The sequence below is a fragment of the Bacteroides salyersiae genome (assembly GCF_031172035.1).
GTDB classification, from domain to species: domain Bacteria; phylum Bacteroidota; class Bacteroidia; order Bacteroidales; family Bacteroidaceae; genus Bacteroides; species Bacteroides salyersiae.
This window is the reverse complement of the sequence record NZ_CP133452.1, coordinates 4,210,014-4,267,684: the sequence shown is the minus strand read 5'-3', so window position 1 is coordinate 4,267,684 and position 57,671 is coordinate 4,210,014. Positions and strand designations below refer to the sequence as shown.

The window sequence follows — 57,671 nt, the reverse complement described above, 5'->3', positions numbered from 1 at the left end:
TCTCAGATAGCGTTCCAGTATTTCGTAATAACTATCTATCGGATCCGGTGAATTCTGTAGATTCAAATCGAATGTTGCCCGGTTGGATAAATGGTTACCTACTATCTGGTCAATGGATATGCCTAATTTATGAGAAATCAATGCTACTTCGTCAAAAGTGAAGGCGACTTCTCCGCGAAGCCTGCGATATACGGCTTCTTTTCCCATACATAGTGTGTTGGTCAAGAAATTGGCAAGTGTTTCTTTGGGAGCGATACGCTCTCTCATTTCATTGATGAGTTCCGTTACTATACTGTTCTTCATGTGTTCCTTTCTTATTCGTTATATTACGTTTGTAGTATAAAATATAGAGTGATCTATTATTTTATGCAAATATAAAGCTTCCTATCAAGAATTTAGTACGGTATGCAATGTAATGGAGTAGTGATTTATTTCTGATTCAGTGGTTTATGGAAATGTTATTTGTTGAAAATGAAATAAATCCGATAGGTATATTTGAAGTTTTCGTTTTCTGCAAATACACATACCGGACCTTTTAAAAATCATTGATTTACTGTATATTATAATGTGTCGATAATCTCTCTTTGTTCTTTGAAAAATTGTATGCGTTGCATTTCTCCACTTTCAGAAATCAGGGTAGAGAACTTTTTCAACGACTGAATCCATTCTTTCAGACTTTTGTGCATTTCCACATCCTGGGATGTGATGGAATTGATAGCATAAATTCTGATCATGCTCAATTGGAGATTACTGCTTTCAATATAGCTGTATGTTGTCTCAAAATTAATATTAGAGATGTATATATTGACTTTATTTCCACTATCGAATTTACCTTTTCTGGCCAATGATTCCAATTCGTTCAGTAGGAGTAGCAGATCTTCTTTGATTTTTTGTTTGTCTTCATCGGTTAAAAGATGGATACTTGAGAAATACTCCACATCGTTCACCATATGTGCAAAAATACGGTTATCCCATATATAGCTTGTGGTATGGATGTGCTCTGCGGCATTCACGAATTCTTTTTGAATATCTTGAAGTTTGGCAGGAATTTCCAGTTCATCAAAATGTTTGCATTTAATGTTCTCGTTCTGATACATCCATTTGAATAAACGGAATTTTGATAATATGTCATGTTTCAGATATAATGTTTGAGGAAGCATGTTAGAAGATGTAGCCAGTTCGGATGTCACGTCGTCTCCCATGTTTTTCAATAAACCGATGTATTTGTTGATAATCTCGTAATATGTTTCGAATGGATCGTCATGGTGTACTACATTCATGTCGAATACTGCATTGTCTTTGAAACTGATACCTACTATCTTATCGAGTGATACTCCCAATTTTCTGGAGATAATTGCGGCTTCTGTCAATGTGAATGGTACTTCTCCGCGCAATCGCCGGTATACTGCTTCTCTTCCGATGAACAAAATATCTATTAGCACGTTTGCTAAATTGCTGTTTGCCGGTATTTTCTCTTTAATGGCTTCTATGAGACCTGTATTTAATTCGTTTGTTATCATAATCATGTCCTTTTTCTTATATAAACAAATAAAAGAGGGGGATGTTTCTGAAATCGCAACTATTTTCATTTTCAAGATTGCTTAAAGGTGGATATTTACTTGTTTAGGGAGGTGATTTTCATTTAGTGTGCCAAGTGAAAGTAAGGAATAAATTTGGAGCCATAATCTTATCTGCAATAGTTTTGATTACGTGTGAAATGCTACCGGATTATTCATTAAAAATAATATGTATATATATTTGCATAATTTAGGTAAATCGCATACTTTTGTCAGAATATAAAGCGGAACTTAATAATATATGAAAAGAATATTGGTTAGTGGAGGTGCCGGGTTCATCGGATCACATCTTTGTACTCGGTTAATTAATGAAGGGCACGACGTTATTTGCCTGGACAATCTTTTTACCGGATCTAAGAATAATATCCTGCATCTGATGAATAATCATCATTTTGAATTTGTTCGTCACGACATAACCCTTCCTTATTATGCGGAGGTTGATGAGATTTATAATTTGGCTTGTCCTGCGTCTCCCATACACTATCAGCACGATGCCATTCAGACGATGAAAACATCTGTGATGGGGGCTATGAATATGCTGGGATTGGCAATGAGGGTGAATGCCAAGATTATGCAAGCCTCTACCAGTGAGGTGTACGGTGATCCGATAGTACATCCGCAGCCGGAAACTTATTGGGGAAATGTGAATCCTATCGGATTCCGTTCTTGCTATGATGAAGGAAAACGATGTGCAGAAACTCTCTTCATGGACTATCACCGCCAGAATAATGTTCGCATAAAGATCATCCGTATCTTCAATACATACGGGCCGCATATGCTTCCTAATGACGGACGTGTTGTTTCCAATTTCGTTGTGCAGGCTTTACAAAACAATGATCTTACTATTTATGGTTCGGGTGAACAGTCACGAAGTTTTCAATATGTAGACGATTTGATTGAAGGGATGATCCGGATGATGGATACGGATGATGACTTTACCGGACCGATAAATCTTGGAAACCCTAATGAATTTTCTATCCTTGAACTGGCGGAGAAGGTAATCGCAATGTCCGGTTCGAAATCTAAGATTGTATTTAAGCCTTTGCCGCACGATGATCCCAAACAACGTCAGCCGGATATAACTTTGGCTAAAGAGAAACTCGGTTGGGCTCCTACGATAGAACTTGATGAGGGGCTTAGGCATATGATCGAGTATTTTAAAGATTATAAAATATAAAACCAGATAAAGCATATAAAGATGAACATGGAAATAAACCCTTCAGAATATAAAATTCTCATTGTGGATGATGTAATGTCGAATGTATTGTTGCTGAAGGTGCTTCTTACCAATGAGAAGTTTCAGATTGCCACAGCCAGTAATGGCCGCCAGGCGATAGATCAGGTAGAAAAGGAAAAACCCGACCTTGTTTTATTGGATGTGATGATGCCTGATATGAGCGGGTTTGAGGTTTCTCAGCAACTGAAAGCCAATCCGGAAACTTCGGAGATTCCTATCATCTTTCTGACTGCCTTGAACAGTACAGCCGATATTGTGAAAGGCTTTCAAGTAGGAGGCAATGATTTTATCTCGAAGCCTTTTAACAAGGAAGAGCTTATCATTCGTGTTACTCACCAGATTTCGCTGATTGCTGCCAAACGAATCATTGTGGCACAAACCGAAGAGTTGCGGAAAACAATCACTGGGCGTGACAAGCTTTATTCGGTGATAGCTCATGATCTCCGCTCGCCGATGGGATCTATTAAGATGGTACTGAATATGCTTATACTCAATCTGCCGAGCGAAAGCATCGGAGAAGAGATGTATGAGTTGCTCACAATGGCCAATCAGACAACAGAAGATGTGTTTTCTTTGCTCGACAATTTGCTGAAATGGACTAAGAGTCAGATCGGTAAGTTGAAGGTGGTTTATCAGGATGTAGATATGGTGGAGGTTACGGAAGGGGTAATCGAAATTTTCTCTATGGTAGCAGGACTGAAGAAAATAGGAATTCGTCTGGAAGCTCCCGAACGTTTGGGAGTATATGCCGATATTGATATGATTAAAACCGTCATCCGTAATTTGATCAGTAATGCCATTAAGTTCAGTAACGAAGGGACGGAGATATTGGTGATTGTCCAGGAACAAGATGATATGGCTGTGGTTAGTGTGAAGGATAGCGGTTGTGGTATCGATGAAGAGAACCAGAAGAAACTATTGCATACAGATACTCATTTCAGTACATTCGGAACCAATAATGAAGAGGGGTCCGGACTGGGGTTGCTTCTTTGCCAGGATTTCGTGATAAAGAATGGAGGTAAGTTGTGGTTTACGTCTGTAAAAGGCGAGGGGTCTACATTCAGTTTTTCTATTCCGTTGAAGAAGTAATAAAAGGATTTACACCTTATTAATATATGGATAAATACCCCGAAGTGTGCATTAAGTGCGCTTCGGGATTATTTTTATATAATGCATTTGTATGAAACGCAGGCTTTGTTATCTGATATTGTGGATATTTATGGTGGCTTTGGGGTTGGGCTCACGTTCGTTTGGTAGCCATTTGCCCACTTTTGTGGCGGAGTATGCAGGAGATACCCTTTGGGCTGCGATGGTTTATTTTGGCATTGGCTTTCTGTTTCCTTCCGTCCGTTTATTACGGAAAGCATTGGCTGCTTTGCTGTTTTCTTATTGCATTGAGATAAGCCAGCTCTATCAGGCCGGTTGGATAAATGCCATCAGAGGGACTACTTTGGGAGCATTGGTTCTGGGGCATGGTTTCCTTTGGTCGGATATGGTCTGCTATACGGTGGGTGTCGGTTTGGCTGTGTTGATAGATTTTTATACTTTTGCGCCCGGTTTTAACGCACGGAGAAAATAAGAAATTATGGATATCTTTTGGAGTACGATTGCAGGGTATAATTCTTCTACCTGGTTCTTGCAGTTAATTATTGTCATTGCCGGTGTTTTCCTGACAGGATTACTGTTGAAGAAACCGACGCCCCGGGTGAAACTTGCAATGAAACTTTATCTTCTGTTTCTATATCTGTGGATTGCAGTAGTATATTATTATATTTATTGTGCAGAGCGTAGTTATAACGGTACAATGGCTCTTTTTTGGGGAACGATGGCTGTTATATGGATATGGGATACGGTAACAGGCTATACCACGCTGGAGCGTAGTCGGAAGTATGATGTTTTAGCTTATATCCTGTTGGCCATGCCTTTCGTTTATCCGTTGCTTTCGTTGGCGCGCGGACTGACTTTTCCGGGTATTACCTCTCCTGTGATGCCTTGTTCGGTGGTAGTATTTACTATCGGACTTCTGTTGCTGTTTGCCCGTAAAGTGAATATGTTTCTGGTGCTGTTTCTCTGTCATTGGTCACTTATCGGATTGTCTAAAACGTATTTTTTTCATATCCCGGAAGATTTTCTGTTGGCCAGCGCTTCCGCGCCTGCATTATATCTATTCTTCAAGGAATACTTTCTCAATAATCTGCACAAGGATACCGAACCTAAGGCAAAATTGATCAACCTGTTGCTTGTCTCTGTCTGCATTGCGCTGGGAGTGTTGTTGACTGTGACCATGTTTTTGGAACTGACTCCACTGGAGAAATAAACCTTTTTTTGTCAAGAGCAGATTTACGTATTCTTAACTGAAAAGGAAACTTTTCTTACTGAATGTTCTGTTACATCTCCACATGCCGGTATTTGCACTGCAACAAATAATGAAATGCATCGCAACATTACTTGGTATTCATCGTGACATGCCGTGTTGTTTTCCATAAGTACCGTTCTGAAGTGTCGTAAGCGTGCTGTTGAGAGACTTTATGAACCGGGAGAATATAAAAAAAGGAGAAAACTTCTGCTTTCTCCTACTTGTGTAGTTTAACTGAAACTACTTTATGATTACAGCTACAAATATAGCCTTTTCCCCGGTCGAAGCCAAGCAAAAGATCATTTCTTTTTGAAGAATCGTGTTGTTTCGGTGCAGTCTCTTTATTTTATCTCGTAAAAAGAGCGTAATGCATATCGAATGACTTTGCCCGGTATCCATCCTTTGAATCGTGCAAATGCTACTTGCGTCCACGGCCCGGTCAATGTACGAAAAGGCGGGTTCTTTTTTTCTATTAATTTGCAGATAGCTGCTGCCAGTTTCGATGGCGGACATCCGTTTGTTTCGGCTTCTTCTATGATTTTTAAAGTCCGCTTGAAGCGTTTTCCATAATCAGGGCATGCCAATGTAGCAGGAGAGATGTTCCGGCTGGCTGTAAATCCGGTATTGAAATCTCCGGGTTCCACTACGCATACTTTGATGCCGAATGGATATACCTCCATAGACAATGCTTCACTATATCCTTCTATGGCGAATTTTGATGCCGAATAGAAACCCTGATAGGGTACGGCTATCCTTCCGGCAATAGAACTGATATTGATAATTTTCCCCTGCCGTTGTTTTCGCATAATGGGTAGCACTGCTCTACACATGCGTACCATACCCATGAAGTTTGTATCCATCTGCGAAGAGATCTCTTCATCGGTAGCCATTTCCAGTGCACCGCCAATTCCCATACCGGCATTATTTATCAATACGTCGATATGTCCCTGTTCATCCATGATACGGTTCACTGCACTGCGAACAGAATTTTCATCGGTAACATCTGCTATAAGCATTCTTATCTGTCCGATATTTCCGTTGGCTATTCTTCGGCTTGTACCATAAACTACGTACCCTTTTCCGGCAAGTGTTTGTGCCGTTACCTTTCCGAAGCCCGAAGAAGCGCCGGTGATGAGTATTACTTGTGTTCTCTCCATGAATTAATCTGATTTTCCAGAGAGCAAAGATAAGGATATTCTACACAAGTGGGCGGATATATTTAAGCTTTTAGAGGGATACTTCGTAAGAGTTTCTTTCGGTATACCCATACTGCAAGTGCGAAGTAGACAGCTGTCTGTATCCATAATGTGATGTATTCCGGTCGGATATCCGCCATGTCGCCTCCCATTGAGTTCAGTTTCACAAAAGCGAGTGTGCCCGGAGCGGCCGGTAAGATGTAATGTGCTGCCCGCCAATACCAGGGCATCAGTTCCATCGGATAGGATACACCGGAGAGGAAAATTAAGCCTACCGAAAAGAAGGCGATCATTAACAAGGGAGCTTCCGAATCGGTGAAATACCATGAAGCGGCCAGCCCGAAAAAACTGGTTGCTAACAGATAGGGGATAAGCATGATAAGGATATCCCTGCCGCTGCCGATATTCGGGATGCTGAAAAAATGTGGTAACAAGCCTAATAGAAAAAAGGCAAAGACGGCATACAGGCTGCAATAAACAAACGTTTTTCCGGCAACGATGCGTGTTGCCGTTCCCCAACTGTGACCGAAAGGAAGATAGTCACGGACACCTTTGTTCTGGTATTCGTCTCCCGTCACCATGCCGATAACCATTAGCAGCGTTTGGAAGATGATGACCATCATTACTGCCGGAATAAGGTAAGAGCCATATCCTTCGGTGTAGTTGTATAGTGCCGTACCGGATACATTGACAGGCTTTGCCAGAGCTACCGCTATCAATCCTTGCGGAGGAAGGAATACGGTACCGTCCGGACGATAGGCATCGTTTATGGCAAGCATGACTCTTGATGACGCTTCCTGCAAAGCTTCGAAATAGAGAAAAGCGTCTGTTGTGGCGTATAAGGAGAATACGGCTTCCTCTCCTTGAAAAACGCGGTCTTCAAAGTTATGTGGGAGGTAGAGTATTCCTTGTACTTTTCCTTGTTTCATCCATTCTTGCGCTTCGTGATAATCCATGGCTTGGGCATAGATTTCTACTTGTGGAGTGGCACTCAGCCAACGGATATATTGCCGGCTGAGACTGCTGTGAGAGTTATCTACTACGGCGACAGGGGCTTTGGTTACGATGTTGGGCGCATACATATAGTTGTAAAGCAGTCCGTACACGAAAATACCCCCCATCAACACCAGCAACACGGCATAGCTGGTGCTGATAGCGCGGAATTCGCGTGTAATAATGAATGCTATTTGTGAGAGTTTATTGGATGTTTTCATATTTATGACTGATTATAGCTCGTTTCAAATGGGGAATCATTGCCAATGCCAACAGGGGGAAGACGCAGAGGATCACTGCCGAAGGCCATAGATAGACAAAATCGCCTCCGGAATAGAGCATGGTTTGTGTGATCTCTGTGAAGTGTCGTACCGGAAAGAGATATGACGCGTCGCGTACCAACGGATACATATTGGGCACAGGGAAAGTGACACCGGACAGGGTTGCCCCTAATGAACCTACCATAGACACAATGCTGATAATGAGTGCTACGGCCGGGAAAAGGGAAAAGATGAAAAGTGCCAATGCCTGTGTGGCGATGACAAAGAGGACGGTCATTGCATTCATCAACAGCCAACTGCCATGAAAAGGAATATGCAGCATGCCGAACATGACGTAATTGCCGAGCAGGGCAATAAGGCTGAAAATAACAGTATAAGGCAGGAGCTTGCCTGCTATGGCGGTAACCATATTCCCGCCGGCAGTTTCCAGCCAGTTGTCTCCTGTGCGGAATTTAATTTCGCTACCTACGGAATAGACTGTAACGAGTAGTATCAGTACCTGAAACAGCACAAAAAAGAAAGGCTGGCTCAGGTAAACCGAGTAGTCCAGCGAGGGATTGTAAATCGGATGATCACTGGCCTGTACAGGCAAAAGGAATGTCTCTATCTGCTGTTCGCTTACTCCTAATGCCACTGCCTGCATGGCTATGGGCGATAAAGCGACCGGTGCCAGTGAAGTTTCGAAAGCTGCCATCAGTTCGCCGCCTACCGAGAGTAGTGCATAGTGATAATAATAGGAGAGGGTGGCATCTTTACCTGTTATGGCATCCTGTTCAAAGCGGGGAGGGATGGAGAGGTATCCGTATATCTCTTTACGTTGTACAGCTTCCCGGGCGGCAGCTTCGTTGACAAAATGACGGGTTACTTTAAAAGTAGGAACAGCAGACAGATTTCTCACTATGGTTCGTGAAGTCGCCGTATTATCTTGGTCTACAATGCCGATGGGGATATTCTCCATTTGCCCGTTTCCGAAGATGGTGGCCATGAAGAAGAGGGTGAACAACGGAAGTACGATGCAAGTACCGAAGTAAAGGCGTCGTGAAGTCATCCGCGTCCACTCACGAAGCAGAACGGCAGTTAGCCGGGAGTGGGAAGCAGGAAGTCGGAAGTCGTTTGCCATACCGGTCCTCCTTATTCCAATGTTAATAATACCGACATTCCCGGGCGTAATCCGTCTATTGTCTGGGTAGGGCGCGCGTGTATTTCGAAAGTTTGCAGGTCATAGCTGCCTGTCTGCTTGGTCGATTTCCAGGTGGCGAAGCTGCCCAACGGGCTGATGTAATATACCTCAAACTCTACATTTTTCCGGGCGATTGCAGGAACATCGGCTACGAACTTTCCACCGATACGGAAGTTCGGCATCAAATCCTCGCGGACGTTCAATACGGCATGTACGTCGCTCATCACTACCAGATTCATGATCGGCGTTCCCGGAGCTACCAGTTCGCCACGTTTGGGAAAGATGGTAGCTATCTGCCCGTCTTCCGGTGCTGTGAGCCGTGCGTCCATTAATAGGGAGGTAACTTCGTCTACTGTGCTTCGTGCCGCATTTACCAAGCTTCGTGCCGATGCTTTATCTTCGCTCTGTGCACCATCTACGGCCATCTGATACTGTTCATAGGCAGCGCGCTCGGCGGCAACGGCGGCTTTGTACATTGCTTCTACTTCATCTTTTCGTTGTGAAGTAACCACACTGTCTTTATATAGGGTAAGTATCCGGTCGTAGGTCGTTTTGGCCAGCGTCAGGTCACTCTTTGTTTTATTCCAGAGTTGCTGTGCCGTGGCAATGATCTGTCGGCGGGTTCCTGCGTCTATCTTTTTGTTTTGTTGCACTGCTACCTGCTCCAAAGCGTCTACTTGGCGGTATTTGGCTTCTATCGTAGGGCTGTTTATTACCACAAGAGTATCGCCCTGTTTCACCCAGTCGCCTTCGCGCACCAGGAATGTGTCGATACGTCCCGGTAACTTTCCACTGATACGTATTTCTGTTGTTTCCACTTGACCTTGCAGTACAAGCGGTTGTTTACGCATCAGTATCATGCCAATGGCCGTGAACAGCAGGACAGCTACGAGAACAATAATAAAAGCGATGCTCAGGCTTTTTCTGTTTGAGTGTTCTCCGTTTTCTTTAGGGGGGAAAGCAGAAGGAATCATCTCCTTTTTAGTATCTTCTGTATTCATATTTTCAGGATGGGTTATATTGTTTTTATTCATATGGATTATTTTTATTTCATATCTTCCGGAAGCGGAAGGGAAGTTGGAACAGTAGAGGCATAGCGGCTGAATTGTTCCGGCGTTCCGCACAGCGCCAACAGGTTCATTAGTGCTACATCATATTCGTAATAGGCGGCAAGTCTTGCCACTTTCACTTTAGATAACATTGTTTCTGCATCGATCACTTCGGTAGAAGTAGCCATTCCTTCCGTAAATGCTTTTTTACGCATCCGTACCAGTTCCTCACTCAGTTCGATGGTAGTATTCAAGGCCCGTACATTATCTTGGGCCTGTTGCATCTGGCTGTATAGTTTGTCTACTCCTATGGCAAGGTCGTCTTTGGCCTTTGCCTGTCCCAATGCCAATGTCTGGCTTGTCAGTTTCGACTGCCGGATTCGTTTTTCACGTTCCAGTCCGTCGAAGAGATTCCATGTGAAACCGACTCCTACCATCGTACGGGGCAGGAGATTACTCTGAATCCCGTGCGAGTATAATGTCTGTTTGCCGAAAAGGGCGATATTGGGCATATATCCGCTTCGGTCGATCTTCACTTGTTGTTTCGCTATATGCTCCTGAAGATTTAGCTGGTTGACGAGATAGTTACTGGTGTTTACTGCAAGTATGAATTCCATTTTGGGTGGAAGTGAGTCGTTGATGAACAGGGGAGAAGAAGGTGCGATGTTACCGTTTTCTCCTTCCATGTTGAGCAGTGTTTTCAAAGTGTTCTGCACTACGGTTTCTTCTTTTCGTGCGGCTTCCAGTTCCCGCTTTGCTTCATCCATATTGACTTGTGCGAAGAGTCGTGCCGCCTTGTCGATCATTCCGGTGGCTTCTAATTTTAGGGCATTCTCATAATGTTTAGTTAACCCGTTGTACGTTTCTTCGCGTACGGCAACGACTTGTTGCGCCAATCTTAGTCCATAATAACTTTCGGCGAGCAGTGTACGTTGGGCGGCATCCACCTGTCCGCGAGTTTCGCGTGCCAGGTCTACCATTGTATTACCGATCTTGCTGGCATGAAACCGTTTTCCACCGGCAAAGAAAACCCATTCGGCAGTAACATCGACCGTTGTCAGGTTACGCGGAGCCAAAGGGAAGATTAGCGTATTGGCTCCTATCTGATCGAGAATGCCACTGATGATCTGATCATCAGGAATGATGCTGTGCACAAAATCTTTTGCCGGATCTGTAAATTGTGATAGCGGTTGTTTGACCTCTATCTTTTCCGACATATGTACAAATGCCCCGGTAGATTGTACGCTCGGATACCAAAAAGCATTCAGCTTTCCTTTCTCGCTTTTAGCTATTTCCACTCCTTTATCTGCAATCTTTAAGCTTTGATTGCCGGTATGCAACAACTCCAGTGCTTCTTCAAAACTAAGAGATTGCTTTCCATCCGGGACGGCCTTTGGGGTAGTGTTGTAAGCACCCTGCGCCATCATTACCGGCATAGACAAACTAACTGATAATAAAATAAAGAGGATTCGTTGGTTTAGGTTCATATCATTATTCGTTTATTCCATTTGATTATTTCGTGAAGATTCTAACAGATGAGGAAGAGGATTGTTCGCAAAAAAGAAGACTTCATCTATCGGTCTCATAGAAAGTAATTTAATCCACGGTCTTATATGTAGAGATTTATTTCCGACTTTTTTCTTTTATTTTTTTCCGTATATGTATTGCTTTTTACAAAACAATGTTTACCTTTGTCACCGTTTTAAGAATGATAATTAAAACATATTGCGGCAGTAGCTCAGTTGGTAGAGCATCAGCTTCCCAAGCTGAGGGTCACGAGTTCGAGTCTCGCTTGCCGCTCCAAAAAGCAATAAGCCATAGATCGTATCTGATTTATGGCTTTTATTATATCTACAACAATCATGAATACAGAGTTGAAAGAACGGCTTATGCTATTGGCGGAACGTTATGAAACGCCTGCTTTTATCGTAGAAGACCCTATCCGGATACCCCATCGTTATCACTCTCAGACAGACGTTGAGATTTCAGCGCTTGTCACCTCCTGGATAGCTACCGGAAACCGGAAAGCGATTATTAGAAGTGCCGACCGGATAGATTGTGCAATCTTCAAGAATGCTCCTTATCAATATATAATGAGTAAAGAATGGAGAATGTATGCCGGACAGAAAGGAAGTTTCTATCGTTACTATTCTTTCGATGACTTTTATCTGTTGTGCGATACACTGTATACTGTTTACTCACGAAAGCCGACATTGGAAGACTACCTTTATGAATCGTTTGAGACACTTTCTCCTTTACAAAGATTACAGTCTGTTTTCGGACATATCAATGGTATGCCCGAGATGTCCAGTACTTTCGAAGCTAAAAAGATGTGCATGTTCCTGCGGTGGATGATCCGTCGGGATTCTTGCGTCGACTTTGGTCTTTGGCAAAGGTTTCATCCTCGTGAACTGATTGTTCCGCTTGATACACATGTTCATCGTATAGCGATGGATTTAGGATTGACTCAGAAACGCAAATGTATCCGGACGGCTTGTGATATTACTGATATTTTGGCACAAATCTGGCCCGATGATCCCGTAAAAGGAGATTTTGCTTTGTTCGGTTTCGGGATAAACGAATCTGTAAAGTGATAGAAGTACGGTTATATAATAGTTTTTCACTGACAAAAATAATGCAGAACAATAGGTAGAGTTCTGTCTATTTCGTATTTTTGCACCCTGTTTTAACGAATCAAGAAAACTTTAAATAAAAATATAATGGCAAAAGAACTGAAAGACCTTACCAAACGCAGCGAGAATTATTCGCAGTGGTACAATGATTTGGTGGTAAAAGCGGATTTGGCAGAGCAGTCTGCTGTGCGCGGATGTATGGTGATTAAGCCTTACGGATACGCTATTTGGGAAAAAATGCAACGTCAGCTGGATGATATGTTTAAAGAGACCGGTCATGTGAATGCTTATTTCCCGTTGTTGATCCCGAAATCTTTCCTTAGCCGCGAAGCTGAACATGTGGAAGGCTTTGCCAAAGAGTGTGCGGTGGTTACTCACTATCGTCTGAAAAATGCGGAGGATGGATCGGGCGTTGTGGTTGATCCGGCTGCTAAGCTTGAAGAAGAGCTGATTATCCGTCCTACTTCGGAAACAATCATCTGGAATACTTATAAGAACTGGATACAGTCTTATCGCGACCTGCCTATCTTGTGCAACCAGTGGGCAAACGTATTCCGTTGGGAAATGCGTACGCGTCTTTTCCTTCGCACGGCTGAATTCTTATGGCAGGAGGGGCATACGGCACATGCCACTCGTGAAGAAGCCGAAGAGGAAGCAGTAAGAATGTTGAATGTATATGCCGACTTCGCCGAGAAGTACATGGCGGTTCCTGTTGTGAAAGGTGTGAAATCGGCTAACGAGCGTTTTGCCGGTGCACTCGATACATATACCATCGAAGCGATGATGCAGGATGGAAAAGCTTTGCAGAGCGGTACCTCTCACTTCTTGGGACAAAACTTTGCCAAAGCATTCGATGTTCAGTTTGTTAATAAAGAGAATAAATTGGAATATGTTTGGGCTACTTCATGGGGTGTTTCCACTCGATTGATGGGTGCGCTTATCATGACTCATTCTGACGACAACGGATTAGTGTTACCTCCACATTTGGCACCTATACAGGTAGTTATTGTTCCTATCTATAAGAATGAAGAACAACTGAAACAGATTGATGCTAAGGTGGCAGGTATTGTTGCTACATTGAAATCATTGGGTATTTCGGTGAAATATGACAATGCCGACAATAAGCGTCCGGGCTTCAAGTTTGCCGATTATGAACTGAAAGGTGTGCCGGTACGTCTTGTGATGGGTGGCCGTGACTTGGAAAACAACACGATGGAGGTAATGCGCCGCGATACTCTTGAGAAAGAAACCATCTCTTGTGAAGGTATCGAAACTTATGTAAAGAACCTTCTTGAAGAGATTCAGGCAAACGTTTATCAGAAAGCTTTAAAACATCGTGAGGCGATGACGAGAACTGTAGAGACTTATGATGAATTCAAGACCGAAATAGAAAAAGGCGGCTTTATCTTGGCTCATTGGGACGGTACTACTGAAACAGAAGAAAAGATCAAGGAAGATACGAAAGCAACTATCCGTTGTATTCCGTTTGACGGTGATAAGACTCCGGGTAAATGTATGGTTACCGGTAAGCCTTCGGCATGCCGCGTGATCTTTGCACGTTCTTATTAAAAGATATTTTATTTCAATTGAGTGCCGGTCGCAGACGAATGGATGCGACCGGCATTTTCTATTTGTATATGTTTTGATTTCGTTTTATGTTTTTGCTTGAAGCAATACTTGAACTTTAAGAATAAAAATTCTGTAATTTCAGCTTTATTTCAGAAACTTCCTTTTTCTTTGTACATAGATCTATAAATATGAAGTAGCCTTATGAAGATATTAATAGTTGAAGACGAGCCTGCATTGCGTGAACTCATTCAACGTTCGTTGGAGAAAGAGCGTTATGTGGTGGAAGTCGCTGCCGATTTTAATTCTGCTTTACGCAAGATAGAAGATTATGACTATGATTGTGTTTTACTCGACATTATGCTTCCGGATGGTAGCGGACTCGACCTGCTTGAAAAGCTGAAAGCTATGCATAAGCGCGAGAATGTGATCATCATCTCAGCGAAAGATTCTTTGGAAGATAAAGTGTTGGGACTGGAATTGGGGGCGGACGATTATCTGCCTAAACCTTTCCATCTGGCAGAATTGAATGCACGTATTAAAAGTGTTATCCGCCGCCAGCATCACGATGGAGAGATTGATATCTGTTTAGGAAATATCCGTATTCTTCCGGATAAGTATCAGGTACTTATCAATGACAGGGAGGTGGAACTGAATAGGAAAGAGTATGATATCCTGCTGTATTTTATCAATCGTCCCGGCAGATTGGTCAATAAGAATACGCTTGCCGAATCTGTTTGGGGAGATCATATCGATCAAGTGGACAATTTCGATTTTATCTATGCGCAAATAAAAAATCTTCGCAAGAAACTGAAAGACGCCGGGGCTACTGCCGAAATAAAAGCGGTTTACGGATTCGGCTATAAAATGATTGTAGAATAATTATGAAACTGATTTATCGCATCGTAATTCGTATCTCTTTGCTCCTGATACTTGTATTAGGTGTTTGGGCTGTGTTTTTTTATATGGCTATGATGGACGAGGTGAACGATGAAGTGGATGATTCGCTGGAAGATTATTCGGAAGTTATCATTATCCGTACGCTTGCCGGAGAGGAATTGCCTTCGCAAAATACCGGCTCGAATAACCAATATTACCTCAGAGAAGTTACTGAGGAATATGCAGATAGTCGTGAAGATATTACCTATAAGGATTCTATGGTTTATATTGTAGAAAAGGGTGAAACCGAACCGGCGCGTATTCTTACTACCATCTTTAAAGATGATGAAAACCGGTTTTATGAATTGACGGTATCTACTCCAAGCATTGAAAAAGAGGATTTGACTGCTGCGATACGTAATTGGATGATTTTTCTTTATGTAGCCTTGCTGCTTGTCATAATCGTAGTGAATGTCTGGGTGTTCCAGCAAAGTATGCGACCTTTATACGTCTTGTTGCATTGGCTGGACGGCTACCGGATAGGAAGTAAGAATAAACCTCTGGAGAATGACACACAAATCACTGAATTTCGTAAACTTAACGAAGCGGCTATCCGGAATGCAGAACGTAGCGAGCAGTTGTTCGAACAGCAGAAGCAATTCATAGGCAATGCTTCTCATGAGATACAGACTCCGCTTGCCATCTGCCGGAATCGTTTGGAGATGATGATGGAAGATGAATCGCTTTCCGAATCTCAGTTGGAGGAACTAATGAAGACTCACCAGACTTTGGAACATATCACAAAGTTGAACAAATCACTGTTATTGCTTTCGAAAATAGACAACGGACAGTTTACGGAAACCGTAGAACTGGAACTGAACGATCTTTTAAAGCAATATTTGGATGATTATAAAGAGGTATACGCCTATCGGGAGATTCAGACGGAGGTAGTGGAAAAGGGTGTTTTCCGTGTACAAATGAACGAATCCCTTGCTACTATTCTTATAACGAACCTTTTGAAGAATGCTTTTGTACACAATGTAGATGGCGGTCATATCCGGATAGAAATTACATCGCATCGTTTTACATTCTGCAATAGTGGGGTAGAGCATTCTTTGGATAGTACGCATATTTTTGAACGTTTTTATCAAGGTACCAAGAAAGAGGGTTCCACAGGGCTCGGGCTGGCTATCGTCGATTCTATTTGCCGACTGCAGAATATAGGATTGAAGTATTATTTTCAGAACGGTGAACACTGCTTTGAGATTTCGGAAGAACAGATTTAAATATATGAAGTAGATTATGATAATGTCGACAAGCTGGAATCCGTGGCATGGTTGCTTTCTGTTTTCACCAAACCGGTGCCAAGTTACTGAAAGATGGAAAACTATATCGTATAAAACGATACTATCAGATATCGCAGGCATGGAAAGCGGGCATAAACTACAGGATAGGAAGAGATGGTAAGCCGGAAGGGGGTATAAAATAAACTGATAGAAAATTCTAAGAAGAAAATTTTAAAAAAGCCCTTGGATTTCAAAATCTTTTCAGTTTCTCATCTCATCTTTGTATCATAATTAAATATTTAAAGAAAAACAATATTAAAAAAGACGATTATGAAAAAGTTACTTCTTTTATTAGTGTGCCTGTTCACCTTTCAGGCTGTTGTGAAGGCAAATGATGATAAACCGATTAAGGTAGCACAGTTGCCACAATCGGCTCAACAGTTTATTAAATCGCATTTTGGTAATAGTAAGGTTGCCATTGCTAAGATGGAAACGGATTGGCTTGACAAGAGTTATGATGTTATTTTTACGGATGGCAATAAGCTGGAGTTCGATAAACAGGGGAACTGGAAAGAGATTAACTGTAAATACAGTGCTGTCCCGGCAGGTGTAATTCCGGCTCAAATTCTTAAATATGTGTCTGAGAACTATCCGGATGCCAAAGTATTGAAGATAGAACGGGACAAAAAAGATTATGAGGTGAAACTGTCCAATAGATGGGAATTGAAATTTGACCTGCAATTTAACCTGATCGATATTGACGATTGAATTCCGGAAACGATGAAGATGAAAGTGATATTCGATTCGACAGGAAACATTGTTTGACCTCTGTAATTAAAGAATATAAAGAAAGGGGATGTGTCTATTGGGCATATCCCCTTTCTTGTAATAAAAACTGCGACAATAATCTGCTTTCATTAACAGAAAACAGGTAGTTATCAGATTTATTTTTTTACTTTTGTAGAAAACATTGTTCGTTGCATTTCCTGGAATTTCAAGAACAGGATTATGTTATTACGAACACAAAAAATAATTTTATGGAACAAAAAACAAACACTCTATCTGTGCCGTACAGCTATGCCCGTTGTTATAACGAGCAATGTCGGCAAGCCGAAAACTGCTTGCGGCGTATGGCAGCTTTGTATGATACGGCCGATTATCCGTTTATCACCATTCTCAATCCGGTTCGCTTTCCGAAAGCGGATGGGAATTGTTCTTATTTTCAAAAAGCGGAGAAGGTGCGTATGGCATGGGGAGTCAAAGGATTACTTGATAAGATCCCCTATGAAGATGCAGTCAGTATTAAACAACAATTGATCGGACATTTCGGCAAAACCAAATATTATCGTTTTTATCGGGAGGAACGGTATCTCACTCCTAAAGAACAGGCTTATATCCGGCAGGTGTTTTGTAATAAAGGGATTACCGAAGAACCGCCTTTTACCCGTTACACGGATGAATATATGTGGTAGATAATGCTCATGACATTCCGGATAAGTAAGAAAAAGTAGTAGATACGATCACTTGATTGGTTTCAACGTGTTGAAACCGTTCGTTCCATATGGATGAAACTAATTGTTCCATCTATATGGAACCAAGCGTTTCATTATTATGAAACAAGTCGTTTCAACGTATTGAAACCGACCTTTTCAGTAGACCGAAATGATCGTTGCTTTATTTGAAACGAAAACTCATGTGTATGCAGAAAGAAATGTACGTAGTACAAGTCCCGTGAGTATGGCAATTGTAAAACTGGCCAATGTTCCTATTAAAACATATTCTGTTGTTTTTATTTCCTGTCCTTTACTTAATTCCCCAAAACGGAAGATCGATTTTGCAGCCAATAGAAAACCGATCGCTTCGTTAAATCCTACTAAAATAAAGGTTAAGATAAGGCAGCGTTCCAGATATCCAATCCACTGTCCGGCATTCTGAAGACTGGTAGAGTTCATACCGAGTTCTCTCCATTGCCGGGTGAAAAGGGCCAATAACAAGGAAGTGGGTTTTAATATAAGGAGATAAACTGTCAGTATCGCCCACCATTTGGGAGAAGCGAATAGAATATCCGACACCTCTGCCATTTCGCTCCATATGCCATAAACACCCATCCACAAAATACAGATAACGAGCAGATGGAGTATTTGGTCGATAATAAATGCGTGAAGACGGTCATTGAAATAGCGGATTTTAATATAGTCTATGATGAGATGGGTGACAAAGATTACTAAAGGGATCATCCAGTTACTCCACATCCCTGCGAATAGATACGCCGTTATGGCTTGCACTAAGCTGTGAGAGAGATGATATGCCCACTTGTGAGCAGTACTAAGCTGTCTTTTCTTTTTCTTTATTATTTGGAAACCTCGTTTGCCATTTGCCATTCCTTTGCTTTGCAGTATAAAATCTGCTAAGAAATGTGCAAAAATCAGGCGAAACAAAAGACTGAAACTACTTAATTCCATCTGTTTGAATTTTGGCTGTTATTATTTGTTTGCACCTGTCCAGATAAGGCCTGATAAGATATTCTTTACCGGCAATGATACGTTTGCTGATATTTTGTGGAGAGGTATTCAGGTCGGCAGCTATCTCTTTTTGCGTTTTTGAATGAATTAACGAAGCATAGATTGCCTGTGCCTGTGCCACACTCCATTCAGAAACAATATCATCGGCAAATGCCGTACTTACTTTTAATTCGTCATTCATGTTTTGCCAAGGAGTACGTATGGCAAGTTTTCGTTTCCCTAATTCGTCAAATTCCCATCCCGAATTGCGGAAAGCTTCACCATCGGATTCGGTGACGCTCTCTTCTTGTGAGAAGTTCACACTTCCTAATCCTAAGGCCAGGCGTGCATCCCATTTTATTTCACTGCCTTCCGGAGTACTTTTTTGTAGTCCGGCGCGGATAAGTATAGCTATTCTTACTGCTTCATAGGGATTGTCAATAACAATCTGGAAACTGTCCCCACGGAAAATCTCCAGTTTCATTTTACTCCATTTCTCCATTTCGTATACTGTGTTACGAATGGTATCTAAAACCAGTTGTTTGTTTTCCGGCTTTATTCGGGTGGACTGGATAATGTCTCCGGTAATGACTCCTTTTATTTTCATAGGTTTATGATTTTATTCTTCCGAAGCAAAGATAAGACTATTTCTGAGAAAACAACCAAAAACGGTTGATTTTATAAAAACAACCCAAAACGGTTGATTCTTAAAAAACAACCGGAGATGATTGATTCTTTAGTGCATCTGTATGTGGGTAAAAACTTTTAAAAGGAAAATTTAAAGAGGCTCTTAATATTACTGCACTCAATTAGGAATTTTTGTTATCCATAAAATCAGCATGTTAAATATACCGGAATTCATTCATTATATTTTATCTTTGTGCCCTTAGAGAATTAAAATATTGAAAGTATGAATTTGTTTATGAATCTCTTGTGGCTCCTGCTTGGAGGCATATTTACGGCTGTTGAGTATTTGATATCCAGTCTTTTGATGATGATAACGATTATCGGTATCCCTTTTGGTCTGCAAACCCTCAAAATGTCTTTGCTGGCATTGTGTCCATTTGGAAAAGAGGTTAGGAGTTGTCCCGATTCGGGAGGTTGCCTTAGTATATTGATGAATATTCTTTGGATATTTTTGGGAGGTATATGGATAAGCCTTTCGCATCTTGCCTTTGGCATCTTGCTGAGTATTACGATTATAGGATTGCCTTTTGGCATACAGCATTTCAAACTGGCCGGATTGGCACTGACCCCATTTGGAAAAGAGATCGTGGATAAATATAAATAATCATGGATGAATGTGGCAGCTAATGGCACTTACATTCATCCATGATTTATTGAATAGACAGAATAACGTAACTTTTGATATTCTGCCATCATTTTGAACCAATATCCTTTTTCTTACTTAAGGGCTTCGATTACTTTAGGCATCATTGTCCAGATGGTGTTTTCATCTTGTGCCGTGAAGAAATTACCGTCAATTTCTGATTTCTCATCTGTTGCTTTACCGTTTTGGATGGCCGGCTTTGCCAGTGGGTGTACAGATAGTTTTTTACCATTGGTAATTCCTGTGAAATCAAACATCATTGCTGCCGCACAATGTCCTATCATTAGTTTTCCTTTATCTCCGAATGCTTTGATAACTTCCATCAGATCGATATTGTATGGTTTGTTTGCATTTTCCTGAAATATGGGAACAGCGTCACCACAAGAAAACACGAGTGCATCATATTCGTCTTCATGGCCTTTTAGATTGGCTATAACATCGTCTGCCCACAAACTGATACCGGAGTTACTCTTTATCTCTTTGGTTTCTGCTACTGCATACACTCTGTACGGAATTTCATTCTCAAAAAATGCTTCCAGATACTGAAACAAACCGAATCCGTTTACCGGATTTACTGCTAATACTGCAACTTTCTTTGCCATAACGTAAAATATTAAGTGAAACAATAGTTATTTTTAGTAAGTTTATTACTTTTGTGTTGCAAATATAGCTTTACTTGTTTATGTAAACAAGAACGTATCTCAGAATAAGGAACTTACATGGAAGTAACCATTGCTGAGCATCAGAAGAATAGAAAAGATTAAAAAAATGAAAAATTTTCATCCTACGGGAAATTGTCCGGTGCGTGACGTACTGAGCAGGCTGGGCGATAAATGGTCGATACTTGTTCTTGTTACTTTGAATGCAAATGGGACAATGCGGTTTAGTGATATTCATAAGACAATTGAAGACATTTCACAACGCATGCTTACCGTTACTCTCAGAACATTGGAAAGCGATGGACTGGTGGAAAGGAAGATTTATGCGGAAGTACCGCCACGTGTAGAATACAACCTTACGGATACCGGACGTAGCTTGATTCCACATGTAGAGGCTTTGGTGGACTGGGCATTGGAACATATGGCTGTTATATTACAAAATAGGGAGAGCAAAGAACCTTTTCGTGTTGTGGAACGATAATAGTCCAATCATCCGGCACAAATATATGGCTTATAAATGCACCGGATGCCGGGTTATTTACAATTACTCTATTGTTACGCGCTGAAACTGGTCTTCAATATAGATTGTAGCTTGGTTGCTTCGGAATTTTAACAGAATATATTCCGGATCTTTCACTCCTTGCGGGAAAAATTTGATAAACCAGTTTTGCCAGTACTTTTCTTTTGATTCCGCATCGTCAATGACTTCCACTTCTCCGGTCAGGACAACACTGTCACCGTCGGAATAATAACATAGTCCTGCTTTCGCGTTTGCACGGAATTCCGTTGTTTTCAGTGATGAAGCACCGGTAGACATCCAGATAGTGGATAATCCTTCTGATGCTATCCGAGCAATGGGGACAGGGCGTGGATAACCTTCTGCATTTATTGACGACAAAACTACAACCTCACACTTTTGCAATAAAGAAGCTGCTTTCTCTTTGATCTTTTCCATTTCTTTTAAGTATTTGTTGATTCGAATACCCAATAGGATTCTATATAAGGTCATAGGACAGTACTGGGAAGGTATTCTTTATACATGCATTTACATATTGGTTATTGTTCTTCGCGTAATCTCTTTATTTTGGATAGTGCATCGTTATCTGTGCCGATGGAATCGCTTTTTTGAACTTCTTCTTGTTTCCTTTCCATTCTTTTTTTCCGGTTACGGAGTTTCCATTTATTCCAGAAGAATAGCTCATTCCATTTATTGAAATCTTTCTTATACATTACTCCGACACCTTGTGTCGTCAAGTTTGTTTTGGTGTAGTAGTGGTCGTTGGTTTCATTGTATGCTTTCAGACGTACATCTCCCGAACGTGTCAACAACCATTCTGCTTCGAAGTCACCTACAAAGTTTGTATTTGCCATTGGGTTATCTCGATATCCAAAATTTCCATTGATAATCAATCGGTTGTTAAGCAACTGTCCGGAAAGAATTCCTTCCACCTCCATATCCGTCCAGCCTTTTTCTCCGGTACTGAGATTGGTTCCGATATTCCAGTTGTTATTATCGATAATTTGCGATAGCATATTGTTCAACTGTCCCGACAGGGTAGAGGACAGTACGGATGACATCATATCGGAACTTTGCCGTTCACCGGTATTGTTTTCCATATAGAATTTGCCAATACCCAATAGGTAAAGTATTTGCATGTTCATTTGCTCGTCTGTACTGAGGTAGTTACGCACCAATGCCTGTACTTCATCACGTTCGTTTGGTAACTCGATTCCTAATTTTATGGTAGGGCGTAGAAGAATGCCATTCAGATTCATCATGCAATTTACGCGGACATTGGGCTGTTGGATGATGGTAGAGGCATCCGGTATTAAGTCGTTCAGCGAAGCCGATGGCACAGTGTATGAAGCCTGTATATCTAATGTTGCATCGAGTGGGGGGCCATTGAAAGTGATTGTGCTTCCTTCTTTGATAATGAAGTCTTTGCGTATCACTTCTTGAAGACTGAACTTATAGATACCCTGTTGGATATGATAATTACCGAACATTTTCATGTCTCCTTTATTATAAAACTCCATACGGATGTTACCTGAGCCGCGCCCGCTGATATAATCTCCTGCTACAGGATCCATAATAATTTTCATAGTTGCGTCCGGAGTTGCGTCGACCAAAATGTTGAGACGTATATCGGTTTGCGACTCCTTTTTCTCTATTTTCTGTTGTACCTGCTCATAGAAAGAGACAAGCTGAACAGAATCTTGTATACTGCGTCGTGGTGTTTTATCTACAAATTTAATAAACTGGTTGTTTGTAGCCGAAGCAACGGTTCCTGTACTATATGTAAAGTTTGTATTCCGATTGGTAGTCATGGCTATATTGGCATCCAATCCGTCTTGTGCATTGCCTGTGAGAAGCGCGTTACCGGTTGCGTATACCGTTCCGTAAAAAGGAAAATCGGGTGACTCTTGCGTATTCATCACCAGCATGTTATTGACCTGGATATCGAATTGATATTTTATGTTTTTGAAATGTTCGTAATGAAGATATCCGTTTAATTTTCCCTGATGTCCTTCCATGTCGGCGATATGTATATTATCAAATGTAATGCCTTCCGGAGCCAAACGTATCGTGTCTTTAAGGGCAAATGACGTGTTGAGTATATCGAATTTCATAGAAGCGTCTGTCATCACTGCACCATCCAATGTTAAACCTTTGAATTTGCCATAAAAATGGACTTTACCGCTGGCACGTCCCCGGACATCTTGCGCTATTGATCGCATATAATGCTCCAGGAATTTGATATTCAGGTTGTTTGCGTCAATATTGAGATCCAGTCCGCTTGTCGGTTTGATGGGATAAATGAATCCGTTTACATGAGTCTTGGAAATATCTTTTTCTTGGATGTGTGCATCGAGATAAATACCTTTCTTCTCATTATCCCAGGCGCCATAGATATCCAGGTCACCCAATAATCCTCCGTTTAGGGTAAAGTTCATAATGGATAGACGTGTGTCGAGCACCGGTTTTTTCAATACGCCGCTGGCATAAGCCATACCTGTGGCATCTCCTTCGAAATTCACATCGTCCGAGATGCGTGCGATATCAAATACATAACCGATATTAATATCTTTCAAGTTTACTTTTACCGTGTCTTCCGGGTTGTCTGAGATGTGTCCGTCAACGCGTATATAACGGTCGGCATGGCTGAAGTAGAAGTCATTGATATCGATTTTACCCGAATCCACCACTACTTGTGAGGGGTGTACCTGCCAAATGGTATCATTTAAAATTACATCTGTCGGTTTTATGTCTACCAAGGCTTTCAATAAAGGCTTTTCACCTTCTGTACGCAGGAATTGTGCCATAGCAGCCAGTTGCCCGCTATAGGTGACGGCGGCATTGTTTCCCCAATTTATGGTTGTGTTAACTTGATCATCTTTGGCTTGTGCTTCTAAAGAGATATTGACAGCTCCGTTCTTTTTTTGGCTGGTAAAACGTACTTTTCCCATGAACTGATCGGATGGATTCTCGCAAAGCAGTAATCCTGATTCCAAGAAATTGTTTTTGTATTGTAAACGTGGGAAATATCCTTCTACCCGAATACGTCGCATCCGGTCATTGACATATCCCTTTATAGTGGAATGGGTATATATCTTTAAAGGAATATCAAAAATGCTCGATAAAATATCTACATTGAAAATATGAATGTCGAAACTGAAATTGTTATCTGTTTCGATCTGTTTTTTAGGAGGCAGAATGAGTGAGGGGATGTAACTGCGCATGATATTCATAATACTTGCCGGCAATGTAGGATATAGAAAACGCCCCTCTACATTGGCCGTCATAAACTCCGAGGTCAGTGCGAGTTTATTGATACCTGCTTCCTGCGTTGCTGCTACATGAAGGTTTTTCATGAAATACTCTTTCTCCGGAGCGGTAAACTGTAAACTGTCTATGTCGATATCTCCATTCATCTGATCGATGGAACCGCCTTTGAAATTTGCTGTGACTTTTACAGAGAATTCGGTATCCTCATATTTTTGTGTCAGATTCAGTTCGTGTGGGCGAAGATTCTTAATGGAAGCTTGAAAGTCGAAAGTCGGAATTTTCTCCACCAAATTGATACTGCCATTTACTGCCACTGAACCGTTTTCGTCATTTAGTTCCGCTTTCCCATTGAATCCGCCATGTTTGTATTCTCCGTCGAGTGTTATATTTTCATATTTATAGTTACTGTATTCGATGGCTGCTATCAGTCCTTTCAGTATGATGGATGGCCGTTGTCTGTCATAATGAGCACCTTTTACATCAAGATTGAATGTAACTTCTCCCAATTTGTTGTTATTAAGCAGTTTGCCCAGCTTGAAATCAATCGTCTTAATGGCTCCCGAATATGCGAACAGACCTTTCTCTTTATCCGAACTGAGTTTAAGGTCGGTCTTGACTGTCCCTATGTCTGTATGAAATAAGCCGTATGTAACAAGGTCAGTGAAGTATCCGGATATTTCACCTCGGAAAGATAGGTTGCCCAAGCGTTCTAATATAGGAGGGACCCCGTTATATTCTTTGTTTAAGTTGCGTACGAGGAATCCGATACCGTTGCTGTTGGCCGACAGTTTGGAGAGGTTACCGAAAATGAAAGCGTCTTGCGGATGTGACAGATCTTGCAAAGAAACATCTCCTTCTACTTGAAACTGATTTCCGGCATTAATGGCCAGTTTGGAGCAGTTTAACTGATTGATTGTGCCGTTTACATCCAAATCCAACTCTATTTTCTCTTTGAAATTGGATAATGCAGGAACAAATGGTGAAATATCTTTTAGTGTGACATAAGAAGGTAGTGTTCGGAAAGTGAACCGGACATTATCGGTGAATTGTTTAAATGCTCCTAAGCTATCGTAATCGAGGTGTATGGTATCCATTTTTAAAGAAGTACCGGGCAGGTCGATAGAAAAATTGTCTATAGACATTTTTTGGGCGTTGGCTACCAGCTTTAAACTTAACTTCTTGAGCTCAAATCCGGATTGCTCATCCACACTTAATCGTTTAATGGAGGCATTGATCGAATCGTTTTGTAACGCTTTCAGCGAAATATTAGCTATGATATTTTGTAATCGTACATGTTTGGAGTTGAATTTTCCCGGAGTTTCTTTTTCGGAAAATACATCATATGCCAATTTGCCGCGTCGAATCAATATGGAATTAATGCGCAGGTCGATATTTTTCTCTTTTTTAATTGTATCCTGCGATGCAAATGCATCAAGAACGAATTTAAAGTTAGGAGGTGAGTCTGGTGTTTTTTGGTTCAGGTTGATATTGAAGCCGAATAGTTGTACACTGCTGATTGTGATTTTTCCCTTGAAAAGGGGAAGTATTTCAAATTTGGCAGAAAGACGGGCAACTTTCAACATTTCTTTTCCCGATTGGTCATCGAGCAATACGTCATCTATGATGATACGGTTCAGTAGTCCCATATCTATTCTTCCAATGGTCAACTCGGTACCCATAACATGAGAGAGCTCTTTTGCTACAAATACAGCAGACTTTTGCTGAACAAATGGTATGTTCAACAAAAGAATTACTCCGATATATACTCCCAGTACGATACCGAGCACCCAACGTACAGTCTTTTTCAGCGTTCTGATAAGCGGTTACTTTTATTTAGCGAACAAAAATATAAAATAGTTCGTTATGAATCCTACTTTTATCATTACTTTTGCACCGTTTAAATATCAAAAAACTATGAGTACGATAATATTGGGAATCGAGTCTTCTTGTGATGATACGTCGGCAGCCGTTATCAAGGATGGATATTTGCTGTCGAATGTAGTCTCCAGCCAGGCCGTTCATGAAGCGTATGGCGGTGTGGTACCCGAACTTGCTTCACGTGCGCATCAGCAAAATATTGTTCCGGTTGTACATGAGGCATTGAAGCGGGCAGGGGTGACAAAGGAGGAATTGAGTGCTGTGGCCTTTACTCGTGGTCCGGGATTAATGGGATCACTGCTTGTGGGAGTTTCTTTCGCAAAAGGGTTTGCACGTTCGTTAGATATACCGATGATTGATGTTAATCATCTGACAGGTCATGTATTAGCTCATTTTATTAAAGTGGAGGGTGAAGAAAATAAACAACCAGGTTTCCCTTTTCTTTGTCTGCTGGTTTCGGGTGGAAATTCTCAGATTGTGTTAGTGAAAGCCTACAATGATATGGAGATTTTGGGGCAGACAATCGATGATGCAGCCGGTGAAGCCATTGATAAATGTTCGAAAGTAATGGGGCTTGGTTATCCGGGAGGTCCGATTATCGATAAGTTGGCTCGTCAGGGAAATCCCAAAGCATTTACTTTTAGCAAACCTCATATTCCGGGATTGGACTATAGCTTTAGTGGATTGAAAACTTCGTTTCTCTATTCGCTCCGTGATTGGATGAAGGACGATCCGGACTTTATTGAACATCATAAAGTTGATCTTGCCGCTTCGCTGGAGGCAACCATTGTGGATATTCTAATGGATAAACTTCGCAAGGCTGCAAAACAATATAAAATAAACGAAGTGGCTGTAGCCGGTGGCGTGTCTGCTAACAATGGATTGAGGAATGCTTTTCGTGAACATGCTGAAAAGTACGGTTGGAAGATATTCATTCCGAAATTCAGTTATACTACCGATAATGCGGCTATGATTGCAATTACCGGATATATGAAGTATCTGGATAAGGATTTCTGTTCAATGGAACTACCGGCATATTCGCGCGTTACCTTATAATATATAGTGAAGTATGTTTGCAGAAATTATCACAATCGGTGATGAGCTTCTTATAGGGCAAGTTACGGATACAAATTCCGCATGGATGGGGCGTGAGTTGAATAAAGCCGGTATTGAGGTAATTCGGGTTGTTTCGGTCCGTGATCGTGCGGAAGAAATAACCGAAGCCGTAGACGATGCGATGAAAAGGGTTGATATCGTACTTGTGACCGGTGGTTTGGGACCTACTAAAGACGATATAACCAAACAGACGTTGTGCACTTATTTTGGAACGGAACTGGTTTTCAGCGAAGAAGTATTTGAAAATGTGAAGCGGGTATTGGCAGGAAGAATCCCGATGAATGCATTGAATAGGAGCCAGGCAATGGTTCCAAAAGATTGCATTGTGATAAATAATAGGGTAGGCAGTGCTTCTGTCAGCTGGTTTGAAAGAGATGATAAAGTATTGGTTTCTATGCCGGGAGTGCCACAGGAAATGACTACTGTAATGAGTGAAGAAATTATTCCCCGTTTGCGCGAGAAGTTTGACACGGATATAATTATACATAAGACATTTACCGTAAAGAATTATCCGGAATCGGTTTTGGCAGAAAAGCTGGAATCGTGGGAAGTGGCTTTACCGGAATGTATAAAGTTGGCCTATTTACCGAAACCCGGCATCATCCGGTTACGATTGACAGGACGTGGAAAACAGAAAGAGGAAGTACGGATGTTGATGGATATGGAAGCAGGTAAATTGGAGGAGCTTTTAGGGGATGATATCTTTGATGAAGACGATACGCCTTTAGAAATCCTTGTAGGAAACTTGCTGAAAAAGAAGAATCTGACCGTATCCACCGCAGAAAGCTGTACCGGAGGAAGTATTGCTGCACGATTAACTTCTATCCCGGGAAGCTCCGAATATTTTAAAGGTGCTGTTGTGGCCTATTCCAATGAAATTAAAGAGGCATTGCTACATGTGTCGACTAAAACTCTTGAGAAAAGAGGTGCTGTAAGCGAAGAAACAGTAGTCGAAATGGTAAAAGGGGCGATGGAAACGCTAAAAACAGACTGTGCGGTTTCAACTTCGGGAATAGCAGGTCCCGGAGGTGGAACAAGGGAAAAACCGGTAGGCACTGTTTGGATTGCTGCTGCTTATAAAAATGAAATTCGAACAATGAAGCAAGAGACCGATCGGGGAAGAGAAATGAATGTGGAAAGAGCAGGAAATAATGCCCTTTTGTTACTTTTAGAGCTTCTGAAATGAAGAAAATATGTATTGTATAACGAATTATTTTCGGATTTACTTGTTTTATATCTATAAAAGTGCTTACTTTGCGCTCTGTTTGAAATAAGTATAGATAAAAACTATAAAAATAAGATAGAAATGTCGAAGATTTGTCAAATTACCGGAAAGAAAGCCATGATTGGCAACAATGTTTCACACTCAAAGAGAAGAACTAAGAGAACCTTTGATTTGAACTTGTTTAACAAGAAGTTCTATTATGTAGAACAGGACTGCTGGATCAGTTTGAGCCTTTGTGCTGCTGGTTTGCGCATTATTAACAAAAAAGGATTGGACGCTGCACTGAATGATGCAGTAGCTAAAGGGTATTGTGATTGGAAAACCATTAAAGTGATTGGCTAAACGTAGAGGAGAAAACTGATTATGGCAAAGAAAGCAAAAGGTAATAGAGTACAAGTGATTCTGGAATGTACAGAACACAAGGATAGCGGTATGCCGGGAACATCTCGTTATATCACAACGAAAAATAGAAAAAATACCACAGAAAGACTTGAGTTGAAGAAATACAACCCGATTTTGAAGAGAGTAACAGTTCATAAAGAAATTAAATAATAAAGATAGAGAATAACCCATGGCAAAGAAGACAGTAGCAAGTTTGCACGAAGGATCTAAAGAAGGTCGTTCTTATACTAAGGTTATCAAAATGGTTAAGTCTCCGAAAACTGGTGCTTACATTTTTGATGAACAGATGGTTCCTAACGAAAAAGTACAAGACTTTTTCAAGAAATAAGATAAAGTTGCAGTTTACTGCATAAAAAATCCTCTCATGAATTCATTGAGAGGATTTTTTTATGCGTTATTGGGTAGATTTTTTAGTTTTTCATTACTTTATTATATCTTTGTAGCATAATGTATTATACAAATAGTAAGTATCATGGGATTTTTTAGTTTTTTCTCGAAGGAAAAGAAGGAAACTTTAGATAAAGGATTATCTAAAACCAAGGAAAGTGTGTTCGGTAAGATAGCTCGTGCAGTAGCAGGGAAATCTAAAGTGGACGACGAAGTGTTGGATAATCTTGAAGAGGTGCTCATCACTTCCGATGTAGGTGTAGAGACTACACTGAACATTATTAAACGTATCGAAAAGCGTGCTGCAAGTGATAAATATGTAAATACTCAGGAACTCAATACAATTCTTCGTGATGAAATTGCTGCATTGTTGACAGAGAATAATTCAGAAGATGTTGCTGATTTTGATGTCCCTATTGAAAAGAAACCATATGTGATTATGGTAGTGGGAGTTAATGGTGTTGGGAAGACGACTACCATAGGTAAATTGGCTTATCAATTCAAAAAAGCCGGCAAGTCGGTCTATTTGGGGGCTGCTGATACGTTCCGTGCTGCTGCGGTAGAACAGTTGGTTATTTGGGGTGAAAGGGTAGGTGTGCCCGTAATTAAACAAAAGATGGGCTCGGATCCGGCTTCTGTGGCTTTTGATACATTAAGTTCGGCTGTTTCCAATAATGCTGATGTTGTAATTATTGATACGGCAGGACGTTTGCATAATAAAGTGGGATTGATGAACGAGCTGACTAAGATTAAGAATGTAATGAAGAAAGTCGTTCCGGATGCGCCGAATGAGGTATTGCTTGTGTTGGATGGTTCTACAGGGCAAAATGCTTTTGAACAGGCAAAACAGTTTACATTGGCTACTGAAGTAACGGCTATGGCAATAACCAAGTTGGACGGAACGGCCAAAGGAGGAGTTGTAATCGGCATTTCCGATCAGTTTAAGATTCCGGTGAAATACATCGGATTAGGTGAAGGTATGGAAGATCTGCAAGTATTTCGTAAAAAAGAATTTGTTGATTCCTTGTTTGGAGAGAATGCATGAAAAGAAAAACAATAGATATAATCACTTTAGGGTGTTCTAAAAATTTGGTAGATTCGGAGCAGTTGATGCGTCAATTGGAAGAAGCCGGATATAATGTGACTCATGACGCTGAGAAGCCGGAAGGAGAAATAGCAGTAATCAATACTTGTGGTTTCATTGGTGATGCAAAGGAAGAATCTATTAATATGATTTTGGAATTTGCCCAGGAGAAAGAGGAAGGAAACTTGGAAAAACTTTTTGTGATGGGCTGTCTTTCAGAACGTTATTTGCAAGAGTTGGCGATCGAGATTCCGCAAGTTGATAAGTTTTATGGGAAATTTAATTGGAAAGAGCTTTTACAAGATCTCGGTAAGGCCTATCATGATGAATTGTATATCGAACGTACGCTGACCACTCCTGAGCATTATGCTTATTTGAAGATATCGGAGGGTTGTGACCGGAAATGTTCATATTGTGCCATTCCTATCATAACCGGACGTCATGTTTCACGTCCGATGGAAGAAATTCTGGAAGAAGTGAAGTATTTGGTTTCCAGAGGGGTAAAAGAGTTTCAGGTAATAGCTCAAGAATTGACCTATTATGGGGTCGATTTATATAAAAAGCAGATGCTTCCGGAATTGATAGAGTGTATTTCGGATATTCCGGGAGTAGAGTGGATTCGTTTGCATTATGCTTATCCGGCACATTTTCCCACTGATTTATTCCGCGTGATGCGTGAACGTGATAATGTGTGTAAATATATGGATATTGCTTTGCAGCATATCAGTGATAACATGCTGGAACGGATGCGTCGGCATGTGACGAAAGAGGACACTTATCGATTGATAGAGCAATTCCGCAGGGAAGTTCCCGGTATTCATCTGCGCACGACTTTAATGGTCGGACATCCGGGAGAAACAGAAGTTGATTTTGAAGAACTGAAGGAATTTGTTCGTAAGGTTCGTTTCGATAGAATGGGGGCTTTTACCTATTCGGAAGAAGAGGGGACTTATGCCGCAAAGCATTATGAAGATTCTGTTCCTGCCGAGATTAAGCAGGCTCGTCTGGATGAACTGATGGATATTCAGCAGGGGATTTCGGCTGAGCTAAGCGCTGCAAAAGTCGGTAAGCAGATGAGGGTTATTATCGATCGTGTCGAGGGAGATTATTATATAGGTCGTACGGAGTTTGATTCGCCGGAAGTTGATCCGGAAGTGTTGATTGACCGTTTGGATGGAACGTCGCTTATTATTGGTAACTTTTATCAGATTGAGGTGGTTGATTCCGATGATTTCGACCTTTTTGGTAAGGTCGTTTGAAAGAAAAATCCCGAAGAATTTGCATTTTTGCTCAATAATGACTAATATAGCGTCGAACTTTTAAAACTTCAAGATTTGAATAATAAAGATTTTACTTCGGAATTGTCGCGCAGGTTAGGGTATACAATAAAGGATACGTCTGAATTGATGTCCTCTTTGTTGTCGGATATGACTCAGGAATTGCAAGAAGGGAATGTAGTAACGATACAGGGCTTTGGAACTTTTGAAGTAAAAAAGAAAGCAGAGCGTATAACGGTTAATCCGACAACCAAGCAACGTATGCTCGTTCCTCCCAAATTAGTGTTAGCATATAGGCCGAGTGGTCAGCTAAAAGAAAAGTTTAAATAAAAAAGACTCTCTCTTATGAACGAAAGACTATATCTGCAGAATTTTGTCGACCTGTTATCAGAAAAGCATGGCATGAATAAGAAAGATGCCGAAAAATTCGTCAAAGAGTTTTTTCTTTTGATAGAAGAAGCTTTGGAGAGAGATCGGTCTGTGAAGATCAAGGGTCTGGGGACTTTTAAACTGGTAGAGGTAGAAAGCAGGGAAAGTGTTAAGGTTAATACAGGTGAACGGTTTCAAATAGAGGGATATACCAAAGTGTCATTTGTTCCGGATACTTCATTACGTGATATTATTAATAAGCCTTTTGCTCATTTTGAAACAGTGGTTTTGAATGAAAATACAATTTTGGAAGATACTCCGATCGCTGAATCTGATGATGAAGATGTAATAGAAGAAACTGTATTGCTGAAAGAGGAAGAGGGAGAAGAAGAGATGGTTATGGCAGAGGGTGAAGGTAATCCGTCTGTGGAATCGGTAAGGTATGTTGATTTATCGTCAGAGACAGTTGCGTTAGCGGAAGAGGAAACTTCATTGACCGAAGAGGTGAATGGAAGGGAGGAAATATCTTCGGAAGAAACGAAAGCTGACGAAGTTCCTGTAGGAAAAATGTTGATGGAAGAAACCTCTGTACAGGAGATGCCGACTGTGGAAAGTGCATTGCCTGTAGAATCGATAGAGAAGGATGTCTTTTCTAATGATATTGAGGAAGGGGTTGTAGTGCTTATGAATCGGCCTTCGGAACCGGTGAGGGAGAAAGCGGATACAGTAGACTCTTCTCAGCCGACGGCTTCTTCTCAATCGACAGACTCTTCTCAGCCGACAGAATCTAAATTATCTGCAGAAGAGATTATTGCACGTGAATTGGCTACTTCGACACCCGTTTCGGCTCATGAAAGACAGATAAAAAAACATAGTAAATCCAAACATAAAAAAGGAGAAAAGTCACCTGTCCCTTATTTGATAGCGATAATTGTTATTGTTTTATTGCTGTGCGGAGGTGCTTTGCTTTTTATTTATTATCCTGATTTGTTTGAATCTGCCGATAGAATAGAAAAACTGGAAAAGCCTGTTAATGCCGTTAAACCTGTTCCTGTAGTGGCGATTCCTCAAGATACGATAATTGAGAAAGACACTGTTGGCGAAGTTGTTTCTCCTCCTACGGTAAAAGAAGAACCGGTAGTTGTTCCGGAACCTAAAAAAGAAGTGGAAGTGGTGAAAAAAGAAGATAAATCGGTTACTAAACCGGCACCTTTCAATCCCGATTCTGTAAATTATATAATTACGGGAACAAAAGCCACATATACAATAAAAGAAGGGGAAACACTTACCAGGGTTGCTCTACGCTTTTATGGAACTAAAGCTCTGTGGCCATATATAGTAAAATATAATCCGGATATTATAAAAAATCCGAATCATGTCCCATATGGCACAACGATTAAGATTCCAGAATTGGTTAAAAAATAAATAGATCGAATCATTTGCACCCGGATGCGGCATTACGCTGATTATCCGGGTGTTTTTATATATGTATATGAAATGTTATGAAACCAATAAACCGTATAAAAGTACCTTAATCTAAAGGTTTCGCATTGTTTTTTAATAAAAATTAGTTGCAATGGTTAATTATATAGCGTACTTTTGGAATCGAATTAAAAAGCCTTACAGAAACTAAGGACTTTATTATGATTTTGTGGTAATTAAACAATAAAATATTAAGTATTTATGGCTGAATCAATTGATATCCGCGAATTGAACGAACGGATTGAAAGACAAAGTGCTTTCGTTACCAATCTTACAACAGGCATGGACCAGATTATAGTTGGTCAGAAACATTTGGTGGAATCGCTTCTGATCGGACTGTTGTCTGACGGACATGTGTTGTTGGAAGGTGTGCCGGGTTTGGCAAAGACATTAGCAATTAAAACATTGGCGTCTCTGATTGATGCACAATACAGTCGTGTACAGTTTACGCCGGATTTGTTGCCTGCCGACGTTATCGGTACAATGGTTTACAGTCAGAAAGATGAATCATTTCAAGTAAAGAAAGGACCTATTTTTGCAAATTTTGTATTGGCGGACGAAATTAATCGTGCACCGGCAAAAGTACAGAGTGCCCTGCTTGAAGCAATGCAGGAACGTCAGGTGACAATCGGTAAACAGACTTTCCCTCTGCCGGAACCTTTCTTGGTATTAGCTACTCAGAACCCGATCGAACAAGAAGGTACTTATCCGCTTCCGGAAGCACAAGTCGACCGTTTTATGTTGAAGGTTGTGATTGATTATCCGAAATTGGAAGAAGAAAAATTGATTATCCGCCAGAATATTAATGGCGAGAAATTCAATGTGAAGCCTATCCTTAAGGCTGACGAGATTCTTGAGGCGCGTAAAGTGGTCCGTCAGGTTTATTTGGATGAGAAAATAGAACGTTATATTGTTGATATTGTGTTTGCAACCCGTTATCCGGAGAAGTATGATCTGAAAGAATTGAAAGACATGATTGGTTTTGGTGGTTCACCCCGTGCTTCTATCAACTTGGCTTTGGCTGCCCGTACATATGCATTTATCAAACGTCGTGGATATGTGATCCCCGAAGATGTGCGTGCGGTAGCTCATGATGTGCTTCGTCACCGTATCGGTTTGACGTATGAAGCGGAAGCAAGCAATATGACTTCTGATGAAATAATCAGTAAGATACTGAATAAGGTTGAAGTACCTTGATTTTAATTGAGTGATGAATAACTCCCGATTTTCAAATCTCAATTTTAAATAGATGGAAACAAGTGAAATATTAAAAAAAGTTCGTCAAATTGAAATAAAGACACGCGGATTGTCTAACAATATTTTTGCAGGCCAATATCATTCGGCTTTCAAGGGTAGGGGTATGGCATTTTCCGAAGTGCGTGAATATCAGTTTGGTGATGATATTCGCGACATCGACTGGAACGTAACGGCGCGTTTCAACAAACCTTATGTTAAGGTGTTTGAGGAAGAACGTGAACTGACAGTGATGTTGATGGTAGATGTTTCCGGTAGTTTGGAGTTTGGTACTGTTAAGCAGATGAAAAAGGATATGGTGACCGAGATTGCTGCAACATTGGCATTCTCGGCCATTCAGAACAATGATAAGATAGGTGTTATTTTTTTCTCTGATCGAATAGAGAAATTTATACCTCCGAAAAAAGGTCGTAAACATATTCTTTATATTATTCGCGAATTGATTGATTTCAAAACTGAAAGTCGTCGTACGAATATCCGTTTGGCATTGGAATATCTGACGAATGTAATGAAAAGGCGATGTACAGCTTTTATCTTGTCTGATTTTATAGATCAGGAGAGTTTCAAAAATGCAATGACGATTGCTAATCGGAAGCATGATGTAGTAGCTGTTCAAGTCTATGACCGACGTGTCTCAGAGCTTCCTCCAATAGGATTGATGAAGATAAAAGATGCTGAAACCGGACATGAACAGTGGATTGATACGTCATCTAAGGCTGTGCGTCAGGCACATCATAATTGGTGGATAAATAAACAGAGTGAATTGAGTGAGACATTTACGAAAAGTAATGTGGATTCTGTTTCTGTGCGTACTGATCAGGATTATGTAAAAGCACTACTCAATTTGTTTGCCAAACGAAATTAACGGAAGAAGATGAATAGAAATAGTTTTCTAATAATATTGTTGTTTTTAATATCGGGCAGAGTTGCTGCGCAATCTGTTACGGTGGAAGCCAAGATTGATTCTTTGCAAATTCTTATTGGAGAGCAAGCTAAGATACAATTGCAAGTGGCAATGGATGCTAAGCAACGGGCTGTTTTTCCTGTCTATTCCGATACGTTGATAAGTGGAGTAGAAGTGATTGAGACGGCTAAACCGGATACACAGTATTTAAATGACAGACAGAGGTTGCTGATAACACAGGAATATACTGTTACTTCATTTGATTCGGCCCTTTATTATCTGCCCCCTATGGTTGTGACAGTTGACAATAAAGAGTATAAATCAAGGGCATTAGCATTAAAAGTTTACTCGATGCCTGTCGATACTTTGCATCCGGAAATGTTTTTTGGGCAAAAAGCTGTAATGAAAGCTCCTTTTGCTTGGGAAGATTGGTATGGATTGATCGGATGTTCATTTCTTGCTTTACCTTTGTTGGCATTGCTTATTTATTTTATCATACGTATTCGCGACAATAAGCCGATTATTCGTAAGATAAAGGTAGAACCTAAACTACCGCCACATCAGGCTGCCATGCAAGAGATAGAGCGTATTAAGGCGGAGAAGGTATGGCAGAAAGGAAGGTCGAAGGAATATTATACAGAATTGACAGATGCTATTCGTACATATATAAAAGATCGTTTTGGTTTTAATGCATTAGAAATGACTTCTTCTGAAATTATAGATAAGCTGTTGGAAATGAATGATAAGGAGGCAATCTCTGATTTGAAAGAATTGTTTCAAACGGCCGATTTGGTAAAGTTTGCCAAGCATGATCCGCAGATGAATGAAAATGATGCGAATTTAATTAATGCTATCGACTTTATTAATGAAACAAAACAGCCGGAAGAAGAAAATCAAAAGCCGCAACCAACGGAAATCACTATTATAGAGAAGCGTTCTTTGCGTGCTAAGATATTGCTTATATGTGGAATTGTATTACTATCAGTTGCTCTTGTAGCTACTTTTGTATATATTGGAACACAGCTCTATGATCTTTTTGCATAAGTGGAGTAATTTCAATTGTAAATAGTAAATCGTAAAATCGTAAATAGAATGGTTTTTGCCAATATTGAATATTTATTTTTGCTACTGTTGCTTATACCTTATATCGTATGGTATATTCTAAAGTGGAAAAAGAGTCAGGCGACGCTTCAGATTTCGGATGCCCGAGTATATGCGCATACACCCAAAAGTTATAAAAACTATTTGCTTCATGCACCGTTCGTACTTCGTATCATAGCGTTAATATTGATCATTCTGGTACTTGCCAGACCTCAAACAACAGATAACTGGCAGAACAGCGAGATTGAGGGGATCGATATTATGCTTGCTATTGACGTATCTACCAGTATGCTGGCAGAGGACCTAAAACCGAATCGGTTGGAAGCTGCTAAAGATGTAGCTGCCGAGTTTATAAATGGTCGTCCGAATGATAATATTGGTTTGACATTATTTGCCGGTGAAAGTTTCACACAATGTCCTTTAACAGTAGATCATGCTGTATTGCTGAATTTGTTTCAAAGTATTAAGTGTGGAATTGTAACGGATGGGACAGCGATTGGTATGGGTATTGCTAATGCTGTGACACGTTTGAAAGATAGTAAAGCTAAATCTAAGGTCATCATTTTGTTGACTGATGGTACGAATAATAAAGGGGATATTTCTCCTTTGACTGCTGCTGAGATCGCTAAGAGTTTTGGTATTCGTGTCTATACGATCGGTGTTGGTACGAATGGTATGGCCCCTTATCCATATCCGATAGGAAATACAGTGCAATATGTAAATATGCCGGTGGAAATAGATGAGAAGACATTGACTCAAATTGCGGGAACTACAAATGGAAATTATTTCCGTGCTACCAGCAACTCTAAATTGAAAGAGGTTTATGAAGAAATTGATAAACTGGAGAAAACCAAATTGAGTGTCAAAGAATACAGTAAGCGTCAGGAAGAATATCGTTGGTTTGCATTAGCAGCTTTTCTGTGTATATTACTCGAGGTATTGCTGCGCAACTCAATACTTAAGAAGATTCCATAATATAATGTGATTTCGAGCATAAATTGTAAATCGTAAAATAGTAAATAAAAAGAGATGTTTCGATTTGAAGAGCCTACATATTTATATCTGTTGCTGCTATTACCGTTGTTAGCTGCTTTTTACTTGTATTCTAATTATAGGAAGCGGAAAGCGATTCGCCGGTTTGGTGATCCGATGTTAATGGCACAACTTATGCCTGACGTCTCTAAATATCGTCCGGATGTAAAATTTTGGTTAGTTTTTGTTGCAGTTGGGCTGTTTGCAGTGTTATTGGCACGTCCTCAGTTTGGTTCCAAGCTGGAAACGGTGAAACGTAAAGGGGTTGAAGTAATCATTGCACTCGATATATCAAACTCTATGTTGGCACAAGATGTTCAACCGAGTCGTTTAGAGAAGGCTAAGCGATTAATATCCAGATTGGTAGATGAAATGGAGAATGATAAGGTGGGAATGATAGTTTTTGCTGGTGATGCTTTTACACAGCTTCCTATTACAAGCGATTATATTTCTGCCAAGATGTTTTTAGAGTCAATTAATCCTTCTTTGATATCTAAGCAAGGAACGGCCATTGGCGCTGCTATAAATTTGGCTGCCCGTAGTTTTACTCCTCAAGAGGGAGTAGGGCGTGCTATTGTTGTCATTACTGATGGTGAAAACCATGAAGGAGGGGCAGTAGAAGCAGCGAAGGCGGCAGCAGAAAAGGGGATTCAAGTTAGTGTTTTGGGAGTAGGACTTCCAGACGGTGCTCCGATTCCTGTTGAAGGTACAAATGATTATCGCCGTGATCGAGATGGAAATGTAGTTGTTACTCGTCTCAATGAGGCTATGTGTCAGGAGATAGCTAAAGACGGTAAAGGTATTTATGTACGTGTTGACAATTCGAATTCTGCGCAGAAAGCTATAAACCAAGAGATCAATAAAATGGCGAAATCTGATGTCGAATCAAAAGTGTATACTCAATTCAATGAGCAGTTTCAGGCTGTTGCATGGATTATATTGCTTTTATTGTTAGCCGAAATGTTGATATTGGAACGTAAGAATCCGTTGTTTAAGAACATTCATTTGTTCTCTAATAAGAAGTAATTATGCTTATGTCAAGAAGTAAATATATTCTGTTTGCCGTGTTTGCGTTATTGGCGGCTGGTGCATTTGCACAAAAGGCAGAGAGAGATTATATCCGTAAGGGAAACCGTTTCTTTAATGATAGTGTTTTTGTAGATGCTGAGGTGAATTACCGGAAGGCATTGGAGGCAAATCCTAAATCTACTGTCTCTATGTATAATTTAGGAAATACGTTGTCTCAACAACAGAAGTTTAAAGAAGCTATGGAACAATACGTAGCTGCTGGTAAAATTGAAAAAGATAAGATGAAGCTGGCGCATATTTATCATAATATGGGAGTTTTGTTTCAAGCTGGAAAAGATTACGGACAGGCGGTAGAAGCCTATAAAATGTCATTGCGGAATAATCCGAAAGATGATGAGACGCGTTACAATCTTGCTTTGGCACAGAAATTGTTGAAAGATCAACAACAAAATCAGCAAAACCAAGATCAAAATCAGGATCAGAACAAAGATAATCAGGAAAATAAGCAAGATCAAAAGCAAGACCAGAATAAACAGAATAATGATCAAAAGCAAGATGATCAGCAACAACAGCAACCTCCGAAGCCGGAAAAGAAAGAGAATGAGATGTCGAAGGAGAATGCTGAGCAGTTACTTAATTCGGTGATGCAGGATGAGAAAGAGACCCAGGATAAGGTTAAGAAGCAACAACAGGTAATTCAGGGAGGGCGTCTCGAGAAAGATTGGTAATAATAGAATAAGATAATAAAAACTTCAAAGGAAATGAGAAAACTGATTTTCTTATTGATAACATTGGTAACAGTGAGCACTAATGTGTTTGCCGATAGCAAAATGTCGTTTGCCGCATCTGCACCTGATGTAGTGGTGGTAGGAGACCAGTTTAGGCTGACCTATACAGTGACAACACAGAAAGTGAGAGATTTTCGTGCACCCTCTATCAAAGGGTTTGATGTACTGATGGGCCCTACCCGGAGTACATTCAGTAATACTCAGATCATCAATGGTGCAATGTCTTCAGAAAGTGGGATAACTTTTACTTACATTTTGATGGCAACAACAGAAGGAGATTATTCGATTCCCGGTGCTACGATTACAGCAGATGGAGATCAGATGGTTTCCAATTCGGTAAAAATAAAAGTGCTTCCGCCTGATCAAAACACGGGTGCTGCAGGGGCAACTCAAGGAAATGCTGCTTCGGGTAGATCGGCATCTTCTTCAACAAGTGTATCCAATCAGGATCTTTTTGTTACGGCAACGGCCAGTAAAACTACAGTTTATGAGCAAGAGGCTTTGTTACTGACTTATAAGATCTATACGCGTGAATCACAATTGGGATTTGATAATGTTAAGTTGCCGGATTTTAAAGGATTTCATTCTCAAGAGATAGAACGTCCTGCCAATGCTAAATGGTCTCAGGAACATTATAAGGGAAGAAACTATTATACTACTGTATATCGTCAGTTTGTGTTATTTCCTCAACAGTCTGGAAAATTGGTTATTGAGCCAGCACGTTTTGACGCTTCAATAGCAAAAGCTGTTAGGAGTGCAGATCCTTTCGATGCATTTTTTAATGGAGGAAGTAATGTAGTAGAGGTAAAGAAGACACTTACTACACCTGCTATAACAATTAATGTAAATGCACTTCCTTCAGGGAAACCTGCCGACTTTTCCGGTGGTGTAGGAGAGTTTAATATAACTTCTTCTATCAAGAGTAAGGAAGTAAAAACTAATGACGCAATAACCTTGAAACTTGTTATTTCGGGGATAGGAAATCTTAAATTACTTTCTAATCCGGAAGTTAAGTTCCCGGAAGATTTTGAGGTATATGCTCCTAAAGTAGATAGTCAGGTTCGTTTAACACCTAATGGATTATCAGGTAACCGTGTAATTGAATATTTGGCAATTCCCCGTCATGCTGGTGATTATAAAATTCCTGCCGTGACGTTCTCTTATTTTGATATTAAATCAAAATCTTATAAAACATTGAGAACGGAGGATTATGAAATAAAAGTGGAAAAAGGAGCAGGTAATGCAGACCAAGTGATTGCAAACTTTACAAATAAAGAAGATCTGAAAGTTTTAGGTGAGGATATTCGTTATATAAAGTTGAAAGATGTAACATTGCAACCTAAGGGCAGTTTCTTTTATGGTTCATTTGTATATTGGCTGTTTTATATAATTCCTGCTATAATTTTCATCGTATTGTTTATTGTTTATCGTAAACAGGCTGCAGAAAATGCCAATGTGGCTAAGATGCGCACGAAGAAAGCTAATAAAGTTGCTACAAAACGCATGAAGTTGGCAGGTAAATTGCTTGCGGAGAATAAAAAGGATGCGTTCTATGACGAGGTATTGAAAGCTTTGTGGGGATATATCAGCGATAAACTGAATATTCCGGTATCACGTTTGTCTAAAGATAATGTGGAAGAGAAGCTAAGAAACTATGGGGTGAGCGACGAATTGATTAAGGAATTCCTGGATGCTTTGAATGAATGCGAGTTCGCACGTTTTGCTCCTGGAGATGAAAATCAGGCTATGGACAAAGTTTACACCTCCTCTTTGGCGGTGATGAGTAAAATGGAAAATTCAATAAAACATTAAATTAGAAGAGATTAACATCATGAAAAAAATATTGTTTTTTGCATTTGGGGTATGGATATCGATTGTCTCTTTCGGACAAGGGCAGGCTGTGAAAGATAGTTTGCAGGCCATAGTAGGAGATTCTATCGGTAACAGTTTACAGCAGATTTCTTCCAGTTTAGAAGATGCCACAAAGGCCGAAGGAGACAGTGCATATATGAAGAACGATTATGCTTCTGCTATTCAGATTTATGAAGCATTGTTGAATCGGGGGGAGGCAGCTGATATATATTATAATCTTGGAAATAGTTATTATAAGGCTGGTGATATTGCTAAAGCTATATTGAATTACGAACGTGCGCTGTTGCTTCAGCCGGGTAATGGTGATATTCGCGCGAATTTAGAGATTGCCCGTTCAAAGACGGTTGATAAAGTGGAGCCGGTTCCGGAAATATTTTTTGTATCTTGGACTAAATCATTGATTAATAGTATGAGCGTTGATTCTTGGGCTGTTTGTGGAGTTGTTTGTTTCATATTATTGATTGTATCTCTTTATCTTTTTATCTTCTCTAAGCAAATTGTGCTAAAGAAAGCAGGTTTTATAAGTGGCATTGTTTTTCTGGCTGTAACAATACTGGCAAATGTGTTTGCAAATCAGCAGAAAGATGAGTTGACGAATCGTAATAGTGCCATTGTGATAAATCCCAGTGTAACAGTACGTAGTACTCCAAGCGAAAGTGGAACAAGTTTGTTTATACTTCACGAAGGTCATAAAGTGGGTGTAAAAGACGGTTCAATGAAAGATTGGAAGGAGATACGTCTGGAAGATGGAAAAGTAGGTTGGGTACCAGCTTCTGCTATTGAAATTATTTGAAAATATTGATTTTGTTATATTGATAAAAATCCTCGCATAGATATCTTGTGCGGGGATTTTTTTATTTATCAGTCGCTAAATGCCCCCATTTTTCTAAATTAAGAAAAAAAACAAGTAAATAGTTTGTTTTATCTTTTTTTTTCCTTAAGTTTATAGCGTGATACTGATTCACACTATTATTAACCATTAAATTTATGTGACATGAGGACAATAACATTCAATGAACTTCGTAAGATTAAAGATTCATTGCCCAGCGGTAGCATGCATAGAATAGCTGATGAACTTGGTTTGCACGTCGATACAGTGCGAAACTTTTTCGGAGGACATAATTTTAAAGAGGGTAAGAGTGTCGGAATACATTTAGAGCCCGGTCCGGACGGTGGCTTAGTGATGATTGATGATACTACCGTACTTGACCGGGCTCTTCGCATTCTTGATGAATTGAATATGAGTATGCAAAAGGAAGAGGCTACCGAATCTGTACAGGCATGATGAAATGATATATACTTGTAGAATCCCAATTGAATTAAAAACAATTGGGATTTCTTATTTGTTAAATTCACATATACAATGAAATTTTATGGAAGACAAATTAGTAACTTTGGCCATTCTGACTTACACAAAAGCTCAGATATTGAAGAATGTTCTTGAAAACGAGGGCATAGAGACTTATATCCATAATGTGAATCAAATTCAGCCTGTCGTTTCATCCGGGGTAAGATTACGCATTAAGGAAAGTGATTTACCACGGGCGCTTAAGATAACCGAGAGTTCTGTATGGCTTGCTGAAAGTATAGTAGGAGAGAAGACTCCTAAAGTGGAAGATGATAACGATAGTAGAAAGATTCTGATTCCTGTGGATTTTTCTAATTATTCGATAAAGGCTTGTGAATTCGGTTTTAATTTCGCTAAAGCATATGGAGCTGAAGTATTGTTATTACATGTCTATTTTACGCCTATATATGCGTCGTCATTGCCTTATGGCGATGTGTTTAACTATCAGATCAGTGATGAAGAAACGGTAAAAACTATTTTGCAGAAAGTACATTCGGATTTGAATGCTTTGGCAGATAAAATAAAGGAGAAAATAGCGTCTGGTGAATTTCCTGATGTAAAATATACTTGTGTATTACGCGAAGGAATACCTGAGGAGGAAATTCTGAGATATTCTAAAGAACAACGTCCACGTATCATTATAATGGGTACTCGTGGTAAGAGTCAAAAAGATATTGATTTGATTGGTAGTGTTACTGCCGAAGTAATAGAACGTAGTCGTACAGCTGTATTGGCTATTCCGGAAAATACACCGTTTAAAGAGTTCGGTGCTGTAAAAGAAGTTGCTTTTATAACCAATTTTGATCAAAGAGATTTAATTGCCTTTGATTCCTTTATAAGCGCTTGGAAACCTTTTAATTTCGTTGTTTCTTTGATCTACTTAGCTGATGCAAAAGAAGTCAAAGATACTTGGAATGAAATAAAACTTGCCGGTATTAAAGAATATTTTCAAAAACAATATCCGGAACTTGAAATCCATTATGATGTGGTGAAGAATGACGATTTTCTTAAAAGTTTTGATGAATATATCAAAACGAACAAAATCGATATCATTACATTGACTTCTTACAAACGGAATATATTTGCTCGTTTGTTTAATCCAAGTATTGCTCGAAAGATGATTTTTCATTCTGATACACCATTACTTGTTATTAACGGATGATCGGAAGAATAAAAATAGCTCATCTATAATTATGGAATAATCGTAATTATGTTTAATATATAAAGGCAACTTATTCTTTTCAAATAAGTTGCCTTTATAATTTATGTAGATTGATACTTTATCAAATACTCCTGTTATAGAAAGTTATGAGTAATTTTGAATGAAGATGACCAAAAAAGGCCAATGCAAAATCAGTTGCATCGGCCTTTCTTTTTATTTTGAAGAAATCTTTTTGAAACTGTTATTTGTCATTCATTATTTTTTCAATTTCATCAAATTCCGTTCCCATGTTTAAGTTGTAGTAAACTCTATAAAGCCCCGGTGCCCATAAATCTTTTTGATCGGGTTTTAAGTCTCTTGCTTTTTCATAATAAGGTTTAGCTTCTTCATAGAATTTCTTGATAGTAGCTTGTGCCTCTGCGTACTTAGGATCGTTTACATCAGTAGTAGACTGGTCAGCAAAATCCTGAGCTTTCATTAAAAGCACCAAACCTAAATTAGAATAAGCTTCTGCATATTGAGGATCTACTTCAATTGTCTTTTTATAGAAGTCAATAGCTTGATCATATTCTTTCATATTGTGATACAAGTATGCTTTTACATACAGATATAGCTTGTTGTTAGGGTCTTTAGTCAACATGTCATCAGCAAATTGCATTGCTTTTTCAGGCTGATTTGAACTACTGTAATAGTCAACAAGATTTGCGAAGAAATATTGGTTTTCGGGGAATTTTAAGATACCTTCTTTCAAAGATTCTACCCATTTTGCTGTATCACCTTTGGCTTTCAAAGCGTCTGCCCATAACTGCATGGCAACTGAACCATTGTCTTTGTCCTTAATAGCAATTGGAGCATATTTCAAGATAGCGTCTCTATCCTCTACCCCATTAGCCGCCAATGTAGCATAATAAGCAATCTGTGGTAATAAAGTATCTGTAACTGCCAGATTTTCTTTTTCCAACATAGGATAAGATGCTGATTCTACGTAAGTTCCGAAGAATTTCAAAGCTTCTCCACTTTTGTTAAGGTTAAAGTACTGGATACCGCCATTGATCAGATTCGGACGTTCTACCATCATAGAAGCGGCGTTTGCTTTTCTGTATTTGTTTTTAACCTTACCTTTTTCATTGGGGATTTCAGCCAATTCGTCACATTTCAAAAAGTACTCATACATTTTCAGGATACTGTTGTATGCTTTTAATGTATCATAAGGTTTTCTTAAATAGGCATTTTCCATCTCCTTTTCATTGATTCTCTTTTGGATTAAGCCTGCTACATCCCATGTAGCTGCATCGTCCTTAGTTTCAGGATTAGTCAATGCTCCATTAATCAGCTCTTCGGCTTTCTTAAAATCCGGTTTTACTTCGTTAGCTATGCTTTTGGCTTCTTTTACGCTCTTTTGTTGCGCGAATACAAAACTCACAGCCATTAGTAGAACCATTGAAAATAATACTCTTTTCATGATTGTTGTTTGATTAATTATTAATATTACGTCTATTCTTTATTTTCATCATTTTCTGTATTATCGGGAGTGTCGGGTATCTCTGTATCTGGGATATCCGCAGGATCAACTGCTATTTGTCCTTCTACCTCCTCAGTAGGAACTTCATCCTCAAGACTTTCTGTGGTAACTTTACATACCGATCCGATTTGGTCATTACGCTTTTCCAGATTTATCAGACGAACTCCCTGGGTTGCACGCCCCATAATGCGTACGTCGGCAACTTTTAGACGGATGGTGATACCGGACTTATTTATAATCATCAAATCATTCTCATCTGTTACGGACTTGATAGTTACCAATTTACCTGTTTTTTCGGTAATATTCATCGTTTTCACACCCTTACCACCACGATTTGTTTTGCGGTAGTCTTCTATTTCGGAACGTTTACCATATCCTTGTTCTGAAACTACCATCACTGACTCTGTCTCAAGGTCTTTGATACAAATCATACCTACTACTTCGTCTTGTCCGTCATTATCAAGCGTAATACCACGAACACCGGTTGCTGTACGTCCCATAACGCGAACTGCTGCTTCGTGGAAGCGAATAGCACGTCCGTTGCGGTTGGCTATGATAATTTCATTATTACCGTTTGTCATACGGACTTCGATTACACGGTCGTCTTCACGGATCGTGATGGCATTTACACCATTCTGACGAGGACGAGAGTATTGTTCGAGCAGTGTTTTTTTAATCACGCCATTCTTTGTACAGAACAGTACATAATGACTGTTAATATATTCTTGATCGCTCAAGCTCTTTACACGCAGGTATGCATTTACGGCATCGTCAGAATCGATATTCAGCAGATTTTGGATGGCGCGTCCTTTTGAGTTCTTCGTTCCTTCGGGGATTTCATATACTTTTAGCCAGTAACATTTACCTTTTTGAGTAAAGAACATCATTGTATTGTGCATTGTTGCCGGATAAATATGCTCGATGAAGTCTTCGTCACGGGTTTCCGTACCTTTTGAACCTACTCCACCACGATTTTGAGCACGGAATTCAGTAAGCGGGGTACGTTTTATATATCCCATATGAGAAATGGTGATAATCATTTCATCATCGGCATAGAAATCTTCCGGATTGAACTCTTCGGATGAGTAGACAATTTCTGAACGACGTCCGTCACCGTATTTAGCTTTTACTTCAATCAGTTCATCCTTAATAACTTTGCGACATACTTCATCATCAGCAAGAATACTTTCCAAATATGCAATTTGATTCATAATCTCTTCATATTCGGCATGTAACTGATCTTGCATCAGTCCGGTAAGTTGGCGTAAACGCATTTCTACGATAGCACGTGCCTGTATTTCCGTTAGTTCGAAGCGGCTCATTAACCCGGCAATGGCATCATTCGGAGTTTTTGCAGCACGAATGATACGGATTACTTCATCGATGTTATCTGAAGCAATGATCAGGCCTTCAAGAATATGGGCACGTTCTTTTGCCTTACGCAAATCGAACTGTGTACGACGGATGACAACATCACGTCTATGCTCTACGAAGTATTTAATTAAATCTCTTAAATTCAAAGTCTTAGGACGTCCGTGTACCAATGCTACGTTGTTAACTCCAAAAGATGTTTGCAATGCTGTCATCTTATAGAGTTTATTTAATACTACACTGGCATTGGCATCTCGTTTGATATCGATAACGATACGCATACCGTCACGGTCAGATTCGTCATTTGCGTTCGAGATGCCTTCTATCTTCTTATCGTTTACAAGATCAGCGATGTATTTTATCAGCTCGGCTTTATTTACATTGTATGGAATTTCGGTAACAACGATTTTATCATGTGTTTGTCCTGTTTCGATTTCGGCTTTAGCACGCATTATAACGCGACCACGTCCTGTCAGATAGGCTTCACGAACGCCGCTTATGCCATATATATATCCGCCTGTCGGGAAGTCGGGTGCTTTAACGTAGTTCATGAGTTCTTCTACCGTGATTTCCGGATTATCAATGTAAGCATCGCAGGCATCGATAATCTCAGACAGGTTGTGTGGAGGCATGTTTGTAGCCATACCTACAGCAATACCGGAAGCACCGTTAATGAGAAGATTTGGGATACGTGTCGGCATTACAGTCGGTTCATCCAATGTGTTATCGAAATTTCGATCAAAGTCGACAGTTTCCTTGTAAAGGTCTTCCATCATGGCTTCTCCCAACTTGTTCAGTCGTGCTTCTGTATAACGCATGGCAGCAGGGCTGTCACCGTCAACGGAACCGAAGTTTCCCTGACCATCTACTAACGGATAACGCATTGCCCACTCTTGTGCCATACGTACCATGGCCAAATATACGGAAGAATCTCCGTGTGGATGATACTTACCGAGTACTTCACCCACGATTCTGGCGGATTTCTTATAAGGTTTATCTGACGTATTACCCAATTCCATCATACCGTAAAGTATTCTACGGTGAACGGGCTTAAATCCATCTCTAACATCCGGAAGGGCACGCGAAACAATGACCGACATGGAGTAGTCAATGTAAGATGACTTCATTTCCTCCTCGATGTTAATCTTTATAATTCTGTCTTGTTCAAGCATTTAAAAAGATTATTAATTATACATTTATGGCTTATGAAAAACCACGCTAAAGTACTACTTTTTCGTGATATACAAAAGTTTTCCAGCATAAACTTTTTGGCGATCCTTATATCTTGCTCAAGCTTAGAGATATGTAGGATTATTGTTTTGTCATACAAACAGATTTATCTTCTTAATAGTTCACTAAATATATATCTAATGTTTATTATATCAATACTTTAGATTTCTCAAATCTTATTCTGTGATTGAAAACATCCGGATGTTGTTGTACAAAACATGGGGATGTTGTTGGATAAAACATGGGGATGTTGTTGAGCAAAACATGGGGATGTTTTTATTCTATGTTTTATTAATTAATAGAGATGATAAAATGAATTGTTCTATCCGGCTCTTGAAGATTATACATCTACAATATATAAATAAGGTATATAAGGATGCATCTTTTTTGGCACGGCATTTGTTATTATAATAAATAAAGCAAATATTGTGTATAAAATCGTGTGTTATGCGTATATTTGCGAGTGATTAACACCTTAAGAAGGAAGGAATAAAGTATGAATAATCAATTCTCACAAAGAGTTTCCGACATTATCGTCTTTAGTAAAGAAGAAGCGAACCGTTTGAGAAGCAGGTATATAGGTCCTGAACATCTGCTATTGGGAATGCTTCGTGACGGTGAAGGGAAAGCTATCGAGATATTGTCCAAACTCAAAACAAATCTGACCGACATAAAAAAGCAGATTGAAACAATACTGAAAGCGGATGCAGATGATTTTCTGTTGCCCGATGCGGAAGTGCCATTGTCTAACGGAGCGGCAAAGATACTTAAAATGTGTATTCTCGAAGCTCGTTTGATGAAGAGTAATGTAGCTGATACGGAGCACGTTTTGCTGGCTATCTTGAAAGATCGTAATAATGTGGCTGCTTCTGTGCTTGAAGCTAACCAGGTAGATTATAAAAAAGTGTTTGAACAATTATCGTTACAACCGGATATTAATGCCGGTATGGGATTTACCGAGGATGACGACGATGATGAAGAAATGGGGGCATCCCGTTCGGGGGATACTCGTGGTTCGGAAGAACGTCAGCAACAGGCACAGACTGCATCCAGAAAGCCTGCCAATGATACTCCTGTGCTTGATAATTTTGGTACGGACATGACAAAAGCGGCAGAAGAAGGCCGTTTAGACCCGGTTGTAGGACGTGAACGGGAAATTGAACGTTTGGCGCAGATTTTGAGCCGGCGTAAAAAGAATAATCCAATATTGATTGGTGAACCGGGTGTCGGTAAATCAGCCATAGTAGAAGGTCTGGCACTTCGTATCATACAGAAGAAAGTGTCACGTATCTTGTTTGATAAGCGTGTGGTAGCATTGGATATGACATCGGTTGTTGCCGGCACTAAATATCGTGGACAGTTTGAAGAGCGTATTCGTTCTATTCTCAATGAATTGCAGAAGAATCCGAATGTAATTCTGTTCATTGATGAAATACATACCATTGTGGGGGCCGGTTCTGCAGCGGGTTCCATGGATGCTGCCAATATGCTGAAACCGGCTCTTGCCCGTGGTGAGATTCAGTGTATAGGTGCCACTACTCTTGATGAATATCGTAAGAATATAGAGAAAGACGGTGCGTTGGAGCGTCGTTTTCAGAAAGTTATGGTAGAGCCTACGACAGCCGAGGAAACACTTCAGATTCTTCGGAATATCAAGAGTAAATACGAAGATCATCATAACGTGAATTATACGGATGAAGCATTGGAGGCGTGTGTCAACTTGACAGACCGCTATATCACAGATCGTAATTTTCCGGATAAAGCTATCGATGCTCTTGATGAAGCCGGTTCACGCGTACATCTTACTAATATAAGTGTTCCGAAAGAAATTGAGGAGCAAGAGAAACTGATTGAAGAAGCGAAGAGCAAGAAGAATGAGGCGGTGAAATCGCAGAATTTTGAACTTGCTGCCAGTTTCCGTGATAAGGAAAAGGAACTTACTGTCGAGCTTGACCGTATGAAGCAAGCATGGGAAGAACAATTGAAAGACAATAGGCAAACGGTTGATGCCGAAGAAATTGCAAATGTCGTTTCTATGATGTCCGGTATTCCTGTACAGCGCATGGCACAGGCGGAAGGCATTAAGTTGGCCGGAATGAAAGAATCTCTTCAGTCTAAAGTGATTGCTCAGGATACTGCTATCGAAAAGTTAGTGAAAGCTATATTGCGTAGCCGCGTGGGACTGAAAGATCCTAATAAACCTATTGGAACCTTTATGTTTTTAGGTCCTACGGGTGTCGGTAAAACTCATTTGGCTAAAGAACTGGCAAAATACATGTTTGGTTCTTCGGATGCATTGATTCGTATCGATATGAGTGAATATATGGAGAAGTTTACCGTTTCCCGTCTTGTCGGAGCACCTCCGGGGTATGTAGGATATGAGGAAGGCGGGCAATTGACGGAAAAAGTACGTCGCAAACCATACTCCATTATCCTACTCGATGAGATAGAGAAAGCACATCCTGATGTGTTTAACCTTTTGCTTCAAGTGATGGATGAGGGACGCTTAACTGACAGTTATGGCAGAATGGTCGACTTTAAAAATACGGTTATCATCATGACTTCGAATATCGGTACGCGTCAATTGAAAGACTTTGGTCGTGGAGTTGGTTTTGCTACTCAAAATCGATTGGATGACAAGGAGTTTTCTCGTAGTGTGATACAGAAAGCTTTAAACAAGTCTTTTGCTCCTGAATTTCTGAATCGTGTGGATGAGATTATCACTTTCGATCAGCTTTCTTTGGAGGCCATAACGCACATTATTGATATCGAGTTGAAAGGTTTGTACGATAGAATCGAATCTATTGGTTATAAGTTGGTTATTGAAGATGAAGCTAAACAATTTATTGCAACCAAAGGATATGATGTACAGTATGGAGCTCGTCCTTTAAAGCGTGCCATACAGACATATCTGGAAGACGGATTGTCAGAACTTATCATATCTTCCAAACTAACCGACGGAGATATGATAAGAGTGTCTCTGAATAAGGAGAAAGGTGAACTTGAAATGAAGAATGAAGCGAAAACTTCAGAATAAAATTCTTTATAATGCGTCAAAATGTCAGATTCTCGGATCTGGCATTTTTTTTGTCCTTATGTTTCATGAAACATCATTGTACAATATATTAATCCGATAAATTAAAAAATATACGTTATTATGCAAAAAGGTAATATTGGGGTTACAACAGAGAACATTTTCCCTATCATTAAAAAGTTCTTGTATAGCGATCATGAGATTTTTCTTCGTGAATTGGTTTCTAACGCTGTCGATGCTACCCAGAAACTGAATACATTGGCTTCTATCAGCGAATTTAAAGGGGAATTGGGCGATCTTACCATTCATGTCTCTCTTGGTAAAGATACCATTACTATCTCCGACCGGGGTATCGGTTTGACTGCTGAGGAAATTGATAAATATATCAATCAGATAGCTTTTTCCGGTGCTAATGATTTCTTGGAAAAGTATAAGAACGACGCAAATGCGATTATTGGGCATTTCGGACTTGGTTTCTATTCTGCTTTCATGGTTGCCAACAAGGTAGAGATTGTCACCAAGTCATATAAGGAGGGTTCACAAGCTGTGAAATGGACTTGTGACGGTAGTCCGGAATTCACTTTGGAAGATGTGGATAAAGCCGATCGCGGTACGGATATTATTCTTTATATCGACGATGACGCCAAAGAATTCTTGGAGGAATCCAGAATATCTGAATTATTGAAGAAATATTGTAAATTCCTCCCGGTTCCTATTGCATTCGGTAAAAAGAAAGAATGGAAAGACGGTAAGCAGGTGGAAACTTCTGAAGATAATATCATTAACGATACCACTCCATTGTGGACTCGTAAACCGAGTGAACTTTCGGATGAAGATTACACGAAATTCTATAGAGAGCTATATCCGATGTCGGACGAACCTTTGTTCTGGATTCATCTGAATGTAGATTATCCATTCCATTTGACGGGTATTCTTTATTTCCCGAAAGTGAAAAGTAATATTGAATTGAATAGAAATAAGATTCAGCTTTATAGCAATCAGGTGTATGTGACTGATTCTGTAGAGGGAATTGTACCTGATTTCTTAACGCTTCTGCATGGCGTAATTGATTCTCCGGATATCCCGTTGAATGTTTCGCGTTCTTATCTGCAGAGTGATTCAAATGTGAAGAAGATTTCCACTTATATCACCAAGAAGGTCTCCGATCGTTTGCAATCCATCTTTAAGAACGATCGTCCTCAGTTTGAGGAAAAGTGGAATGATTTGAAAATATTTATCAATTATGGAATGTTGACGCAGGAGGATTTCTATGAAAAAGCGTCAAAATTTGCCCTTTTCACCGATACGGATGGTAAGCATTATACCTATGAAGAGTATCAGATGCTGATTAAAGATAATCAGACAGATAAAGATGGAAATTTGATTTATTTGTACGCTAACAATAAAGACGAACAGTTTAGCTATATCGAAGCTGCTAAAAATAAGGGATACAATGTATTGCTTATGGATGGTCAATTGGATGTCGCTATGGTGAGCATGCTTGAACAGAAATTCGAGAAATCTCGTTTTACTCGTGTGGACAGTGATGTAGTCGACAATCTTATTGTGAAAGAAGACAAGAAGGGTGACGCATTGGAAGCTAATAAACAGGAAGCCCTGTCAGCCGTGTTCAAGAGCCAGCTACCTAAAGTGGATAAGACTGAATTTAATGTAATGACGCAGGCTTTGGGCGAAAATTCCGCTCCTGTGATGATCACTCAAAGCGAGTATATGCGTCGTATGAAAGAGATGGCTAATATACAGGCCGGTATGAGTTTCTATGGCGAAATGCCTGATATGTTTAATCTGGTATTGAATTCAGACCATAAACTGATTAAACAGGTATTGAGTGAAGAAGAAATAGCTTGTGCTGCTGACATTGTACCTTTACAGTTGTCTATTGATGATGCTACCAAGCAGCGTGATGCGTTGCAAAAGAAGCAAGAAGGTAAAAAAGAAGAAGATATCCCTACTTCTGAAAAAGACGAGCTGAAAGATGTGAATAAGAAATTGGATGAACTGAAGATCAAAAAAGAAGCTGTTTTTGCCGGATATGCAAGTAAAAATAAGGTAGTGCGTCAGTTGATAGATTTGGCTTTGTTGCAAAATAACATGTTGAAAGGTGAAGCTTTGAACAATTTCGTGAAAAGAAGCATAGAGCTTATTTGATTCGCCCCTTTATAATTCGTAAATAAATCCAGAAGAGCATTGCGCGCTGAAAAGCGTGGCAATGCTCTTTTTTATTCTAAATCTTTTAGGGAATGCCGATTAATTCGAAACTATTGCATATATTTGAAGGATAAATAATAAAACAAATAATAGTTTCATTCGAGATTATGAGAAAAGCTTTAGTGCTTATTACTTTTTTGCTGTTGTTGCCCATGTGGGTACAGGCCCAGAAAGTGGGGCTTGTGCTGAGTGGCGGTGGAGCTAAAGGGCTGACGCACATTGGCATAATTCGCGCTCTTGAAGAGAATAACATTCCTATCGATTATATAACAGGTACTTCTATGGGAGCTATTGTCGGGTCGTTGTATGCTATGGGGTACTCACCGGACGATATGGAGGCTTTGTTGAAGTCAGAAGATTTTAAGCGTTGGTATTCCGGAGAGGTAGAAGAGGAATATATGTATTATTTCAAAAAAAACTTGCCAACCCCGGAATTTCTAAATATCCGCCTTTCTTTTCGTGATTCATTGAAGATTAAGCCGCAGTTTTTGCCGTCAAGCGTGGTAGATCCTGTGCAGATGAATCTTGTCTTCATTGATCTGTACGCCCGGGCTACAGCTGCTTGCGGAGGGGATTTTGATAAACTGTTTATTCCGTTTCGTTGTGTGGCTTCCGATGTGTACAACAAGAAACAGCTTGTAATGAAGAGAGGCGATTTGGGTGATGCGGTTCGTGCTTCCATGAGTTTTCCATTTATGTTTAAGCCTATTGAGATAGATAGTGTATTAGCGTATGACGGTGGGATTTATAATAATTTTCCGACGGATGTGATGCGTGATGATTTTCATCCGGATATTATCATCGGTAGTGTAGTTGCCACCAATCCTACAAAACCCAAAGAAAACGATCTGATGAGTCAGATCGAGAATATGGTCATGCAGAAAACCGATTATTCCATTCCGGATTCGGAAGGCATTGTGATGACTTTTAAGTACGATGATGTCAATCTGATGGACTTTCAGAGAATTAATGAGCTACATGATATTGGGTACAACCGTACGATGAGTATGATGGATTCTATCAAAAGCCGTATCCATCGAAGGGTAAATTTGGATAATATACGTTTGAGAAGGCTCGTATACAAAAGTAATTACCCGGAACTCCGGTTTAAGAATATACTGATTGAAGGAGCTAATGCCCAGCAACAGGCCTATATTAAGAAAGAATTTCATGCTTCGGATGATAAGGAATTTACTTACGAAGATGTGAAACGTGGTTATTTTCGATTACTTTCGGGAAATATGATTTCCGAGATCATTCCTCATGCGGTTTTTAATCCGGAGGATGATACGTATGATCTTCATTTGAAGGTTAAATTGGAGGATAATATTTCCGTCCGTATCGGTGGCAACGTTTCTACCACGAGTTCTAATCAGATTTATCTGGGGCTTAGCTATCAGAACTTGAATTATAATGCAAAAGAGTTCACTTTTGACGGGCAACTTGGTAAAATTTATAATAATGTGCAGTTGATGGGGAAGATAGACTTTGCTACCAGTATTCCGACCTCTTATCGTTTAATAGCTTCTATCAGTACATTCGATTATTTTAAGAAAGAGAAACTGTTTTCTCGAAATGATAAACCGGCGTTTAATCAGAAAGATGAACGTTTTGTGAAATTAAAAGTAGGATTGCCTTTTCTTTCAAATAAGAGGGCGGAATTCGGTGTAGGTGCAGCAAAAATACAAGATCGTTATTTTCAGAAAAACGTGATTGATTTTGATAAGGATAAATACGATAAAAGCACTTATAGTCTATTCGGTGGTTCAATCAGTTTTAATGGAAGTACGTTGAATTCGCGGCAATTTCCCACTCAAGGAGCTCATGAAGAGTTGGTTGCCCAGATATTTACCGGGAAAGAGTGTTTTTATCCGGGAGAAAGTTCAGATAATAAGAAGGCGAGTGAGGAACGGCATTCTTGGCTACAATTGTCGTATATGAAAGAGAAGTATCATAGAATGGCCGAGCATTGGACACTTGGGTGGTATTTGAAAGCACTGTATTCTTCGAGGAACTTTTCGGAAAACTACACGGCCACTATGATGCAGGCTGGGGAATTTGCACCTACGGCACACGGACAACTGATGTACAACGAAGCATTTCGTGCCAATCAGTTTGTGGGAGTCGGTGTACGGCCCATTTACCGTTTTAATCAAATGTTTCATGTACGTGGGGAATTTTATGGCTTTATGCCTATTTTTCCAATTGAAAGGAATTCTATTAATAAGGCATATTACGGAAAAGCTTTTTCACGTTTTGAATATTTGGGAGAAGTATCGGTTGTTTGTCAGTTGCCGTTCGGGGCGATTTCTGCTTATGTAAATCATTATAGTTCACCGAAAAGAGAGTGGAATGTGGGATTAACGCTTGGTTGGCAGCTCTTCAATTATCGCTTCTTTGAATAATTTTCAAGAAAAAAAGAGGGTTAAACGCTTGTTACTTTCAAAAAAGTACGTATCTTTGCACCCGTTAAACAAAAAAGAAGGTCGCGTAGCTCAACTGAATAGAGTAGCTGACTACGGATCAGCCGGTTACAGGTTTGAATCCTGTCGCGATCACTTCAAGGTTTGACAGAATGGCCGCGTAGCTCAACTGAATAGAGTAGCTGACTACGGATCAGCCGGTTACAGGTTTGAATCCTGTCGCGGTCACAACTTATAATTTTAAAAGGTCGCGTAGCTCAACTGAATAGAGTAGCTGACTACGGATCAGCCGGTTACAGGTTTGAATCCTGTCGCGATCACAAAGTCCTCTGCAATTTATTGTGGGGGATTTTTGTTTTTCTCGCCTTTTGTGTTATTTTTGAACTTTATTTGAATTATTTCTTCTTGTAACTAAAATCTGTATTAATGGAAATAGTTTTCAAAACCTCTGTAAGAATCAGGTATGTACTTTGGCTGCTGTATGCTCTTCTTTTAGGAATAGGAGTTTTTCTTGTTTATAAGGATGGGAATTATGGAGCCGTTTTGACATTGGTGTGGATGCTTCCGCTTTATTATTGGAATCAGATACAATACAGGCTTTCTGATACTTCGCTGACAATAAAACAAGGGGGAATTGGATGGCATTCGAATACGATTCCATGGAGTGCTGTCACTAATGTATCCACTGTAAGAAAAGGATTTAGGATAGACTATGTTAAGTCTGATGGTAAAAAAGGATTTTATATCGTTCGTGAAAACTATATCGATGATGCCGGAGAGATGCGGAAGTTGATAGAAAAGCAAGTTTGTTTGAATGGAAAAGTAGAAGAATCATGAAAAAACTGCCGAATCAATCAAGGCTATTGATGCGGCAGTTTTTTTAAGCTTAGCATTTGATATTTAATTCATTCAGCACTTTACGAATTGCTTCAAAAGTCGTGATTCTTGTGGGGACAAGTGGTAACCGCAATTTGTTTTCAATCATTCCCATTGCATTCAGCATTGATTTTACTCCTGCCGGATTGCCATCCACAAACAACAGATTAAATAATTCGGTAAATTTATGATGAATAGTGAGGGCATTTGCAAAATCTCCTTGAAGAGCCAAACGGGTCATGCGACTAAATTCGCGTGGAAATGCGTTTCCTATGACCGATATGACACCAACGGCACCCAAAGTGATCAATGGGAAGGTAATACCATCATCGCCCGAAATAACGTCAAAATTAGCGGGTTTGTTTTTGATGATGTCGTCCATTTGCGAAATGTTTCCGGATGCTTCTTTGATGGCGATTACATTTTTGAAATCACGGGCGATACGCAAGGTTGTCTCTGCTGTCATATTGACCCCTGTACGTCCCGGAACATTATACAATACGATGGGTAATTCGGTGGCTTCGGCAATAGCCTTGTAGTGTTGATAAATACCTTCTTGTGATGGTTTATTGTAATAAGGAACTACTGATAAGATCGCATCGACTCCGGTGAAATCATCGTTTTTCAGCGTTTCGACGATGGCACGGGTGTTGTTTCCACCCACTCCCAGAAGAATGGGTATTCTTCCGTTGACACGATCGATAACCATCTTTTGGATTTTCTTTTTTTCGTCTTCTGTCAGTGTAGGAGTTTCGGCCGTAGTACC

Annotated in this window: 50 protein-coding genes and 4 tRNA genes (2 of these 54 cut by a window edge); 39 read left to right on the top strand and 15 right to left on the bottom strand. The window is 40.0% G+C overall.

From position 1 onward, the window contains the following. Both RB604_RS16165 and RB604_RS16160 read right to left on the bottom strand, forming a co-directional pair. Window positions 1-303, bottom strand: partial view of a hypothetical protein gene (locus RB604_RS16165; RefSeq protein WP_005931567.1) — the beginning only. Its footprint begins 657 nt before the window's first position; 303 of the gene's 960 nt are visible here — the first part of the coding sequence; it begins with the start codon at window positions 301-303; the stop codon falls past the left edge of the window. Between the two features lie 257 nt (window positions 304-560). Next, window positions 561-1,520, bottom strand: coding sequence for a hypothetical protein (locus tag RB604_RS16160; protein ID WP_025819152.1), 960 nt, complete (start codon window positions 1,518-1,520; stop codon window positions 561-563). Window positions 1,521-1,818: 298 nt separating this feature from the next. Here RB604_RS16160 and RB604_RS16155 point away from each other — a divergent pair, with 298 nt between their 5' ends. From RB604_RS16155 to RB604_RS16140, 4 genes are all read left to right on the top strand, one after another. Continuing rightward, entirely contained in the window at window positions 1,819-2,754 is a 936-nt protein-coding gene (locus tag RB604_RS16155) for a UDP-glucuronic acid decarboxylase family protein (protein WP_005931571.1), read from the top strand. Window positions 2,755-2,775: 21 nt separating this feature from the next. Next, entirely contained in the window at window positions 2,776-3,903 is a 1,128-nt protein-coding gene (locus tag RB604_RS16150; RefSeq protein ID WP_005931573.1) for an ATP-binding response regulator, read from the top strand. A 91-nt stretch (window positions 3,904-3,994) separates the two neighbouring features. Continuing rightward, window positions 3,995-4,393, top strand: a complete 399-nt coding sequence (locus tag RB604_RS16145; protein WP_005931575.1) for a ribosomal maturation YjgA family protein — start codon at window positions 3,995-3,997, stop codon at window positions 4,391-4,393. Window positions 4,394-4,399: 6 nt separating this feature from the next. Further along, window positions 4,400-5,131, top strand: a complete 732-nt coding sequence (locus RB604_RS16140; RefSeq protein ID WP_007481160.1) for a DUF6064 family protein — start codon at window positions 4,400-4,402, stop codon at window positions 5,129-5,131. A gap of 380 nt (window positions 5,132-5,511) precedes the next feature. Here the strand turns inward: RB604_RS16140 and kdsR are convergent, their stop codons facing one another. The 5 genes from kdsR to RB604_RS16115 all read right to left on the bottom strand — a co-directional run bounded on the left by kdsR (window position 5,512) and on the right by RB604_RS16115 (window position 11,296). Beyond that, window positions 5,512-6,327, bottom strand: coding sequence for a 3-ketodihydrosphingosine reductase (gene kdsR / locus RB604_RS16135; protein WP_021936268.1), 816 nt, complete (start codon window positions 6,325-6,327; stop codon window positions 5,512-5,514). A 62-nt stretch (window positions 6,328-6,389) separates the two neighbouring features. After that, window positions 6,390-7,580: an ABC transporter permease gene (locus RB604_RS16130; protein ID WP_055294376.1), complete on the bottom strand. Its 1,191-nt coding sequence runs from the start codon at window positions 7,578-7,580 to the stop codon at window positions 6,390-6,392. Beyond that, window positions 7,564-8,760 (bottom strand): ABC transporter permease, encoded by a 1,197-nt coding sequence (locus RB604_RS16125; protein WP_055294379.1) that lies wholly within the window; start codon window positions 8,758-8,760, stop codon window positions 7,564-7,566. Before RB604_RS16125 ends, RB604_RS16130 begins: the two co-directional genes overlap by 17 nt. 11 nt (window positions 8,761-8,771) lie before the next feature. Next, window positions 8,772-9,794, bottom strand: a complete 1,023-nt coding sequence (locus tag RB604_RS16120; protein ID WP_122282017.1) for an HlyD family secretion protein — start codon at window positions 9,792-9,794, stop codon at window positions 8,772-8,774. Between the two features lie 71 nt (window positions 9,795-9,865). Continuing rightward, complete coding sequence (locus tag RB604_RS16115; protein ID WP_085930808.1) at window positions 9,866-11,296, bottom strand: TolC family protein; 1,431 nt, start codon at window positions 11,294-11,296, stop codon at window positions 9,866-9,868. Window positions 11,297-11,596: 300 nt separating this feature from the next. Here RB604_RS16115 and RB604_RS16110 point away from each other — a divergent pair. The 7 genes from RB604_RS16110 (at window position 11,597) to RB604_RS16080 (ending at window position 17,705) form a co-directional block, all read left to right on the top strand. Next, a tRNA-Gly gene (locus RB604_RS16110) sits at window positions 11,597-11,672 on the top strand. A gap of 59 nt (window positions 11,673-11,731) precedes the next feature. Next, on the top strand, window positions 11,732-12,463 hold the full coding sequence (locus tag RB604_RS16105; RefSeq protein WP_055294514.1) for a TIGR02757 family protein: 732 nt from the start codon (window positions 11,732-11,734) through the stop codon (window positions 12,461-12,463). Between the two features lie 126 nt (window positions 12,464-12,589). Next, window positions 12,590-14,071 (top strand): proline--tRNA ligase, encoded by a 1,482-nt coding sequence (proS, locus tag RB604_RS16100; RefSeq protein ID WP_055294382.1) that lies wholly within the window; start codon window positions 12,590-12,592, stop codon window positions 14,069-14,071. A 201-nt stretch (window positions 14,072-14,272) separates the two neighbouring features. Next, window positions 14,273-14,950 carry a response regulator transcription factor gene (locus RB604_RS16095; protein WP_007481147.1) on the top strand — a complete coding sequence of 226 codons (678 nt, stop codon included), beginning with the start codon at window positions 14,273-14,275 and terminating at the stop codon, window positions 14,948-14,950. Window positions 14,951-14,952: 2 nt separating this feature from the next. Beyond that, the gene (locus RB604_RS16090; protein ID WP_055294385.1) at window positions 14,953-16,233 is read left to right on the top strand and encodes a sensor histidine kinase; all 1,281 of its coding nucleotides are present in this window, start codon (window positions 14,953-14,955) and stop codon (window positions 16,231-16,233) included. A gap of 330 nt (window positions 16,234-16,563) precedes the next feature. Then, window positions 16,564-17,001, top strand: coding sequence for a PepSY-like domain-containing protein (locus RB604_RS16085; protein WP_005931604.1), 438 nt, complete (start codon window positions 16,564-16,566; stop codon window positions 16,999-17,001). A 269-nt stretch (window positions 17,002-17,270) separates the two neighbouring features. Next, window positions 17,271-17,705: a DUF6078 family protein gene (locus RB604_RS16080; RefSeq protein ID WP_005931607.1), complete on the top strand. Its 435-nt coding sequence runs from the start codon at window positions 17,271-17,273 to the stop codon at window positions 17,703-17,705. 219 nt (window positions 17,706-17,924) lie between these two features. Here RB604_RS16080 and RB604_RS16075 read toward each other — a convergent pair whose 3' ends face one another. Both RB604_RS16075 and RB604_RS16070 read right to left on the bottom strand, forming a co-directional pair. After that, a complete protein-coding gene (locus RB604_RS16075; protein WP_055294388.1) occupies window positions 17,925-18,695 on the bottom strand; it encodes a DUF3307 domain-containing protein in 771 nt (256 codons plus the stop codon). Beyond that, window positions 18,682-19,341: a hypothetical protein gene (locus RB604_RS16070; RefSeq protein WP_005931612.1), complete on the bottom strand. Its 660-nt coding sequence runs from the start codon at window positions 19,339-19,341 to the stop codon at window positions 18,682-18,684. Before RB604_RS16070 ends, RB604_RS16075 begins: the two co-directional genes overlap by 14 nt. Before the next feature lie 303 nt (window positions 19,342-19,644). Here RB604_RS16070 and RB604_RS16065 point away from each other — a divergent pair, with 303 nt between their 5' ends. Next, window positions 19,645-20,025, top strand: a complete 381-nt coding sequence (locus RB604_RS16065; RefSeq protein ID WP_005931615.1) for a YccF domain-containing protein — start codon at window positions 19,645-19,647, stop codon at window positions 20,023-20,025. Window positions 20,026-20,138: 113 nt separating this feature from the next. On the opposite strand, the gene RB604_RS16060 is transcribed toward RB604_RS16065, so the two are convergent. Next, a complete protein-coding gene (locus RB604_RS16060; protein ID WP_055294390.1) occupies window positions 20,139-20,666 on the bottom strand; it encodes a DJ-1/PfpI family protein in 528 nt (175 codons plus the stop codon). 166 nt (window positions 20,667-20,832) lie between these two features. Between RB604_RS16060 and RB604_RS16055 the strand changes: the two genes are divergently transcribed. Continuing rightward, window positions 20,833-21,204, top strand: a complete 372-nt coding sequence (locus RB604_RS16055; RefSeq protein WP_007481141.1) for a winged helix-turn-helix transcriptional regulator — start codon at window positions 20,833-20,835, stop codon at window positions 21,202-21,204. Window positions 21,205-21,267: 63 nt separating this feature from the next. Here RB604_RS16055 and RB604_RS16050 read toward each other — a convergent pair whose 3' ends face one another. Both RB604_RS16050 and RB604_RS16045 read right to left on the bottom strand, forming a co-directional pair. Next, on the bottom strand, window positions 21,268-21,678 hold the full coding sequence (locus RB604_RS16050) for a pyridoxamine 5'-phosphate oxidase family protein (protein WP_007481139.1): 411 nt from the start codon (window positions 21,676-21,678) through the stop codon (window positions 21,268-21,270). A gap of 101 nt (window positions 21,679-21,779) precedes the next feature. Continuing rightward, window positions 21,780-26,189, bottom strand: coding sequence for a translocation/assembly module TamB domain-containing protein (locus tag RB604_RS16045; protein ID WP_070102084.1), 4,410 nt, complete (start codon window positions 26,187-26,189; stop codon window positions 21,780-21,782). 235 nt (window positions 26,190-26,424) lie between these two features. On the opposite strand from RB604_RS16045, the gene tsaD reads away from it, so the two are divergent. The 19 genes from tsaD to RB604_RS15950 all read left to right on the top strand — a co-directional run bounded on the left by tsaD (window position 26,425) and on the right by RB604_RS15950 (window position 44,220). Continuing rightward, window positions 26,425-27,444: a tRNA (adenosine(37)-N6)-threonylcarbamoyltransferase complex transferase subunit TsaD gene (gene tsaD, locus RB604_RS16040; protein ID WP_025819155.1), complete on the top strand. Its 1,020-nt coding sequence runs from the start codon at window positions 26,425-26,427 to the stop codon at window positions 27,442-27,444. Between the two features lie 13 nt (window positions 27,445-27,457). Next, window positions 27,458-28,690 carry a competence/damage-inducible protein A gene (locus tag RB604_RS16035; RefSeq protein WP_007481134.1) on the top strand — a complete coding sequence of 411 codons (1,233 nt, stop codon included), beginning with the start codon at window positions 27,458-27,460 and terminating at the stop codon, window positions 28,688-28,690. 120 nt (window positions 28,691-28,810) lie between these two features. After that, window positions 28,811-29,071, top strand: coding sequence for a 50S ribosomal protein L28 (gene rpmB / locus RB604_RS16030; RefSeq protein ID WP_002560154.1), 261 nt, complete (start codon window positions 28,811-28,813; stop codon window positions 29,069-29,071). Between the two features lie 21 nt (window positions 29,072-29,092). Next, window positions 29,093-29,281: a 50S ribosomal protein L33 gene (gene rpmG, locus RB604_RS16025; protein WP_002560155.1), complete on the top strand. Its 189-nt coding sequence runs from the start codon at window positions 29,093-29,095 to the stop codon at window positions 29,279-29,281. 19 nt (window positions 29,282-29,300) lie between these two features. Then, window positions 29,301-29,459 carry a DUF4295 domain-containing protein gene (locus RB604_RS16020; RefSeq protein ID WP_002560156.1) on the top strand — a complete coding sequence of 53 codons (159 nt, stop codon included), beginning with the start codon at window positions 29,301-29,303 and terminating at the stop codon, window positions 29,457-29,459. Between the two features lie 144 nt (window positions 29,460-29,603). Then, the gene (gene ftsY, locus RB604_RS16015; protein WP_007481129.1) at window positions 29,604-30,563 is read left to right on the top strand and encodes a signal recognition particle-docking protein FtsY; all 960 of its coding nucleotides are present in this window, start codon (window positions 29,604-29,606) and stop codon (window positions 30,561-30,563) included. Further along, window positions 30,560-31,861: a 30S ribosomal protein S12 methylthiotransferase RimO gene (rimO, locus tag RB604_RS16010; RefSeq protein ID WP_055294392.1), complete on the top strand. Its 1,302-nt coding sequence runs from the start codon at window positions 30,560-30,562 to the stop codon at window positions 31,859-31,861. Before ftsY ends, rimO begins: the two co-directional genes overlap by 4 nt. A gap of 75 nt (window positions 31,862-31,936) precedes the next feature. After that, window positions 31,937-32,209, top strand: coding sequence for an HU family DNA-binding protein (locus RB604_RS16005; RefSeq protein ID WP_005931638.1), 273 nt, complete (start codon window positions 31,937-31,939; stop codon window positions 32,207-32,209). Window positions 32,210-32,224: 15 nt separating this feature from the next. Next, entirely contained in the window at window positions 32,225-33,673 is a 1,449-nt protein-coding gene (locus RB604_RS16000) for an HU family DNA-binding protein (protein WP_021935912.1), read from the top strand. A 258-nt stretch (window positions 33,674-33,931) separates the two neighbouring features. Next, complete coding sequence (locus tag RB604_RS15995; protein ID WP_005931642.1) at window positions 33,932-34,927, top strand: AAA family ATPase; 996 nt, start codon at window positions 33,932-33,934, stop codon at window positions 34,925-34,927. Window positions 34,928-34,979: 52 nt separating this feature from the next. Beyond that, a complete protein-coding gene (locus tag RB604_RS15990) occupies window positions 34,980-35,849 on the top strand; it encodes a DUF58 domain-containing protein (protein WP_055294395.1) in 870 nt (289 codons plus the stop codon). Between the two features lie 9 nt (window positions 35,850-35,858). After that, window positions 35,859-36,932 carry a membrane exported protein gene (locus tag RB604_RS15985; RefSeq protein WP_025819156.1) on the top strand — a complete coding sequence of 358 codons (1,074 nt, stop codon included), beginning with the start codon at window positions 35,859-35,861 and terminating at the stop codon, window positions 36,930-36,932. Window positions 36,933-36,980: 48 nt separating this feature from the next. Beyond that, window positions 36,981-37,964, top strand: a complete 984-nt coding sequence (locus tag RB604_RS15980) for a vWA domain-containing protein (protein WP_007481125.1) — start codon at window positions 36,981-36,983, stop codon at window positions 37,962-37,964. A gap of 54 nt (window positions 37,965-38,018) precedes the next feature. Further along, entirely contained in the window at window positions 38,019-39,047 is a 1,029-nt protein-coding gene (locus tag RB604_RS15975) for a VWA domain-containing protein (RefSeq protein WP_005931652.1), read from the top strand. Window positions 39,048-39,055: 8 nt separating this feature from the next. Beyond that, window positions 39,056-39,778, top strand: coding sequence for a tetratricopeptide repeat protein (locus RB604_RS15970; RefSeq protein WP_172680676.1), 723 nt, complete (start codon window positions 39,056-39,058; stop codon window positions 39,776-39,778). Window positions 39,779-39,811: 33 nt separating this feature from the next. Further along, the gene (locus tag RB604_RS15965) at window positions 39,812-41,650 is read left to right on the top strand and encodes a BatD family protein (protein WP_007481123.1); all 1,839 of its coding nucleotides are present in this window, start codon (window positions 39,812-39,814) and stop codon (window positions 41,648-41,650) included. 19 nt (window positions 41,651-41,669) lie between these two features. Then, a complete protein-coding gene (locus RB604_RS15960) occupies window positions 41,670-42,503 on the top strand; it encodes a tetratricopeptide repeat protein (RefSeq protein WP_005931663.1) in 834 nt (277 codons plus the stop codon). Between the two features lie 201 nt (window positions 42,504-42,704). After that, on the top strand, window positions 42,705-42,995 hold the full coding sequence (locus RB604_RS15955) for a hypothetical protein (RefSeq protein ID WP_005931668.1): 291 nt from the start codon (window positions 42,705-42,707) through the stop codon (window positions 42,993-42,995). Between the two features lie 88 nt (window positions 42,996-43,083). Next, window positions 43,084-44,220, top strand: a complete 1,137-nt coding sequence (locus tag RB604_RS15950; RefSeq protein WP_005931671.1) for a universal stress protein — start codon at window positions 43,084-43,086, stop codon at window positions 44,218-44,220. Between the two features lie 241 nt (window positions 44,221-44,461). On the opposite strand, the gene RB604_RS15945 is transcribed toward RB604_RS15950, so the two are convergent. Together RB604_RS15945 and gyrA are read right to left on the bottom strand one after the other, a co-directional pair. Further along, entirely contained in the window at window positions 44,462-45,682 is a 1,221-nt protein-coding gene (locus RB604_RS15945) for a tetratricopeptide repeat protein (RefSeq protein ID WP_005931673.1), read from the bottom strand. Window positions 45,683-45,714: 32 nt separating this feature from the next. Then, a complete protein-coding gene (gene gyrA, locus RB604_RS15940) occupies window positions 45,715-48,285 on the bottom strand; it encodes a DNA gyrase subunit A (RefSeq protein ID WP_005931677.1) in 2,571 nt (856 codons plus the stop codon). Window positions 48,286-48,839: 554 nt separating this feature from the next. On the opposite strand from gyrA, the gene RB604_RS15935 reads away from it, so the two are divergent. The 7 genes from RB604_RS15935 to RB604_RS15905 all read left to right on the top strand — a co-directional run bounded on the left by RB604_RS15935 (window position 48,840) and on the right by RB604_RS15905 (window position 56,866). Then, window positions 48,840-51,380, top strand: a complete 2,541-nt coding sequence (locus RB604_RS15935; RefSeq protein ID WP_005931680.1) for an ATP-dependent Clp protease ATP-binding subunit — start codon at window positions 48,840-48,842, stop codon at window positions 51,378-51,380. Window positions 51,381-51,500: 120 nt separating this feature from the next. Further along, window positions 51,501-53,546 carry a molecular chaperone HtpG gene (gene htpG / locus RB604_RS15930; protein ID WP_005931682.1) on the top strand — a complete coding sequence of 682 codons (2,046 nt, stop codon included), beginning with the start codon at window positions 51,501-51,503 and terminating at the stop codon, window positions 53,544-53,546. A 167-nt stretch (window positions 53,547-53,713) separates the two neighbouring features. After that, complete coding sequence (locus RB604_RS15925) at window positions 53,714-56,011, top strand: patatin-like phospholipase family protein (protein ID WP_007481121.1); 2,298 nt, start codon at window positions 53,714-53,716, stop codon at window positions 56,009-56,011. 79 nt (window positions 56,012-56,090) lie between these two features. After that, window positions 56,091-56,164, top strand: a tRNA-Arg gene (locus RB604_RS15920). Window positions 56,165-56,183: 19 nt separating this feature from the next. Beyond that, window positions 56,184-56,257: transfer RNA gene (locus tag RB604_RS15915), tRNA-Arg, on the top strand. Window positions 56,258-56,275: 18 nt separating this feature from the next. Further along, window positions 56,276-56,349: transfer RNA gene (locus RB604_RS15910), tRNA-Arg, on the top strand. 106 nt (window positions 56,350-56,455) lie between these two features. Further along, window positions 56,456-56,866 carry a PH domain-containing protein gene (locus tag RB604_RS15905; protein ID WP_005931687.1) on the top strand — a complete coding sequence of 137 codons (411 nt, stop codon included), beginning with the start codon at window positions 56,456-56,458 and terminating at the stop codon, window positions 56,864-56,866. Between the two features lie 49 nt (window positions 56,867-56,915). Here the strand turns inward: RB604_RS15905 and dapA are convergent, their stop codons facing one another. Then, on the bottom strand, window positions 56,916-57,671 hold the 3' portion of the coding sequence (gene dapA / locus RB604_RS15900) for a 4-hydroxy-tetrahydrodipicolinate synthase (RefSeq protein ID WP_007481118.1). Its footprint extends 138 nt past the window's final position; the window shows 756 of its 894 coding nt (coding positions 139-894); its start codon lies off the right edge, out of view — the gene reads right to left on this strand; the stop codon is at window positions 56,916-56,918.

Excerpts from the sequence above, each read along its gene's own strand:
- RB604_RS16070 (WP_005931612.1), bottom strand. The coding sequence starts at position 19,341 with ATGAAAATAAAAGGAGTCATTACCGGAGACATTATCCAGTCCACCCGA.
- RB604_RS16160 (WP_025819152.1), bottom strand. The coding sequence starts at position 1,520 with ATGATAACAAACGAATTAAATACAGGTCTCATAGAAGCCATTAAAGAG.
- ftsY (WP_007481129.1), top strand. The coding sequence starts at position 29,604 with ATGGGATTTTTTAGTTTTTTCTCGAAGGAAAAGAAGGAAACTTTAGAT.
- proS (WP_055294382.1), top strand. The coding sequence starts at position 12,590 with ATGGCAAAAGAACTGAAAGACCTTACCAAACGCAGCGAGAATTATTCG.
- RB604_RS16045 (WP_070102084.1), bottom strand. The coding sequence starts at position 26,189 with ATGGGTACCGAGTTGACCATTGGAAGAATAGATATGGGACTACTGAAC.
- kdsR (WP_021936268.1), bottom strand. The coding sequence starts at position 6,327 with ATGGAGAGAACACAAGTAATACTCATCACCGGCGCTTCTTCGGGCTTC.
- htpG (WP_005931682.1), top strand. The coding sequence starts at position 51,501 with ATGCAAAAAGGTAATATTGGGGTTACAACAGAGAACATTTTCCCTATC.
- rimO (WP_055294392.1), top strand. The coding sequence starts at position 30,560 with ATGAAAAGAAAAACAATAGATATAATCACTTTAGGGTGTTCTAAAAAT.
- RB604_RS15935 (WP_005931680.1), top strand. The coding sequence starts at position 48,840 with ATGAATAATCAATTCTCACAAAGAGTTTCCGACATTATCGTCTTTAGT.
- RB604_RS16080 (WP_005931607.1), top strand. The coding sequence starts at position 17,271 with ATGGAACAAAAAACAAACACTCTATCTGTGCCGTACAGCTATGCCCGT.
- gyrA (WP_005931677.1), bottom strand. The coding sequence starts at position 48,285 with ATGCTTGAACAAGACAGAATTATAAAGATTAACATCGAGGAGGAAATG.
- RB604_RS15965 (WP_007481123.1), top strand. The coding sequence starts at position 39,812 with ATGAGAAAACTGATTTTCTTATTGATAACATTGGTAACAGTGAGCACT.
- RB604_RS16150 (WP_005931573.1), top strand. The coding sequence starts at position 2,776 with ATGAACATGGAAATAAACCCTTCAGAATATAAAATTCTCATTGTGGAT.
- RB604_RS16115 (WP_085930808.1), bottom strand. The coding sequence starts at position 11,296 with ATGATGGCGCAGGGTGCTTACAACACTACCCCAAAGGCCGTCCCGGAT.
- RB604_RS15945 (WP_005931673.1), bottom strand. The coding sequence starts at position 45,682 with ATGAAAAGAGTATTATTTTCAATGGTTCTACTAATGGCTGTGAGTTTT.
- rpmB (WP_002560154.1), top strand. The coding sequence starts at position 28,811 with ATGTCGAAGATTTGTCAAATTACCGGAAAGAAAGCCATGATTGGCAAC.
- RB604_RS16125 (WP_055294379.1), bottom strand. The coding sequence starts at position 8,760 with ATGGCAAACGACTTCCGACTTCCTGCTTCCCACTCCCGGCTAACTGCC.
- RB604_RS16020 (WP_002560156.1), top strand. The coding sequence starts at position 29,301 with ATGGCAAAGAAGACAGTAGCAAGTTTGCACGAAGGATCTAAAGAAGGT.
- RB604_RS16050 (WP_007481139.1), bottom strand. The coding sequence starts at position 21,678 with ATGGAAAAGATCAAAGAGAAAGCAGCTTCTTTATTGCAAAAGTGTGAG.
- RB604_RS16085 (WP_005931604.1), top strand. The coding sequence starts at position 16,564 with ATGAAAAAGTTACTTCTTTTATTAGTGTGCCTGTTCACCTTTCAGGCT.
- RB604_RS16000 (WP_021935912.1), top strand. The coding sequence starts at position 32,225 with ATGAACGAAAGACTATATCTGCAGAATTTTGTCGACCTGTTATCAGAA.
- RB604_RS16065 (WP_005931615.1), top strand. The coding sequence starts at position 19,645 with ATGAATTTGTTTATGAATCTCTTGTGGCTCCTGCTTGGAGGCATATTT.
- RB604_RS16090 (WP_055294385.1), top strand. The coding sequence starts at position 14,953 with ATGAAACTGATTTATCGCATCGTAATTCGTATCTCTTTGCTCCTGATA.
- RB604_RS15995 (WP_005931642.1), top strand. The coding sequence starts at position 33,932 with ATGGCTGAATCAATTGATATCCGCGAATTGAACGAACGGATTGAAAGA.
- RB604_RS15990 (WP_055294395.1), top strand. The coding sequence starts at position 34,980 with ATGGAAACAAGTGAAATATTAAAAAAAGTTCGTCAAATTGAAATAAAG.
- RB604_RS16140 (WP_007481160.1), top strand. The coding sequence starts at position 4,400 with ATGGATATCTTTTGGAGTACGATTGCAGGGTATAATTCTTCTACCTGG.
- RB604_RS15960 (WP_005931663.1), top strand. The coding sequence starts at position 41,670 with ATGAAAAAAATATTGTTTTTTGCATTTGGGGTATGGATATCGATTGTC.
- tsaD (WP_025819155.1), top strand. The coding sequence starts at position 26,425 with ATGAGTACGATAATATTGGGAATCGAGTCTTCTTGTGATGATACGTCG.
- RB604_RS16130 (WP_055294376.1), bottom strand. The coding sequence starts at position 7,580 with ATGAAAACATCCAATAAACTCTCACAAATAGCATTCATTATTACACGC.
- rpmG (WP_002560155.1), top strand. The coding sequence starts at position 29,093 with ATGGCAAAGAAAGCAAAAGGTAATAGAGTACAAGTGATTCTGGAATGT.
- RB604_RS15905 (WP_005931687.1), top strand. The coding sequence starts at position 56,456 with ATGGAAATAGTTTTCAAAACCTCTGTAAGAATCAGGTATGTACTTTGG.
- RB604_RS15980 (WP_007481125.1), top strand. The coding sequence starts at position 36,981 with ATGGTTTTTGCCAATATTGAATATTTATTTTTGCTACTGTTGCTTATA.
- RB604_RS16120 (WP_122282017.1), bottom strand. The coding sequence starts at position 9,794 with ATGATTCCTTCTGCTTTCCCCCCTAAAGAAAACGGAGAACACTCAAAC.
- RB604_RS16055 (WP_007481141.1), top strand. The coding sequence starts at position 20,833 with ATGAAAAATTTTCATCCTACGGGAAATTGTCCGGTGCGTGACGTACTG.
- RB604_RS16145 (WP_005931575.1), top strand. The coding sequence starts at position 3,995 with ATGAAACGCAGGCTTTGTTATCTGATATTGTGGATATTTATGGTGGCT.
- RB604_RS16060 (WP_055294390.1), bottom strand. The coding sequence starts at position 20,666 with ATGGCAAAGAAAGTTGCAGTATTAGCAGTAAATCCGGTAAACGGATTC.
- RB604_RS15925 (WP_007481121.1), top strand. The coding sequence starts at position 53,714 with ATGAGAAAAGCTTTAGTGCTTATTACTTTTTTGCTGTTGTTGCCCATG.
- RB604_RS16155 (WP_005931571.1), top strand. The coding sequence starts at position 1,819 with ATGAAAAGAATATTGGTTAGTGGAGGTGCCGGGTTCATCGGATCACAT.
- RB604_RS15985 (WP_025819156.1), top strand. The coding sequence starts at position 35,859 with ATGAATAGAAATAGTTTTCTAATAATATTGTTGTTTTTAATATCGGGC.
- RB604_RS15970 (WP_172680676.1), top strand. The coding sequence starts at position 39,056 with ATGTCAAGAAGTAAATATATTCTGTTTGCCGTGTTTGCGTTATTGGCG.
- RB604_RS16075 (WP_055294388.1), bottom strand. The coding sequence starts at position 18,695 with ATGGAATTAAGTAGTTTCAGTCTTTTGTTTCGCCTGATTTTTGCACAT.
- RB604_RS16095 (WP_007481147.1), top strand. The coding sequence starts at position 14,273 with ATGAAGATATTAATAGTTGAAGACGAGCCTGCATTGCGTGAACTCATT.
- RB604_RS15950 (WP_005931671.1), top strand. The coding sequence starts at position 43,084 with ATGGAAGACAAATTAGTAACTTTGGCCATTCTGACTTACACAAAAGCT.
- RB604_RS15955 (WP_005931668.1), top strand. The coding sequence starts at position 42,705 with ATGAGGACAATAACATTCAATGAACTTCGTAAGATTAAAGATTCATTG.
- RB604_RS15975 (WP_005931652.1), top strand. The coding sequence starts at position 38,019 with ATGTTTCGATTTGAAGAGCCTACATATTTATATCTGTTGCTGCTATTA.
- RB604_RS16105 (WP_055294514.1), top strand. The coding sequence starts at position 11,732 with ATGAATACAGAGTTGAAAGAACGGCTTATGCTATTGGCGGAACGTTAT.
- RB604_RS16035 (WP_007481134.1), top strand. The coding sequence starts at position 27,458 with ATGTTTGCAGAAATTATCACAATCGGTGATGAGCTTCTTATAGGGCAA.